At 48.7% G+C, this 56,692-nt stretch carries 59 protein-coding genes and 7 tRNA genes (1 of these 66 cut by a window edge); 43 read left to right on the forward strand and 23 right to left on the reverse strand.

The features are described 5' to 3' along the window. Positions 1-16 precede the first annotated feature (16 nt). From N7U64_RS12155 to glmS, 14 genes are all read left to right on the forward strand, one after another. Positions 17-91, forward strand: a tRNA-Asn gene (locus N7U64_RS12155). A 2-nt stretch (positions 92-93) separates the two neighbouring features. After that, positions 94-168 (forward strand) — tRNA-Glu (locus N7U64_RS12160). Between the two features lie 12 nt (positions 169-180). Continuing rightward, positions 181-253 (forward strand) — tRNA-Thr (locus N7U64_RS12165). A gap of 34 nt (positions 254-287) precedes the next feature. Next, positions 288-371, forward strand: a tRNA-Tyr gene (locus tag N7U64_RS12170). Between the two features lie 4 nt (positions 372-375). Continuing rightward, positions 376-448, forward strand: a tRNA-Lys gene (locus N7U64_RS12175). A 6-nt stretch (positions 449-454) separates the two neighbouring features. Beyond that, positions 455-526: transfer RNA gene (locus N7U64_RS12180), tRNA-Gly, on the forward strand. A 13-nt stretch (positions 527-539) separates the two neighbouring features. Next, positions 540-615, forward strand: a tRNA-Ala gene (locus tag N7U64_RS12185). A 221-nt stretch (positions 616-836) separates the two neighbouring features. Next, positions 837-1,745 (forward strand): arginase, encoded by a 909-nt coding sequence (gene rocF / locus N7U64_RS12190; RefSeq protein ID WP_012369047.1) that lies wholly within the window; start codon positions 837-839, stop codon positions 1,743-1,745. Between the two features lie 126 nt (positions 1,746-1,871). Beyond that, a complete protein-coding gene (gene sigW, locus N7U64_RS12195; RefSeq protein ID WP_026829608.1) occupies positions 1,872-2,435 on the forward strand; it encodes an RNA polymerase sigma factor SigW in 564 nt (187 codons plus the stop codon). A gap of 21 nt (positions 2,436-2,456) precedes the next feature. Further along, positions 2,457-3,071: an anti-sigma factor gene (locus tag N7U64_RS12200; RefSeq protein ID WP_318929921.1), complete on the forward strand. Its 615-nt coding sequence runs from the start codon at positions 2,457-2,459 to the stop codon at positions 3,069-3,071. A gap of 80 nt (positions 3,072-3,151) precedes the next feature. Beyond that, positions 3,152-4,012 carry a diadenylate cyclase CdaA gene (cdaA, locus tag N7U64_RS12205; protein ID WP_014969179.1) on the forward strand — a complete coding sequence of 287 codons (861 nt, stop codon included), beginning with the start codon at positions 3,152-3,154 and terminating at the stop codon, positions 4,010-4,012. Then, entirely contained in the window at positions 4,012-5,298 is a 1,287-nt protein-coding gene (locus tag N7U64_RS12210) for a YbbR-like domain-containing protein (protein WP_318091177.1), read from the forward strand. Before cdaA ends, N7U64_RS12210 begins: the two co-directional genes overlap by 1 nt. A gap of 29 nt (positions 5,299-5,327) precedes the next feature. After that, the gene (glmM, locus tag N7U64_RS12215) at positions 5,328-6,683 is read left to right on the forward strand and encodes a phosphoglucosamine mutase (RefSeq protein ID WP_214850422.1); all 1,356 of its coding nucleotides are present in this window, start codon (positions 5,328-5,330) and stop codon (positions 6,681-6,683) included. A gap of 625 nt (positions 6,684-7,308) precedes the next feature. Continuing rightward, positions 7,309-9,105: a glutamine--fructose-6-phosphate transaminase (isomerizing) gene (gene glmS, locus N7U64_RS12220; RefSeq protein WP_318929922.1), complete on the forward strand. Its 1,797-nt coding sequence runs from the start codon at positions 7,309-7,311 to the stop codon at positions 9,103-9,105. Between the two features lie 134 nt (positions 9,106-9,239). On the opposite strand, the gene N7U64_RS12225 is transcribed toward glmS, so the two are convergent. Continuing rightward, on the reverse strand, positions 9,240-10,502 hold the full coding sequence (locus N7U64_RS12225) for a hypothetical protein (protein WP_318929923.1): 1,263 nt from the start codon (positions 10,500-10,502) through the stop codon (positions 9,240-9,242). A 119-nt stretch (positions 10,503-10,621) separates the two neighbouring features. On the opposite strand from N7U64_RS12225, the gene N7U64_RS12230 reads away from it, so the two are divergent. Both N7U64_RS12230 and N7U64_RS12235 read left to right on the forward strand, forming a co-directional pair. Further along, the gene (locus N7U64_RS12230) at positions 10,622-11,194 is read left to right on the forward strand and encodes a hypothetical protein (protein ID WP_318929924.1); all 573 of its coding nucleotides are present in this window, start codon (positions 10,622-10,624) and stop codon (positions 11,192-11,194) included. Between the two features lie 61 nt (positions 11,195-11,255). Continuing rightward, positions 11,256-11,855 (forward strand): short chain dehydrogenase, encoded by a 600-nt coding sequence (locus N7U64_RS12235; protein ID WP_318929925.1) that lies wholly within the window; start codon positions 11,256-11,258, stop codon positions 11,853-11,855. A 45-nt stretch (positions 11,856-11,900) separates the two neighbouring features. Here the strand turns inward: N7U64_RS12235 and N7U64_RS12240 are convergent, their stop codons facing one another. Continuing rightward, positions 11,901-12,083: a hypothetical protein gene (locus N7U64_RS12240; RefSeq protein WP_012369057.1), complete on the reverse strand. Its 183-nt coding sequence runs from the start codon at positions 12,081-12,083 to the stop codon at positions 11,901-11,903. A gap of 145 nt (positions 12,084-12,228) precedes the next feature. Here N7U64_RS12240 and N7U64_RS12245 point away from each other — a divergent pair, with 145 nt between their 5' ends. Next, positions 12,229-12,786, forward strand: a complete 558-nt coding sequence (locus N7U64_RS12245; protein ID WP_318929926.1) for an isochorismatase family protein — start codon at positions 12,229-12,231, stop codon at positions 12,784-12,786. A 66-nt stretch (positions 12,787-12,852) separates the two neighbouring features. On the opposite strand, the gene tnpB (N7U64_RS12250) is transcribed toward N7U64_RS12245, so the two are convergent. Next, a complete protein-coding gene (tnpB, locus tag N7U64_RS12250; protein ID WP_318930035.1) occupies positions 12,853-14,025 on the reverse strand; it encodes an IS200/IS605 family element RNA-guided endonuclease TnpB in 1,173 nt (390 codons plus the stop codon). A gap of 121 nt (positions 14,026-14,146) precedes the next feature. On the opposite strand from tnpB (N7U64_RS12250), the gene N7U64_RS12255 reads away from it, so the two are divergent. The 3 genes from N7U64_RS12255 (at position 14,147) to N7U64_RS12265 (ending at position 16,581) form a co-directional block, all read left to right on the forward strand. After that, complete coding sequence (locus N7U64_RS12255) at positions 14,147-14,629, forward strand: GNAT family N-acetyltransferase (protein WP_318929927.1); 483 nt, start codon at positions 14,147-14,149, stop codon at positions 14,627-14,629. After that, a complete protein-coding gene (locus N7U64_RS12260; protein WP_318929928.1) occupies positions 14,626-15,522 on the forward strand; it encodes an aminoglycoside phosphotransferase family protein in 897 nt (298 codons plus the stop codon). The genes N7U64_RS12255 and N7U64_RS12260 overlap by 4 nt, the downstream gene beginning before the upstream one ends. 66 nt (positions 15,523-15,588) lie before the next feature. Beyond that, entirely contained in the window at positions 15,589-16,581 is a 993-nt protein-coding gene (locus tag N7U64_RS12265) for an NAD(P)/FAD-dependent oxidoreductase (protein ID WP_318929929.1), read from the forward strand. Between the two features lie 47 nt (positions 16,582-16,628). Here the strand turns inward: N7U64_RS12265 and N7U64_RS12270 are convergent, their stop codons facing one another. Beyond that, positions 16,629-16,982 (reverse strand): helix-turn-helix domain-containing protein, encoded by a 354-nt coding sequence (locus N7U64_RS12270; RefSeq protein WP_318929930.1) that lies wholly within the window; start codon positions 16,980-16,982, stop codon positions 16,629-16,631. A gap of 125 nt (positions 16,983-17,107) precedes the next feature. On the opposite strand from N7U64_RS12270, the gene N7U64_RS12275 reads away from it, so the two are divergent. Then, the gene (locus N7U64_RS12275) at positions 17,108-17,965 is read left to right on the forward strand and encodes an SDR family oxidoreductase (protein WP_318929931.1); all 858 of its coding nucleotides are present in this window, start codon (positions 17,108-17,110) and stop codon (positions 17,963-17,965) included. Positions 17,966-18,038: 73 nt separating this feature from the next. Continuing rightward, complete coding sequence (locus N7U64_RS12280) at positions 18,039-18,890, forward strand: PPK2 family polyphosphate kinase (RefSeq protein ID WP_214766716.1); 852 nt, start codon at positions 18,039-18,041, stop codon at positions 18,888-18,890. A gap of 52 nt (positions 18,891-18,942) precedes the next feature. On the opposite strand, the gene N7U64_RS12285 is transcribed toward N7U64_RS12280, so the two are convergent. Continuing rightward, positions 18,943-19,680 (reverse strand): hypothetical protein, encoded by a 738-nt coding sequence (locus N7U64_RS12285; RefSeq protein WP_318929932.1) that lies wholly within the window; start codon positions 19,678-19,680, stop codon positions 18,943-18,945. A 158-nt stretch (positions 19,681-19,838) separates the two neighbouring features. Here N7U64_RS12285 and N7U64_RS12290 point away from each other — a divergent pair, with 158 nt between their 5' ends. From N7U64_RS12290 to N7U64_RS12330, 9 genes are all read left to right on the forward strand, one after another. After that, entirely contained in the window at positions 19,839-20,264 is a 426-nt protein-coding gene (locus N7U64_RS12290; protein WP_318929933.1) for a DMT family transporter, read from the forward strand. Between the two features lie 12 nt (positions 20,265-20,276). Continuing rightward, positions 20,277-20,945, forward strand: a complete 669-nt coding sequence (locus tag N7U64_RS12295) for a Crp/Fnr family transcriptional regulator (RefSeq protein WP_214850443.1) — start codon at positions 20,277-20,279, stop codon at positions 20,943-20,945. Positions 20,946-20,957: 12 nt separating this feature from the next. Further along, positions 20,958-21,428: a DMT family transporter gene (locus tag N7U64_RS12300; RefSeq protein WP_318091191.1), complete on the forward strand. Its 471-nt coding sequence runs from the start codon at positions 20,958-20,960 to the stop codon at positions 21,426-21,428. A gap of 3 nt (positions 21,429-21,431) precedes the next feature. Continuing rightward, a complete protein-coding gene (locus N7U64_RS12305; protein ID WP_318929934.1) occupies positions 21,432-22,133 on the forward strand; it encodes a YjjG family noncanonical pyrimidine nucleotidase in 702 nt (233 codons plus the stop codon). Beyond that, positions 22,130-23,101: a Gfo/Idh/MocA family oxidoreductase gene (locus N7U64_RS12310; protein WP_318929935.1), complete on the forward strand. Its 972-nt coding sequence runs from the start codon at positions 22,130-22,132 to the stop codon at positions 23,099-23,101. Before N7U64_RS12305 ends, N7U64_RS12310 begins: the two co-directional genes overlap by 4 nt. 109 nt (positions 23,102-23,210) lie before the next feature. Beyond that, positions 23,211-23,651: a GNAT family N-acetyltransferase gene (locus N7U64_RS12315; RefSeq protein WP_318929936.1), complete on the forward strand. Its 441-nt coding sequence runs from the start codon at positions 23,211-23,213 to the stop codon at positions 23,649-23,651. Positions 23,652-23,755: 104 nt separating this feature from the next. Continuing rightward, the gene (locus N7U64_RS12320; RefSeq protein ID WP_318929937.1) at positions 23,756-24,301 is read left to right on the forward strand and encodes a sigma-70 family RNA polymerase sigma factor; all 546 of its coding nucleotides are present in this window, start codon (positions 23,756-23,758) and stop codon (positions 24,299-24,301) included. Continuing rightward, the gene (locus N7U64_RS12325; RefSeq protein WP_318929938.1) at positions 24,270-25,631 is read left to right on the forward strand and encodes a DUF4179 domain-containing protein; all 1,362 of its coding nucleotides are present in this window, start codon (positions 24,270-24,272) and stop codon (positions 25,629-25,631) included. The genes N7U64_RS12320 and N7U64_RS12325 overlap by 32 nt, the downstream gene beginning before the upstream one ends. A gap of 63 nt (positions 25,632-25,694) precedes the next feature. Continuing rightward, a complete protein-coding gene (locus N7U64_RS12330) occupies positions 25,695-26,174 on the forward strand; it encodes a GNAT family N-acetyltransferase (protein ID WP_318929939.1) in 480 nt (159 codons plus the stop codon). 54 nt (positions 26,175-26,228) lie between these two features. On the opposite strand, the gene N7U64_RS12335 is transcribed toward N7U64_RS12330, so the two are convergent. The 3 genes from N7U64_RS12335 to N7U64_RS12345 form a co-directional block, all read right to left on the reverse strand. Further along, complete coding sequence (locus N7U64_RS12335) at positions 26,229-26,786, reverse strand: hypothetical protein (RefSeq protein WP_012369079.1); 558 nt, start codon at positions 26,784-26,786, stop codon at positions 26,229-26,231. Between the two features lie 138 nt (positions 26,787-26,924). Further along, positions 26,925-28,016, reverse strand: coding sequence for an IS200/IS605 family element RNA-guided endonuclease TnpB (tnpB, locus tag N7U64_RS12340; RefSeq protein ID WP_318929940.1), 1,092 nt, complete (start codon positions 28,014-28,016; stop codon positions 26,925-26,927). 201 nt (positions 28,017-28,217) lie between these two features. After that, positions 28,218-28,820 (reverse strand): hypothetical protein, encoded by a 603-nt coding sequence (locus N7U64_RS12345; RefSeq protein ID WP_318929941.1) that lies wholly within the window; start codon positions 28,818-28,820, stop codon positions 28,218-28,220. Between the two features lie 121 nt (positions 28,821-28,941). Between N7U64_RS12345 and N7U64_RS12350 the strand changes: the two genes are divergently transcribed. Together N7U64_RS12350 and N7U64_RS12355 are read left to right on the forward strand one after the other, a co-directional pair. Continuing rightward, the gene (locus N7U64_RS12350) at positions 28,942-29,994 is read left to right on the forward strand and encodes a YcjF family protein (protein ID WP_214850457.1); all 1,053 of its coding nucleotides are present in this window, start codon (positions 28,942-28,944) and stop codon (positions 29,992-29,994) included. Between the two features lie 57 nt (positions 29,995-30,051). Beyond that, entirely contained in the window at positions 30,052-30,687 is a 636-nt protein-coding gene (locus N7U64_RS12355) for a peroxiredoxin-like family protein (protein WP_318929942.1), read from the forward strand. 2 nt (positions 30,688-30,689) lie between these two features. Here N7U64_RS12355 and N7U64_RS12360 read toward each other — a convergent pair whose 3' ends face one another. Both N7U64_RS12360 and N7U64_RS12365 read right to left on the reverse strand, forming a co-directional pair. Beyond that, positions 30,690-31,703 carry a glycosyltransferase gene (locus N7U64_RS12360; protein ID WP_318929943.1) on the reverse strand — a complete coding sequence of 338 codons (1,014 nt, stop codon included), beginning with the start codon at positions 31,701-31,703 and terminating at the stop codon, positions 30,690-30,692. Between the two features lie 109 nt (positions 31,704-31,812). Then, positions 31,813-33,339, reverse strand: a complete 1,527-nt coding sequence (locus N7U64_RS12365; protein ID WP_318929944.1) for a methyl-accepting chemotaxis protein — start codon at positions 33,337-33,339, stop codon at positions 31,813-31,815. A gap of 203 nt (positions 33,340-33,542) precedes the next feature. Here N7U64_RS12365 and N7U64_RS12370 point away from each other — a divergent pair, with 203 nt between their 5' ends. Further along, on the forward strand, positions 33,543-34,388 hold the full coding sequence (locus N7U64_RS12370) for a neutral zinc metallopeptidase (protein ID WP_214766693.1): 846 nt from the start codon (positions 33,543-33,545) through the stop codon (positions 34,386-34,388). A 61-nt stretch (positions 34,389-34,449) separates the two neighbouring features. Here the strand turns inward: N7U64_RS12370 and N7U64_RS12375 are convergent, their stop codons facing one another. Together N7U64_RS12375 and N7U64_RS12380 are read right to left on the reverse strand one after the other, a co-directional pair. Continuing rightward, a complete protein-coding gene (locus N7U64_RS12375; protein WP_318929945.1) occupies positions 34,450-34,839 on the reverse strand; it encodes a nuclear transport factor 2 family protein in 390 nt (129 codons plus the stop codon). 14 nt (positions 34,840-34,853) lie between these two features. After that, positions 34,854-35,336 (reverse strand): RrF2 family transcriptional regulator, encoded by a 483-nt coding sequence (locus N7U64_RS12380; RefSeq protein WP_214850473.1) that lies wholly within the window; start codon positions 35,334-35,336, stop codon positions 34,854-34,856. Positions 35,337-35,547: 211 nt separating this feature from the next. Between N7U64_RS12380 and cydD the strand changes: the two genes are divergently transcribed. The 3 genes from cydD to N7U64_RS12395 all read left to right on the forward strand — a co-directional run bounded on the left by cydD (position 35,548) and on the right by N7U64_RS12395 (position 39,768). Next, complete coding sequence (gene cydD, locus N7U64_RS12385; RefSeq protein ID WP_318929946.1) at positions 35,548-37,278, forward strand: thiol reductant ABC exporter subunit CydD; 1,731 nt, start codon at positions 35,548-35,550, stop codon at positions 37,276-37,278. Further along, complete coding sequence (gene cydC / locus N7U64_RS12390; protein ID WP_318929947.1) at positions 37,275-38,993, forward strand: thiol reductant ABC exporter subunit CydC; 1,719 nt, start codon at positions 37,275-37,277, stop codon at positions 38,991-38,993. The genes cydD and cydC overlap by 4 nt, the downstream gene beginning before the upstream one ends. Positions 38,994-39,114: 121 nt before the next feature. Further along, positions 39,115-39,768, forward strand: a complete 654-nt coding sequence (locus tag N7U64_RS12395; RefSeq protein WP_318929948.1) for a cyclase — start codon at positions 39,115-39,117, stop codon at positions 39,766-39,768. 43 nt (positions 39,769-39,811) lie between these two features. Here N7U64_RS12395 and kynB read toward each other — a convergent pair whose 3' ends face one another. From kynB to kynU, 4 genes are read right to left on the reverse strand one after another with little or no spacing between them, the layout of a single operon-like run. Then, positions 39,812-40,435, reverse strand: coding sequence for an arylformamidase (gene kynB, locus N7U64_RS12400; RefSeq protein ID WP_318929949.1), 624 nt, complete (start codon positions 40,433-40,435; stop codon positions 39,812-39,814). 13 nt (positions 40,436-40,448) lie between these two features. Beyond that, a complete protein-coding gene (gene kynA / locus N7U64_RS12405) occupies positions 40,449-41,288 on the reverse strand; it encodes a tryptophan 2,3-dioxygenase (RefSeq protein WP_318929950.1) in 840 nt (279 codons plus the stop codon). A 20-nt stretch (positions 41,289-41,308) separates the two neighbouring features. After that, positions 41,309-42,691 (reverse strand): amino acid permease, encoded by a 1,383-nt coding sequence (locus tag N7U64_RS12410; protein WP_012369092.1) that lies wholly within the window; start codon positions 42,689-42,691, stop codon positions 41,309-41,311. Between the two features lie 9 nt (positions 42,692-42,700). Continuing rightward, the gene (gene kynU, locus N7U64_RS12415; protein WP_318929951.1) at positions 42,701-43,978 is read right to left on the reverse strand and encodes a kynureninase; all 1,278 of its coding nucleotides are present in this window, start codon (positions 43,976-43,978) and stop codon (positions 42,701-42,703) included. A 105-nt stretch (positions 43,979-44,083) separates the two neighbouring features. On the opposite strand from kynU, the gene N7U64_RS12420 reads away from it, so the two are divergent. From N7U64_RS12420 to N7U64_RS12430, 3 genes are all read left to right on the forward strand, one after another. Continuing rightward, positions 44,084-44,713 carry a TetR/AcrR family transcriptional regulator gene (locus tag N7U64_RS12420; protein WP_413230438.1) on the forward strand — a complete coding sequence of 210 codons (630 nt, stop codon included), beginning with the start codon at positions 44,084-44,086 and terminating at the stop codon, positions 44,711-44,713. 45 nt (positions 44,714-44,758) lie between these two features. Further along, complete coding sequence (locus N7U64_RS12425; protein WP_012369095.1) at positions 44,759-45,211, forward strand: DUF4385 domain-containing protein; 453 nt, start codon at positions 44,759-44,761, stop codon at positions 45,209-45,211. Positions 45,212-45,303: 92 nt separating this feature from the next. Next, a complete protein-coding gene (locus tag N7U64_RS12430; RefSeq protein ID WP_318929952.1) occupies positions 45,304-45,636 on the forward strand; it encodes a hypothetical protein in 333 nt (110 codons plus the stop codon). An 82-nt stretch (positions 45,637-45,718) separates the two neighbouring features. Here the strand turns inward: N7U64_RS12430 and N7U64_RS12435 are convergent, their stop codons facing one another. The 3 genes from N7U64_RS12435 to N7U64_RS12445 all read right to left on the reverse strand — a co-directional run bounded on the left by N7U64_RS12435 (position 45,719) and on the right by N7U64_RS12445 (position 49,944). After that, positions 45,719-46,915 carry an MFS transporter gene (locus tag N7U64_RS12435; RefSeq protein WP_318929953.1) on the reverse strand — a complete coding sequence of 399 codons (1,197 nt, stop codon included), beginning with the start codon at positions 46,913-46,915 and terminating at the stop codon, positions 45,719-45,721. Between the two features lie 207 nt (positions 46,916-47,122). Beyond that, positions 47,123-48,181: an acyltransferase family protein gene (locus tag N7U64_RS12440; protein WP_318929954.1), complete on the reverse strand. Its 1,059-nt coding sequence runs from the start codon at positions 48,179-48,181 to the stop codon at positions 47,123-47,125. Continuing rightward, positions 48,178-49,944 carry a CDP-glycerol glycerophosphotransferase family protein gene (locus N7U64_RS12445; RefSeq protein ID WP_318929955.1) on the reverse strand — a complete coding sequence of 589 codons (1,767 nt, stop codon included), beginning with the start codon at positions 49,942-49,944 and terminating at the stop codon, positions 48,178-48,180. Before N7U64_RS12445 ends, N7U64_RS12440 begins: the two co-directional genes overlap by 4 nt. Positions 49,945-50,251: 307 nt before the next feature. Between N7U64_RS12445 and N7U64_RS12450 the strand changes: the two genes are divergently transcribed. Genes N7U64_RS12450 through N7U64_RS12460 form a run of 3 tightly spaced genes read left to right on the forward strand, consistent with a single transcriptional unit; the run spans position 50,252 to position 53,227 of the window. Beyond that, a complete protein-coding gene (locus tag N7U64_RS12450) occupies positions 50,252-50,965 on the forward strand; it encodes a 2-C-methyl-D-erythritol 4-phosphate cytidylyltransferase (protein WP_114597238.1) in 714 nt (237 codons plus the stop codon). Then, positions 50,962-51,987 (forward strand): ribitol-5-phosphate dehydrogenase, encoded by a 1,026-nt coding sequence (locus N7U64_RS12455; RefSeq protein WP_318929956.1) that lies wholly within the window; start codon positions 50,962-50,964, stop codon positions 51,985-51,987. The genes N7U64_RS12450 and N7U64_RS12455 overlap by 4 nt, the downstream gene beginning before the upstream one ends. A 31-nt stretch (positions 51,988-52,018) precedes the next feature. Then, complete coding sequence (locus tag N7U64_RS12460) at positions 52,019-53,227, forward strand: CDP-glycerol glycerophosphotransferase family protein (protein ID WP_318929957.1); 1,209 nt, start codon at positions 52,019-52,021, stop codon at positions 53,225-53,227. Between the two features lie 202 nt (positions 53,228-53,429). Here N7U64_RS12460 and N7U64_RS12465 read toward each other — a convergent pair whose 3' ends face one another. From N7U64_RS12465 to N7U64_RS12480, 4 genes are all read right to left on the reverse strand, one after another. Beyond that, positions 53,430-53,987, reverse strand: a complete 558-nt coding sequence (locus N7U64_RS12465) for a nitroreductase (RefSeq protein ID WP_318929958.1) — start codon at positions 53,985-53,987, stop codon at positions 53,430-53,432. 89 nt (positions 53,988-54,076) lie between these two features. Beyond that, positions 54,077-54,613, reverse strand: coding sequence for a hypothetical protein (locus tag N7U64_RS12470; RefSeq protein ID WP_290829107.1), 537 nt, complete (start codon positions 54,611-54,613; stop codon positions 54,077-54,079). Between the two features lie 122 nt (positions 54,614-54,735). Continuing rightward, a complete protein-coding gene (locus tag N7U64_RS12475) occupies positions 54,736-56,439 on the reverse strand; it encodes a DHA2 family efflux MFS transporter permease subunit (RefSeq protein ID WP_290829109.1) in 1,704 nt (567 codons plus the stop codon). Between the two features lie 12 nt (positions 56,440-56,451). Beyond that, a protein-coding gene (locus N7U64_RS12480; protein WP_026829549.1) for an HlyD family secretion protein crosses the window boundary here: on the reverse strand, positions 56,452-56,692 show its 3' end. The gene runs 416 nt beyond the window's last position; only the last 241 of its 657 coding nucleotides appear in the window; its start codon lies off the right edge, out of view; it ends in the stop codon at positions 56,452-56,454.

Below are 56,692 nucleotides of genomic sequence, written 5' to 3' on the forward strand. Positions count from 1 at the left end.
ATTTATTTTTATTTATTCCGCAATAGCTCAGTGGTAGAGCAACCGGCTGTTAACCGGTAGGTCGTAGGTTCAAATCCTACTTGCGGAGCCAATGGCCCGTTGGTCAAGCGGTTAAGACACCGCCCTTTCACGGCGGTATCACGGGTTCGATTCCCGTACGGGTCACCATTTTTATTTTTTGCCGGTGTAGCTCAGCTGGTAGAGCAACTGACTTGTAATCAGTAGGTCGCGGGTTCGACTCCTGTTGCCGGCACTGTTTTTTCAATTGTATAATTCCTAGACAAACTGGGGGGGTAGCGAAGTGGCTAAACGCGGCGGACTGTAAATCCGCTCCCTCGGGTTCGGCGGTTCGAATCCGCCCCCCCCCACCATGTCGAGCCATTAGCTCAGTTGGTAGAGCATCTGACTTTTAATCAGAGGGTCGCAGGTTCGAATCCTGCATGGCTCATATTTTGCGGAAGTAGTTCAGTGGTAGAATACGACCTTGCCAAGGTCGGGGTCGCGGGTTCGAATCCCGTCTTCCGCTTTTTTTTATATCTGGGGCCTTAGCTCAGCTGGGAGAGCGCCTGCCTTGCACGCAGGAGGTCAGCGGTTCGATCCCGCTAGGCTCCACCAAATATTGCTTAAAGATCTTAAGCGAGTTTCGTTCGTCTTAAGTTTTTTTATACTTGAAATGCCTGGAATTAATGTACGTACGCGAAAGCACTGTGAGTAACTCTCACAGTGCTTTTTTGTCGTTAGATTCTGTATAATCATGCGTCATCGTGTCGAGTTGAACCACCGTCTTGTTACCGCTTACAATTAAGATAACTTACTGAGTAAAGGGGAACAGGTCGATGAACATTGCATATATCAGCGTACCGTATCGTTATGGTCAAGGAAAACCGGGGACGGAGCAAGGACCAGCTGCCGTTGAACAGGCAGGATTACTCGAAACACTGGCAGCAAACGGACAGGAAGCAGTTCGCTACGGGGAAGCGGCTGTTTTGTCTGAAGATGCTGTTCGTGAAGAAGATCCGCAATTAAAACGGCTCGAAGGTGTTGTCCACACGACAAACGATTTACACTTGCTTGTACGTGAGGCGCTGACAGAGCAACGTTTTCCGTTACTCGTCGGAGGCGATCACAGCATGGCGATCGGAACGATTGCCGGTATGCGGCAAGTCGTACCACGTCTTGGAGTCATCTGGTTTGATGCACACGGCGATTTAAATACACCGGAGACTTCTCCATCGGGGAACATTCACGGAATGCCGCTGGCCGTTGCCTTAGGCGAAGGACACCAGCGTCTGACGGAAATCGGAGGGGACGGGGTTAAACTGCAACCGGAACACCTCGTCTTCATCGGATTACGTGATGTCGATGCAGGAGAACAGGAATTGATTGATCGTCTCGGTATCCGTGTCTATGATATGGAAGCGATTCGGACACGCGGGATGGATGCCATCATGAAAGAAGCCGTTGCCTATCTCAAAGAGACGACAGATGCGTTTTATCTCAGCTTTGATATGGACGGGCTCGATCCAAGTCTGGTTGAAGGAACAGGGACACGTGTGGCGGACGGTATCATGCTTGATGATGCGAAGACCGTTTTACGTCACTGTGCCGAGCAGGATGAATTCATCGCAGCAGAATTCGTAGAGGTCAATCCTTTACTCGAAGAAGGAAACGGTACAGCGATTCTTGCGAATGACTTGATTGGAAACTTGCTCCAGTATATGCGGACCCATCGTTTAGTAAAATAATGGATAGAACTTGAACTCTTTTCGTCAGAGTTCAAGTTTTTTTTGTTACAATTCAAATTGAGATGAAACATTATGTAGGTCGACTCCGTATAAGAGATTGACCGCATAGAGCGGGGGGTATTTAAAGTGGAAGAAACAACACTACGCTTGATTGAGCGGGTGAAGCAGGGAGACCGTGATGCATTCGCGGCACTTGTTGATCTATATAAAGAAGGAGCCTTTTTAGTCGCCTTCCGTGTTTTACGGGATCGAATGGAAGCAGAAGATGCCACACAAGAAGCCTTTATCCGCGTATTCACAAAAATTGAATCGTATAATGCCCAGTGGAAGTTCCGGACTTGGTTATATCGGATCGTGACGAATGTTTCGATTGACCGACTCCGCAAAAAGCGTCCGGATTATTCCCTTGACGCTGAGATGTCAGGGACTGAAGGACTGACGTTGTATTCCCAGCTTGAAAGCAAGGACCAGTTACCGGAGGATCAAGTCATTGATTCGGAGCAACGACAAGATGTGGGAGAGGCAATCGCCGGCTTGCCGGAAAAATACCGGGTTCCACTTGTTTTAAAATACATTGAAGATCTTTCACTCAAAGAAATCAGTGAGATGATCGATTTACCCGTCGCTACAGTTAAAACGAGAATTCATCGGGGACGCGAAGCGCTGAAAAAGCATTTCGGTAAACGATGAGATGAGAAGGAGGCACTCACCATGACACGAGAAAAAGTGTATGAACGGATACAGGATTATTTAGATCAAAACCAACCTCCAGAAGACTTCAAACGACTTGAAGCGGAGTTACGGGAAGCGAATGCGATGGACGAGTTCGAAGAGTATCGGCTCCTCGATGCAGAGTTACGCGCGCTTTCAGCACCCAAGCTTTCGGCGGATTTTACATCCCGCGTGCTGGCACAACTGCCCGAACAGGTGGAACAACCGAATGTGACTCCGCTCAGGAAGACATCCCGTTTCGGTGGGAAAATGAAGCAGTATCCGTTGCTTGCGGCAGCCTCGATTTTTATGTTGTTGTCGGTCGGTAGTCTCGGCGGCTATCTGACACAGGAAGAACATGATTTATCGTATACGAATGTACCGGGAATCGTCGCCGAGAACGGTGAAGTTGTCGTACCGGAAGGCGTCACCGTCAACCAGGACCTGTATGTCGAAGGCGGCAATGTCCGGATCGAAGGCAAGGTCAACGGAGACGTAATGACTGTCGACGGCAAAGCGTATACCGCCAGTGCCGGAAATGTCACAGGCGAAATTAAACAAATTGACCAACTTTTTGAGCGGGTCTGGTACGGAATCAAACGAATCTTTCAATGAGTCAAGTGGGGCGAGTCTAACTCGTCCCTTTGTGCTATAATGAAAGCTGTTTAAATCAGATGAGATAGGGGGCACGGTTGGTGAACTACTTCAACTGGCAACCACTTCAATTTCAATTGTTGAAACTGGGAGAAAACGTACATTGGTACGATTATATTAATGATGTGATTGATATCGCGGTCGTGACATTCGTCATTTACCGTCTGATGATCATTGTCAAAGGAACAAAAGCAGTCCAATTGATTAAAGGGATTTCCGTCATTTTGATCAGCTGGTTCTTAAGCGGATTCTTCGGACTGAAGACGTTACAATTTCTGTTGAATCAAATTATTACGTATGGCTTGTTAGGGATTATCATCATCTTCCAGCCAGAGTTACGCCGAGGACTCGAACACCTCGGTCGAACGAGTAAATTCTTTTCGCGGAGTGCCATCAGTGACGAGGATGAACAAGTCCGAATCGTCGATGCGCTCGTCACATCGGCTCAATACATGTCAAAACGCCGAATCGGAGCACTTGTGACGATTGAGCGGGAGACGGGACTCAGTGAATATGTCGAGACGGGCATTCCGCTCGGATCACAAATTACGAGTCAGTTATTGATCAATCTCTTTATTCCGAATACACCGCTTCATGACGGCGCCGTCATCGTCCAACAAGGAAAGCTGGCCGCCGCCGCTTGTTACTTACCGTTATCCGAGAGTGCACATATCTCAAAAGATCTCGGGACACGTCACCGGGCAGCCATCGGTGTCAGTGAAGTGACGGACAGTGTCACGTTAGTCGTATCGGAAGAAACGGGTGGCGTCTCACTTGCCATCAACGGACGGCTTTACCGGGAACTTGATGAAGAATCGCTCCGGACGAAGCTGCTTGAAACAATCGTCAAAGTCGAACCGACGAATACTTCCTTCTTGAATTGGATGGGGGCGAAAAAATAATGTTCGAAAAATGGTTTAATGAACGCTGGTTCCTCCGCATCGTAGCTGTTTTGCTTGCCGTCATGCTCTATCTGATGGTCGCCGGTTCGAATACGACCGGAAAAAGTGATGCCGCAAGTCTGTTACCGATCGCCGGTCAAGGCTCAACGAAGTTTGACGTACCGGTGACAGTCAATTATGATGAAACGCAGTGGGTCGCCTATAATATTCCAAAAACGATTGAAACGACGGTCAAAGGTCCGTCGAGCAGCTTGACGATGCTTCGGCTCGTCAAAGATTTTGGATTGTCGATTGACTTGACCGGTCTTGATCCCGGCTATCATCGTGTCCGCTTGACAGCGAATGGATTTGGCAAGGACGTCGAAGTGACGCCAAAACAGGAAACGATTGAAGTGTTCCTCGATAAAAAGGTCACGAAAGAAGTTCCGGTTCAAGTAGCGTTGCTGAACAAAAATAAAATCGCAGAAGGATATGTCGTCGGTGAAGCCCAACCGACCCGTCAAACGGTCTCTGTGACCGGCGGGGCGGAAAAACTGCAGGCCATCACGGCGATTCAAGTTCCAATTGATGTCACAGGCCGTGCGGAGACGTTTACGGAGTCCTTCAACGTCAAAGCAACGGATGCGAACGGAAATGCAATCAGTGCCACATATGATCCGGAACAGTTGGAAGTGACGGTTCCGGTCTATAAGGAAAGTAAAACGGTTCCGATTAACGTCGAAACAAAAGATGCGGTCAAAAAAGGGTATAAAGTCGTCAAGATTGTTCCGGTCACGACGGAAGCCCGCTTATATGGAACAAAAGAAGAGCTGTCACGGATTGGTTCCGTGTCGACGGAAGCGGTCTCCTTAAAAGGATTGACAAAAACCGTCGATCGTACGGTCAAACTGATTGAACCGGATAACGTCACCGCAATGGAACCGACTTCGGTTACGGTCAGCATCGTCGTCGAGAAGGAAAACGCGAAAGCGACAACGGAAACCGTCGAGGACCGGGCTGAGAAAACAATTTCCGGTGTCACGGTGACGTTGAACGGATTTGATGAGTCGAAGTATACGATCGATTACGAACAGACCATTGATCTCGTCGTCCGTGGAAGTGAAGCGGATCTTGCATCGATTGATGCGACAGATATTAAAGCCGTCATTGACGTGACCGGCTTAAAAGAAGGTACACATGGCTTGCCGATTTCATATCAGACGTCAAAAGCGTTTGACGTACTTCGTCCAGATAATATGGATATCACGCTTAAAGCGGTTCCCCGGACATCGGTCCAAGCCAATTAAATCAACTTTGTGAAATGAGGAAATAGAACATGGGTAAGTATTTTGGAACTGACGGCGTCCGCGGCGTCGCAAACGTAGAATTGACACCTGAACTGGCATATCGTCTCGGTCGGACAGGCGGGTATGTCTTAACGAAACACGAAAGCACACGTCCGAAAGTCTTGATCGGCCGCGATACACGTGTCTCTGGACAAATGCTCGAGAACGCTCTGATTGCCGGACTCTTATCAATCGGTGCAGAAGTCATGCGTCTTGGTGTCATCTCGACACCGGGTGTCGCGTACTTGACGAAAACGATGGATGCGACAGCGGGCGTCATGATTTCTGCGTCACACAATCCGGTCGAAGACAACGGAATCAAATTCTTCGGATCAGACGGCTTCAAGCTCGATGATGCAACAGAACTTGAAATCGAAGGTTTGCTTGACGAAGCGGAAGATACGTTGCCGCGTCCGTCCGGTAAAGAGCTTGGATTCGTCCACGATTACTATGAGGGCGCACAAAAGTACCTTCACATGTTACGTCAGACATCAGATGAAGACTTCTCTGGCATCCATGTCGCCATCGACGGCGCACACGGTGCAACATCAAGCCTCGCCCCGCGCCTGTTCGGTGATCTCGAAGCGGAAGTCTCGACAATCGGAACGACACCAAACGGTTTGAACATCAACGAAGGTGTCGGCTCGACGCATCCTGAACATTTAGCTGACTTCGTCCTTGAAAAAGGTGCAGACGTTGGTCTGTCATTTGACGGCGACGGTGACCGCTTGATCGCAATCGATGAGAACGGTAAAATCGTCGACGGTGATAAAATCATGTTCATCTGCGGTAAATACCTCAACGAGATTGGCCGCTTAAAAGACAACACGATCGTCGCGACCGTCATGAGTAACCTCGGTTTCCACAAGACGGTTGAAGAACACGGTATGACGGCTTTACAGACAGCAGTCGGTGACCGGTATGTCGTTGAAGAAATGCGTAAAAACAACTATACACTCGGCGGCGAACAGTCGGGTCACATCATCTTCATGGATTACTCAACAACAGGGGACGGGATGCTGTCAGGCGTCCAGCTCTTACAAATCATGAAGGCGACAGGCAAGAAGTTGTCGGAACTTGCAGCAGAAATGCCGGTCTTCCCGCAACGTCTCGTCAATATCCGGGTCTCGGATAAAAATGGCGCGATGAACGGTCCGGCGGTTCAAGCCATCATTGCAGAAGTTGAAGCGGAAATGGCCGGCAACGGTCGGATTCTCGTTCGGGCATCTGGAACAGAACCACTTGTCCGTGTCATGGCGGAAGCACCGACGCAAGAAGCATGCGATATGTATGTCGAGCGGATCGCAAACGTCGTCCGTGAAAACTACGCATTACAGGAAAACTGAGTGAACGGAAGGAGTGGATGAACATCTGCTCCTTTTTTTGTTGGGATTATAATTAAAATTTAATGAAATACACAATCTCTTTATTTTTCACGCGCTTTTCTCAGGCGGAACGCAAGCCGCGGTTATCTGTCGACAACCGGGTCTTGCCTGTTCCTGACGGAAGCGGAGCTTCCTTTTCCTGTAGAAGTCGCATGAAACAAGAGATTTTTGGCATATTTTAAAATATTACGAATCATAAAGAAGATATACAAGAAAAACAATAACAAAAACCAAATAGTTTTTTACATAATCTAGGTATTAGAGGTATCATTTAGAAAAATATCGGGAATAGTTACAAATACGTTACCTTTCTTGCTTTTTCTAAATAAAGTTCGTATGATTGTAAAGTCGGACAGAAACGGGGTCGGACAGAAATGAAAGCGCCAGGGCTGACTATGTAATAGGCAGCTGACGAGGTGGGGGTTTATCGAATCATTCGGCGGATGCCTCCCGGTACCATGTCAGTACCGTAAACTCATCTGAAATCGTTTAAGTGATTAGACGGACAAACAGATGCGTCATGACAACTCTCGGCAAGAGCCGTTTCCTCTTCAGGGAAATACTTGTAAATGGGAGAGAATTTATTATGTGCGGTATCGTAGGTATGATCGGACAGGTTAACACAAAGGAAATTTTATTAAAAGGACTCGAAAAGCTCGAGTACCGCGGTTATGATTCGGCTGGTCTTGCGTTCGTCAACGACGGCGTTCAAGTCCATAAAGAAGTCGGCCGGATTGCTGCGCTACGCGAAGTCGTTCCTGCAGAAGCAGACGGTCTTGTCGGAATCGGTCACACACGTTGGGCGACACACGGTGTCCCGAGTGTACCGAATGCCCACCCGCACCAAAGTGCTTCATCACGTTTCACACTCGTGCATAACGGTGTCATCGAAAACGATGAGCAGTTAAAAGCAGAACTCAATGTTGATTTACTCAGCGACACAGATACAGAAGTCATCGTTCAGATGATTGAAAAGAACTTTGCTGAGACAAATGACGTAGTCGAAGCATTCCGTCAAACACTTCGTGTGCTTCACGGTTCGTATGCACTCGCATTGATCGATGCTGAAAACCCGGATGTCTTGTACGTCGCTAAAAATAAATCACCGCTTCTCGTTGGTCTCGGTGACGGTACGTTTAACGTTGTTGCATCTGACGCAATGGCGATGCTTCAAGTAACGGATCAGTTCGTTGAGTTGCATGACGGCGAAATGATCATCTTGACGCGTGACAGTGTCACAATCCAAGACTTAGACGGAAACGTCAAAGAGCGTGAGGCGTATACAGCAGAAATCGATGCATCAGACATTGAAAAAGGCACGTACGCGCACTACATGCTCAAAGAAATGGATGAGCAGCCGGCTGTTATCCGTAATATCGTTCAGAAATACCAAAACGAGTCAGGCGAAATCACACTCGATCAATCGGTCCGTGATTTAGTCCTCGGACGTGACCGTGTTTACATCATCGGTTGCGGAACAAGCTACCATGCGGGATTGATCGGAAAACAATTGATCGAACAAATCGCGGGTATCCCGACAGAAGTCCACATCTCGTCTGAATTCGGCTACAACATGCCGCTTTTGACTGAGAAACCACTCTTCCTCTTCCTTTCACAATCAGGTGAAACAGCGGACAGCCGTGCGGTTCTCGTCGAAGCGAAAAAACTTGGTCACCCGGCACTCACAATCACGAACGTTGCAGGATCTACTCTGTCACGTGAAGCGAACGCAACACTCTTGTTGCACGCGGGTCCTGAAATCGCGGTTGCCTCAACAAAAGCATACACAGCGCAAATCGCTGTTCTTGCTGTCCTTGCGTTTGACCTCGCTCAAGCAAAAGGTGTCGCCGTTAACTTCGATCTCATGAAAGAACTCGGAAAAATCTCAAGCGCAATGGAATCTGTCATGTCACAAAAAGAACGGTTCCAGGAAATCGCTTCAGAATACTTGTCTGAATCACGCAATGCCTTCTTCATCGGCCGTGGTCAAGATGCATATGTGGGAATGGAAGGGGCGCTTAAGCTCAAAGAAATTTCATACATCCAAGCAGAAGGTTACGCCGGCGGCGAATTGAAACACGGTCCAATCGCTCTGATTGAAGACAACACACCGGTCATCGCTCTCGTGACACAACCGCACGTTCACCTCAACAACCGAGGCAACGTCAAGGAAGTCGTCGCACGTGGCGCTAACGCGTGTGTCATCGCAGCAGAAGGTCTTGAGTTGCCGACGGATGCGTTCGTCATCCCGGCAGTCGAGCCGCTCCTGTCACCACTCTTGTCTGTTTTACCGCTTCAGTTGATCTCGTACTACGCGGCACTCGGCCGTGATTGCGACGTTGACAAGCCACGTAACTTGGCGAAGTCAGTAACAGTTGAGTAAAAACAGTTCATCCGCGTGAAAAAATCAAAATAATTTTCAAAGACCCTTTGGACGATTTTCGTCCAAAGGGTCTTTTTAGCATAAAATTAAAATCTATCTAATCACGAGGATAGAATGGCTCTCATCAGATAGGCTTATTTTAATCGATGAATCGTATGAATATCGCCGGTCTCATCAAAATCTACGCTCAAATCCACGGATTCGGGAATCGAGTCGTAATCCTGTCCTTTCAGTTGAATGATGTGATCGGTAATGATTGATTTACTAGAGCGTATTTTTTCCTGATGATAGGTTAGCTGTTTATCGATATCTTCTTTTTTGCTGGTAATTGTTTTATTTCTTCTGAAGGTCGCATCAAGACTAATATGTTTATCGTTTAGTATTTTTTCGAATTTGTGATGATACTCGGTAATTTGCTGATGATATTTTTCGATATCTGATAACCTCGTTGCATTTGTTTGTGAATCCTGATTCCAGTCATTCATGATTTTTAAGCAAATCGACATGACTTCTAAATTTCCGTATCCAATCAATATAGTCTGCTCAAATGATGCGGCGAGTTCTTTTATCTCATCAACCGTTTTATCCAATTTGAATGTTGTTTTTTCTTCAATGTCGTTAGCACTTCTGATTAAAAAATCCAACTCCGGTAAAATCGATTCTAGCTCTTGATAAGAGATGACTGCCATATCTTCTAATTTTACCGAATATCGTTCTTCTTCATCAGGGATACTTGGCAGAATCGAAAGCAGATATTTGATATGGCCTTTGATGATGCCGGCTTTATCATTTTTGGATTGACGAATTAATATATCGACCTTTCGATTCAAAGATGTAAGTTGCTGATTAATCCGGTCCAAATGTTCTTGAGCAGTGACCATGGTCGCGACTCCAAGAGCTAAATTCGCCAGTTGAGCGGGGTTGATTTTTTTAATATCTTGAATTTCGAACTTTGCGTGATGTCTGATTTTATGTTGATGATCAACGGCAAGTGCTCTAAATTGATCCACTGATCCCTTGGCCTTCATAATTCGTAATTCACCGGATGCCAGCTTGGCAAGAGCTTCTTCACTGAATTTGATGATGACTCTCTGTTCTTTTTGGATGAGATTTTTAGCATGTGGCGAAAGTTTAATAATATTACCGACCTGATCTTTTAGACGTTGTGTGACAGTTAATGATTCGGAATGGCGATACGATGTCATATCAGTTAAGGAATATGATTCAATTTCCCAGGGTAGTTCATCGGCATGAAGTTCCGGAACGTCTGTTTTTGCAGGAATCGGTGGAAGCACCGAATCCGTTACAGCATCATGACGACTGAATTTACGGAAAAGTAAATAACTAAAGAGAAGTAAAATGATAATTACAGCTATGATTCCTAAAGCGTTGTCCATGCTAAGCCGCCTCTCATCAATAGTTTGAATGTAACCTGTAAATATATAGTAACTCATTCTGTCGTTAAAATGATAAGTTGATAAAAGACAGAAACGATGTATGGAGGAGGAAACAATACGTGAACAGAAAATGGAACTGGGCAGCCGCGTTTCCGCAATCTTGTACGGATGATGTTCGAGTCGTGGCACGCCTTTTACCGCGCCGGCTCTTTGGAACAGTGACCTGGGGAACGATTGATGTCACGTTTTTCGAAGAATCATTGATTCTTCCGTCCCGGCTGTATTTAAATGAAGTGAAAGAAGAAAAAATTCAAACCCTGACGGAGCGTCAACGGTGGATACTGTACTGCATGTATACCCGTCATCATGATGGATATATCCGTGAAAAGTATGTCCGCCGGCTGGAACAGGAACAGGCAAAAACAGATTGGGTACTGCTGTATTTAATTGAACTGACCGGAGAATACGTCCGTGAGATTCTTGAACGGATCGAACCGGTGCTGCAGATCTGGACCGAAGAACAGCTGAGAACTTTTGCCGCAGCAAATGAGCGTTATCTGCAACGGATTGAACGACGCATCATCAGCTATTGGGACCTGCATCAACGGAGAGATTATCCCGTGTTATGGAATTCCGATTATGTCGGCTTCCGGATTGCCCAGTATTATTGGTCATCCCGTGCTCATTCTTGAAAAAAACGGCCGGGTTACGGTAGGCTGAACACGTAGTTCAGATCAGAAGGGGGATAAACAGATGAGAATTTTAGTAGTCGGAGCGAGCGGCACAGTCGGGCAAGCCGTCGTCGCGCAATTAAGCGAGCGGCACGAGATCATCCGGGCCGGACGGACAGGGATGGATGTCCAGGTCGACATCATGTCGGAAGACAGTATCCGTTCAATGTATGAAACGGTCGGTCCGGTCGATGCCGTCATCAGTGCAACCGGCGGGGCGCATTTCGGACCATTGACGAATTTGACACCAGCGTTGAATCAGATCGGAATCGACAGCAAACTGAAAGGGCAGGTTAATCTGGTGTTGCTTGGACTGGACGCCGTCCGCGACGGCGGCAGTTTCACATTGACGACCGGCATCATGATGGACGATCCGATTCGGCAAGGCGCGTCGGCGGCCCTTGCAAATGGTGGCGTCAAAGCATTTGTCCATGCGGCAGCGATTGAAATGCCGCGGGGGATCCGGATCAACAGTGTCAGTCCGAATATCCTGATTGAGTCGCTCGACAAGTACGGACCATTTTTCCGCGGTTTCGAAGCCGTTCCGGCATCGCGTGTCGCGACAGCGTTTGAAAAAAGTGTCGAAGGGGCACAGACCGGGCAAAATTATGAAGTCTATTGAATGAAATAAGACCGTTCACTTGAATCAAGTGGACGGTCTTATTGTTCAGCTCATCAAAGATTGTAAGTAAAAGACGTTTAACAGAACCAGCGAAATCAAGAAGCAAATCAGCAGATTTTTCAAAAAAACAGGTCGTGTCATTTCGCGGTTCATGATCATCTTGTCGAGAAACAGATTTACAGCCAAGACGATGATGAACGTTACAAAAAAGAGCGGGACTAATTCCATACATAACATCCTTTCCGTCGCCTTATTCAACGCATCCGGCAGACAAAAAGTTTCATTAAGACTTGAAATTGCTGATGAAAAACAGGATTTTTCAACCGGAAAGGGAAAAGAGGGAAGTAAAGAACTTAAAAGGAGGGACAGGCAAATGCGACAAGCAGTGCTCGTGATTGATTTTCAACACGATCTCGTCGAAGGGACAGTGGAAGAGGCCGGCGTCCATGCTAAGGAAGACGTCATTCAAGTGATCAATCAGGTCGTACAGGAAGCAGACAATCAGGGTCATGTCATGATCTTCATCCGGGATCTCGATGTCGCGAACGGACAAGGGGAAGGGTTTGCGGTACATTCGTCGATTCAGATTCCGGAGCAGGCGGTCACGTTTGATAAAGCGGCCACGAACTCGTTCCATGGAACACCGCTGCTGGACTATTTAAAGCAGCACCGAGTCGAACATGTCGTCATCCTCGGTTGTAAGACGGAACATTGTATCGATACGGCAGTCCGCAGTGCGACCGTCAACGGGTTTGACGTGACGCTCGTTGCTGACGGACATACGACGAACGGTTCCGACGTCTTATCGGCGGAACAAATGATTGCCCATCATAATCAGGTCTTGCACGGACACTACAATGTCGAACACTTTGCGATGGTCCGTCCTTCGACGGAAAAGTTATTTGAACCGATTCATCACCAATACAGTTGAACTACCTCCACCTACGCTAAGAGGTGGAGAATTCCTGAGTTATCCGACCTATCGGTCGAAAAATGATCAGGCTAACCCCGTCGTCCCGACGGTTGAAGAAGCTAAGAGGCGTTCAGCTTCTCGTTTGAGATTCAGTCCTGCGTTCACATCGCGGTCGTGGTGGATCCCGCAATTCGGGCATGTCCATTCTCGCAAGCCAAGATGTTTCACGTCTTTGTGTTGATGACCGCAACTCGAGCACAGTTGGCTCGAAGCAAAGCTCTTGCCGACCTTGACGACGGTTTTCCCGTACCAGCCCGCCTTGTATTCCAGCATGCGGAAGAACTCTGACCAGCTGACGTCAGAGATGGCCTTGCTCCACTTACGATTCTTCAGCATGTTCTTCACCTGCAAGGTCTCGATGCCGATGACGTCGTGGTTTTGGACAATCTCGGTCGATACTTTGTGCAGGAAGTCAGTGCGCTTGTTGACGATTTTCTCGTGGATACGCGCGACCTTCCGCTTCTGCTTCTGATAGTTCCTCGCCTCGGACAGCTTGACCTTCTTGTTTAGGGCGATGCGTTGACGGCGGGAGAGCTTACGCTGTTCGCGCGCCAGTTTTTTCTCGAGCGAACGGAAATAGCGGTCGTTTTGGTACACCGTTCCGTCCGACAGGATGGCGAAGTTCTTGAGTCCGACGTCGACGCCGACGGATGAACCGGTCTTCGGCAGTTCGTGGATCTCCTGCTCGACGAGCAGGGAGACGAAGTATTTCCCCGAAGCGTTACGTCGGATCGTGGCGTTCAAGATACGGCCTGTGATCTGTTTTGAATGGGCGAAACGTACCCATTTCAGCTTCGGAAGTTTGAGCTTGTTTCCGACGGTTAACACTTCAGGAAGCTGGTTTTTGCCTTGGATGTTGGTCTTGTACGACTGGACGGGATTACGCTTCGACTTGAATCGAGGGTGTTCGTTCTGCTTGTTGAAGAAACGGTCGAACGCATCGGCAAGATGTTTGACGCTGATCTGAACAGATGTGCTATCGACTTCCTTCAACCAGTCGAACTCCTGCTTCAACAAAGGAAGCTCTTTGGAACAAGAACCGTAGGACAGTCCTTTCCCAGTGGTCTTGTACAATTCCTCCCACTTCGCCAGGAAGTGGTTGAAGACGAAGCGCGAACAGCCGATCGTTTTCGCGATCAGGATTTCCTGCTCTTTTGTGGGATAGATTCTGAATTTGTAGGCCTTGTGCTTCAACATCATGTTTCACCTCCCTTAAAGGAAATATACCCGAAAGGGAGGTTGGCGATTCATCTTCCACTTTCACTTCGTTTAGAAGTGGGAGATGAATCGCCTAATTTTTGATAAAAGGGGTGACTGCATGATTGAACTACGAAAGATGGACGAAGCGGATTATCCGGCTTACGAAACGCTTGTCACGGATGAGCGGGTCATGCGCTACATTACAGAACACCCTTTAACGAAAGCAGAGGCGAAGCGGCGGTTTGCGTCAATCATGGAACAGCAACGGCATGACCGTCTTGGATCATATCTCGTCTATCAGGACGAGACGTGGATCGGGATCGGTCATATCACACGCGATACACGGCAACCGTTTGAAGCAGAACTCGGCTATATGCTATTGCCGGAACAGTGGGGGCACGGGTATGCGTCCTCACTCGCTTCCCGCCTGCTAGAACTGGCGAAGGAACATGAATTGACAGTCGTCACGGCAACGATTGATCCGAATCATACGGCGTCGAAAAAGATTTTGACGAAGCTTGGATTCCGTTCGACGTATCTCGGACCGATTGACGGATTACCCGGTGAAATCCTCGAAAAACGATTGGGGGAACCCTCATGACCCGTGAAGAATGGATTCAAGCGTTTGGTCTCGATGTCGCAGAGATTTTTCCCGTCACTGACTCTTACAGTTCAGACGTCGACCGGCTAGTACTGCGCGACGGACGGACCGTCTTTTTAAAGCGTCCCTATACGGCAGACAAATGGTACCGGGAACACGGCTGGTTAACGTATTTGGACAGTCGTGTCGCCGTGCCGAAAATTCTCATGGCGGCGCGACCAACCAAACAGACGACGGGTGCGTTTGTGCTCGAAGCACTTGCCGGTTCGACGATTGAGAAAGTGACACCAGAACTGGTCTCGCAAATCGGCCGACTTCACGCAACACTCCATACGTGTACGGGTGAGACGTACGGCGATTTTGAGGAGAACGGCTTTACCGCCTTTACCTCACAGGACTGGCGTGTCTTCCGGAATGCAAAAATGACGTCGTTTGAGCCGGCAATTCAACAGGTGTTGTCGACTGCCCTCTATCAAGCCGCCTTTGCAGAATTAAAGCGGCGTGAACGTGAGTTACCAGAGCCCTCTCGACCTGTCGCTGTCCATCTCGATTTCCGGCTCGGCAACTTGCTCGCAGACGGGGGAAACCTCACTGGATTGATTGACTTTGAGACCTCACGTTTCGGGGCGACGGAAATTGATTTTACGAAACTTGACCGGGACGTGTTCCAGGGCGAATCCGGTTTACTGGATGCCTATCAACAGGGGTACGGACAAATAAGGACACCGGAGCCGATTGAAGTCTATCTGCCGTACTATCGTCTGTTTGAAGCACTGACGGGAATCGGCTGGTGTGTCCAGCGCGGACTCGAGCATCACCAACAGTTTTTTAACAATAACCATGCCCGTGTACTGGTCGAGTTGGAACGGACGAGCATATTCGAAGAACGTTAAAAGACGTCGTCTGACGTAGGAACCGCTATACTTGTAGAAATGATGCAGGTAGAGGGGGAAGTTCGGATGGAACAACAAAAACGGATTGGGATTATCGGCGGCGGACTCGCGGGCGTGTTTGCAGCCCGGCAATTGATGACGGAAGGTTATGCGGTCGAGATCATCGAAAAAAGCCAAAGTGTCGGGGGACGGATGGCAACGAGACGGATTGACGAGGGGACAGCGGATCATGGAGCCGTCTTCTTTACGGTCCGGACGGACGAGTTGGCGCAGGAAGTCGACGAGTGGCTCGAGCAAGGCCTGATCCGAAAATGGTTCGGGGATGATTTTCCGCGGTATGTCGCGGTCAACGGGATGAATCAGCTCGTCCAGTCAATTGCCCGCGGGATTCCGGTTCATTTAAATGAACAGGTCGAACGGATTTTGGCAGAAGGACCGGCTCTTCAGACTACGGCAGCGGCAGAAACACGGGCGTATGATGCGATTCTGCTGACGGCTCCGGTTCCGCAAGCCTATGACCTGCTCGCAGCTTCACCGTTAATGCTGGTGGAGTCCGACCATGCCCGTCTCGGGAAAGTGACGTTTGAGCCGACGTTCGTCGGATTATTTGAACTGGAGAAATCGCCTGATCTCGGAGAAGTCGGTCTGCTCGATGAGGATTTGCCATCCGGAATGCTGAAAATCGTTAACAATGCGCAAAAAGAAGTGTCGGCGACACCGCTCCTGAGTGTCTACATGACCGGCGACTGGAGCGAGGTGTGGTACGACAAAGGAGAAGACGAGACACTGGCGGAAATCGAACGGCTGTTGCAGGAACAACTCGGACCGGTCCAATTAGTTTCCAAGCAACTGAAGCGTTGGCGATATGCGCAGGCACGTGCCGTCTTCCGCACGCCTTATCTGAAACTTGAGCAGCATCCGCTCTGGCTGGCGGGAGATGCGTTCCTCGATCCGCAAGATACGTCCGGGCGGACACGGGTCGAAAGTGCCGTCATTTCCGGGTTGCGTGTTGCATCTGCGATGGATGCGCACTTCAAAGCGGTTTTGACCGAACAATGAGTAAGAAAAAGAGCGATTTCCGTCAGTGGAAGTCGCTCTTTTAATAATCAGGACCCGGGATCAGCCGGAAAGTGCTGACTGCTCCAAGCGGCCATCTGATCGAGGATCGGCAGAAAACTGCGTCCCGTGTCAGTTAACGAGTATTCGACTTTTTGTGGGACTTCCCGGTACACTTTTCGGTCGATCATGCAGTCGGCCTCAAGCTCCCGTAATTGCCGTGTTAAAATCCCTTTTGAAATCCCCGGCAACAGGTGTTCCAGTTCGTGAAACCGTTTTGTTCCGGTACTGAGATGCCAAAGCAGGACGATTTTCCATTTGCCGGCCATGATGGTCTGAGCTCGTGTAACGGGACACGCCGTCCGTTGTAAGAGAGGGGAGTCGGTTGTCGAAGCTGGATTCATCGGGAATTCCTCCTATAGTTCGGTTTGTATGACCTGGTATCGAAAAAGTGCCTACTCCTCACAGTGTACCACCTGTAATACAATTGGATACAGGTAGAAACTTATTAAAAAAGGAGCTTACGTCCATGAAATTACTTGTGACCGGTGCAACCGGAAAATTAGGAACCAAAATTGTTGAGCATCTCTTAACGAAAATCGAAGCAGAGAATGTAATCATCAGCGTCCGTGATCCGAAAAAAGCAGCATCATTTGCTGCGCGCGGGATCGAAGTCCGTCAGGGAGATTTTGATGCGCCGGAGACGTTACAACAGGCTTTCGCAGGCGTCGACCGGCTTTTGATTATTTCGACTGATGGCGAAGAAGCGACACGAATCCGTCAACATACGGCAGCTGTCGAGGCAGCTAAAGCAGCGGGAGTCGGCTTGATTGCTTACACGAGTATCGCCAACGCGGAAGCCAGTCAAAACTTCTTGGCCCGCACCCATCAGGTGACGGAACAGTTGATTCGCGAGACGGGGATTCCATTCCTGTTTTTCCGCAACAACTGGTACCTAGAGAATGAACAGTCGACGATCGATGCCGTCCGTGCCGGCCAGGATTGGTTGACGAGTGCCGGGAACGGCAAAGTCGGCTGGGCATTGCAGGAAGACTATGCGGAAGCGATTGCGACGATGCTGGTCGATCCGAAACCGGAACAGTCTATTTATGAACTGTCGGGACCTCTGAACACACAACAAGATATCGCAGAAGCACTCGGACAGGTTCTCGGGCGCCCGGTACAGGTGAAGCAAGTCGACAGCGCGACTTATACGGCAATCATGCAGAAGGCGGGAGTTCCGGAATTTTTACTGCCGATGTTACAGTCGATTCAGGAAGGCATTGCAGCCGGCACACTGGCCGTTGAGAGTCAGGACTTCGAACGGATTCTCGGTCGGTCACCGGTTTCCCTAAAGGATGGCTTACGGAAACTCGTTCAAGAATAAGTTCATCTGAACGTTTCTTTCTGAGGCGCTTTGGGTAAATATCCCTTATGTACTTAAAACGAGGGGGATTACCATGGACATAAAAAAATACCGTGTCACACCGGGTGAATCAATTCAGTTATCGGATTATCCAACGTCAGATGAAAACCGGATTGCCGAAGACGAGTTACTGGATCAGCACATTCCGAAAAGCGTCGAAGAACTAAAAGAACTGCATTGGCGTCTGCATGCGGAAGAAAAAAACGGCGTTCTTGTCATCCTGCAGGCCATCGATGCCGGCGGAAAAGATGAAGCGATCAGCTATATTTTCTCGAACCTCAATGCCCAAGGTCTGCGGACGTTGTCCGTCAAAAAACCGTCCGATACGGAGCAAAAGCATGACTATCTGTGGCGGATTCACGAAGGCTTGCCGGAAAAAGGCGAAGTCGGTATTTTAAACCGGTCGTATTATGAGGAAGTCATTGCACCACGGATTCATGATTTGCTGGAAGACGAGGAAGTGCCGGACGACCAGGATGTCTGGAAGATGCGGTACCGCCAAATCAATGACTTTGAACGGTATCTCGTCGAGAACGGTTTCCGCGTCGTGAAGTTTCTGTTTAATGTTTCAAAAGACGAGCAGAAAAAACGATTGCTTGAACGGATTAAAGATCCGAAGAAAAACTTTGAGTTTTCGTTCAGTGATGTCGAGGAACGGGAGCATTGGGACGAATACCAGGATATTTTTGCTGAACTCGTTTCGCACACATCAACGGAACATGCACCGTGGCATGTCCTGCCGGCCGATGACGAATGGTTCACCCGTTACATCGTGACGGAAGTCATGAATGACGTCTTACGTGAAATCGATCCGCAGTATCCGAAACTGACGGATGAAGATCAGGAAAAACTCGATGAAGCGATTAAAAAGCTCGAAAATGAATAAAAATTAAAAAAGATTCATTCACTTTTATTTGAAAAGTGGATGAATCTTTTTTTCAGTTTCCGATGATATAGCAGTCACTTACAAAATAATCTCTTTTTTTAGCGTCATAAAGCATAGTCACTTGCCAAGTTGTTTTTTTATCTAGTGTTTTAAATTGATAATGTTGACTTTTACTAGGATTCGGGAAAATAAATTTATTTTTTTCTTCAGAGTAAATACCTGTTTTAGTAAGGTCACTATAATCAAGGCTAGACCAATCGCCTAAACCTTTTCCTGACAATAATTTATCTAAGTCATTTATGCTCATATTTTTTTTGATTTTTTTCCCGTTTTGTAAGTAGTTTTTACTTTCTCGAATACCGGTTTCGTTTTTGTTTTCAGAAGGTAATGCATACATTTTATAAGTTAAGTATAAAGTCTTTCCATTTTTTTTAGTATTTAAGCTGATTATCATTTTATTAATACTGTATTTATCCCATTTAACTTTTTTAGGGAAAAAACTGTAATAATACACTGAGGAGCTGCCTATGCCTTTCACTAGCTCTTTTTTCTTGAATACTGTAATTCCATTTTCTTTCTTTAGTTCTTTTTTATACTCTTTTCCATAAATTACTTTGGCAATATCTTCAATAGTAGAATTCATTTTTAAACTGTTAAATTTGTTAAAATGAATTTTTTCTTTCTTTTCTTGATCACTGATACTACTTGCATTTGAAAATGGTGAAAAACAAAAAATAGTTGAACCAAGAATTAATCCAACAGAAAATAACTTTAATTTCTTAAGAAACATACAAACACTCCTTTTAACATCATTATACATTTTTTTTATATTTTGTAATATTTATTTTTCGGGTTTACCGATTAGATATTTTAGGACAAATGTCCTTTATCATTCAGGGAGGCTTCGTTTAAATGAAAGTATGAAAAATCAGGAAGGGAGGAACTAGTATGCGTGGAATTCTTTTTGCAATCAGCGGAGGTTTTTTTCTGACACTCCAAAGTGTCGCCAATGCCAGAATCAGCAACAGCATTGGGACGTGGCAAGCAGCGACCTTGACTCAGATGACCGGTTTTGTCGTCGCGTTGTTGATCACATTGGTCTTGCGCGACCGGACGTTCCGGCAGATGAAGGACGTGAAAGTATTGTATCTATCTGGCGGGGCTCTGGCCGCTGCCGTCCTGTTCAGTAATATGACAGCTGTTCATTTGATGGGTGTGACGTTGACGATTTCTTTATTCCTGATTGCCCAGCTCGGCTTGGCACTGGTGATTGATTGGAACGGATGGTTCGGAATGATCAAACGGCGGTTGCAGTTGCCGCAAGTGATCGGCATTTTAATGATGATCGGCGGCGTGCTGATCTTAAAATGGTAAGGGGGAAAGAACGTGGAACAAGCACAACTGGATGAGTACTTGGCGCGGTTTCAGTTGACGGACGTCTTTGCCGGCGGGTTGCGGGAGCATTTACAACCGGTCGCTTTTCAAGCCGGAGACTGGTTGTGTCGTCAAGGCGACGCAGCGGACCGGATGTACTTGTTGCTCGAGGGGAAGCTGAAGATTACCCATATGTCGGCAACGGGGAAACGGCTCGTCTTATCGTTTAAACATCCGTTTGATTTGGTCGGCGATATTGAATACGTCCGCCGGACACCATTGATGAATACGGTCGAAGCGGTTACACCGGTCAAAGCGGTCAGTATTTCTTATGCGGCACTCGAACAAAACGGAGCTGATAATCCGGCACTGCTCCGCTTTTTACTCGAGACGATTACGATGAAGTTTGAGCTGAAGTCTCATTCGATGAGCTTTAATCTGCTGTATCCGGTTGAGGTCCGGCTCGCCAGTTATCTTTTATCGATGACACCGGAAACACCGACCTTACCGGTCAGTGATCTGGTTGATGCGGCGGATCTGATCGGCACGAGCTATCGTCACTTGAATCGTGTCCTGCGGCAGTTCAGTCAGGACGGCTTGATTGAGCGGACGAATCGGACGATCACGATTATCGACCGGGAGGGTTTGACGGAACGGGTCGGCGAAAGTATCTATGAGTGAGGAGGAGAAAAGATGACACTTGGAATAGTTCTGGCTTTATTCGGCGGGATGATGGTCTGTATTCAGAATACGTTTAATGCCAAGGTCAAGGAGCGGGTCGGAGCATGGGCGACGACGACGCTTGTCCTCGGACTCGGATTCCTCGCGTCCTTGACCATCGGATTGATTGTTGAAGGCGGCGATCTCTTCTCCATGAGTGGGATGCAACCTTGGTTTTGGTTCAGTGGGATTATCGGCGTCGGTGTCGTCCTGTGTGTGACGCAAGGGGTCCAACAGCTCGGACCGAGTTACGCAATCTCGATCGTCATGGTCTCACAAATTCTGTTTGCGTTGTTGTGGGATACGCTTGGCTGGTTCGGCCTCGATCAAGTGGCGTTCACGTGGACGAAAGCCGTCGGCGTTGTCCTGATTGGCGGCGGTGTTTTATTGTTCCAACTCGGCGGCAAATTGACTGAACGACGGATGTTACGAAAAGGAGCCTGATTTATGAATTACACGACACTATTATTTGATATCGATCATACCTTGCTTGATTTTGATGCGACGGAACGTGCTGCATTACGACAGTTATTTGAAGACGAACAGCTCGAATGGACGGCCGAACGGGAAGCCCGTTACCGAACAATCAACCGTTCCTTATGGCAGGCACTTGAACGGGGAGAGGTAACACGGCAGGAAGTGATTACGTCACGTTTCGTGACGTTTTTTGCCGAGCAGGGCCGGACGGTCGACGGCAGTCGAATGGATACGCGTTACCGTGCGTACTTGAGTCAAGGGACGGAATTGATTGCAGGAGCGATGGAGTTGCTCGACGCGCTCAAAGGGAAGTATCAGCTATATGTCGTGACGAACGGTGTCGCGGCGACACAACATGCACGACTCAAGGGATCTGGTCTGGAGCCTTATTTTGACGGGATTTTTGTCTCGGAAGAAACCGGCTATCAAAAACCGATGCCAGCCTTTTTTGACTATGTATTTGACCGGATTCCAAACGTGACACGCGACCGTACATTAATCATTGGTGACTCCTTGACCGCTGATATCCAGGGAGGCATCACGGCAGGTATCGCGACGTGCTGGTTTAATCCTACGCGTGCTACGGCGCCGGCGGAACTGACGCCGACCTATACGATCGAGCAGCTTGATGAGCTTGTGACGCTTCTTGAAACAAAGGAGGAAGTCCGATGAGAGCAGCGCTGATTGGTGCCGGATTCCATGCCCGGACGAATCTGTTTCCGGGGATGAAGGAAGCTGGTTTTGAGATTGTTGCGGTGACGACACGAAGTCTCGAAAGTGCGGAACGGGCATTACGTGATTTTGGCAGTGCAGGCCGCGCCTATACCGATTATACGGAGATGCTCACACAAGAACAGGTTGAGGCGGTCATCATTTGTCTCCAACCGGCGGATCAAGTCGAGGTCGTCCGCTCGTGTCTCGCAGCGGGTTGTGCCGTCTATGTCGAAAAGCCGCTTGGTCTGTCGGTCAGGCAGGCGGAAGAACTGGCGGGGCTCGTGACGGATCAGGTGACAAGCGTCGGTTTCATGAAACGTTATGCACCGGTTTATACGAAACTGAAGCAAGTACTGGTCCAAAACACATATGGCAATCTTCGTTCATTCGAATTACGTTTTGCGTGTGATGCGTCCGGGTTCTGTCACGATCGGGCCGACTTCTTGTCACTGGCCGCGATTCATCAACTCGATTTGATTCGTTTCCTGGCGGGAGAGGTCGAGGAAATTACGGGTATGTCGCTTGAAACGGACGGGGAGCTGCACCTTCAGTTGTCACTCCGGATGAAGAATGGAGCTGTCGGACAGGTCACCTTGATCAATGCTCCGCTTTATACAAGAGAGGTCGAGGAACTGACCCTGCGCTTTGAACAGGCCGTATGCCAAGTCGAGGAAATGCAACGTTTAATCATCGAGGAAAAACAGGAGCCGACGTCCTGGCAGGAACTCGACGCACGGCAGATGCATTACCGTTCGCCGATGTCGACGATGTCCGGCGGGATGAAAGACTTATACCTGCGCGGATTTGTCGGTGAGATGAATCATTTTAAGGCTGCGGTTGAAGGCGGAGACGCATCCCGCTCCGATTTTCAGGACAACGTTAAAACGATGCAGCTGATTCAAGATATTTTGGATACCATCCGATAATAGATAAAAGATCACGAAAGGGGGCGATCATGGTGAACATGACGCAAACAGAACAGGAAACGGGATACGGCGCGTAACCCGCTTTTCTTAAAAAAACGGGGGAATGGATATGCAGATTGAATTGCGACCGGTCACGCACGAGAACTGGGAAGCCTGTTGTGCGCTTGAATTAACGACGGAACAGCAGGGATTTTTAGAACCGAACGTCTACTCGATTGCTCAGGCTGGTTTTGAGCCGACGCTCGTCATGCGGGCGATTTATGCAACGGATGAGTTGGTCGGATTTTTGATGTACAATTCGGAACAGGAAGAACTGGACGGCTACTGGATTTATCGACTGATGGTTGACCACCGCCACCAAGGGGCAGGAATCGGTCGTGAAGCGGTGCGGTTATTGCTTGCAGAAATGCAACAACTTCCGGAAGCAACGTGTATCGTCGTCGGTTACCATCCCGATAATTACGTGGCGCATCAGCTGTATGCACGACTCGGCTTTATCGATCACGGGGACCGGTTCGGCAAAGAACTGGCGGTCCGGTATACATTTTAAGTCAAAAGATCTTAGCCTCGCTAAGGTCTTTTTTGCTGGATTGGATATTTTTTGAAACTTTTTAAACGACTGAGTGCTCTAATCAGTAAAAGGAGGGGACGGAATTGGACTTACGAACGGAGCACACGGAGCTTGTCCGGCGTGCCATCAAGCAGGACGAGGCAGCATTTGAACAATTGATTCTTCTACATAGTGAACAGCTCTACCGGACGGCCTACGTCTATGTCAAAAACGAGCAGGATGCGCTCGACGTCGTCCAGGAGACGGTTTATAAAGCATTTATTTCCATTAGACAAGTTAAGGAACCAAAATACTTCGTGACCTGGTTGACGAAAATCCTGATCCGGAACTGTTACCGTGTCCTGAACCAACAGACCGCGGTAGCGGATCTGATTGAACAGATTCCGGTGAAGGAATCTTCGCGGGAAGAACATCTGGACTTGATTGACGCCTTGTCGCACTTACGAAAAGAATACCGGGATGTTTTGGTGCTCTTTTATTTTCACGATGTCCCGATGAAGGAGATTGCCTCTTTTATCGGTATTACCTTGAATACAGTCAAGACGTATCTCAGACGGGGCCGGGAAGAATTAAAAAAACAGTTGGGAGGACTTGATTATGTCGAAGCACGATCTTCAAAAGGAATATGAACAAATCCCTGTGCCGCAGGCCGCCTTACAGGGGCGGATTCGCCAAGGGTTGGAGCAGGGAAAGCAGGAACAACAACAAAAGCGGCCAAAGTATCTGCGACGACTGATTGTCTCGACAGGACTTGCGGCTTCAATCCTGATTACATCAACGTTCGTCATCCCGTCCTTTGCGACGGCGATGGCAAAAGTACCGTTACTCGGTCAGATGTACCGGCCGTTCCTCGAACAGGAAAATACCGGCACCGCCATCAGTCAGAAGAAACTCGCGACCAACATCCACCAAGTCGCAAGTGATCAGGGAATTGAGATTCAGGTCATCGATGCCTATTACGACGGGGCAACGATTGGGATGAACCTGACAGCAACCGGCGTTCCGGATGTGAAAGCGGAAGCACGGTCAGGATTGTATGAACTGTTTAAAGGGGATAAACGATTTGCCGGGACGGAGACGAAAGAAGTGGTTCAGTTCAAGCGGGTCAACGGTGTCTGGCAAGCGCGGATTGAATATACGCTCGGTGAAATTAAACTGCAGGATAAAATCCGGATTCCGGTCGTGTTGACGGACGTATTCGGCGTCAAAGGAAACTGGGCGTTTAACGTCCCGATCAAACGGCTTCCGGCCGTCGAACAAGTCTACGGGACAACGGTCAAAAATCCGATATACCGGACAGATATCACGCTGGATCGGTTGATTCAGGGCAAAGGCAGCACCTCGTTCGACTACACAACACGTTCACCGAAAAAAGAACGCGCCCGTGTCGAGATGACATTGCTCGATTCATCAGGCAAGGAAATCATTCACAACTGGACAAATTCGACTCAGTCCGTCAAACGGACGAAAACGGCAACGGAAGCCGTCGAACAGTCACGGTTAATTCTCGGGAACTATGTGATTCCAAAAGGGAGCTATCTGTTGCAGCCTTCTTTGCGAATTGATTTAAAGACACAACCAATTCCGCTAACTAAGCCGTTACCATACCGTCAACAGTCGGAAACGCATCCGCTCAAGATGGCCATCACATCGATTGAGACAACATCCGAGCAAGTCGTCGTTGAATTTTCAACGAATTCCCGCTCGTCCCAATTTGATACGAAGCTTGATATTCGTAACTCCATGTATTTGCTGAAGGGAACAGAACCACCGGACGGTCGGGAAATCAAAGCAAAAGTCACCGCTCTCGATATGGATAAACAGACGTTCCGGTCGACGTTCCGCTTGCCGGAACCATCCGAACACACGCGGGAAGAATATTATCTCGAAACGGGTTACAGCAATACCCTCGTCAACACACCACTTGAATTACGCCCGATTCCGTTTACGGTCGACTAACAGGAAAACCGGACCCGATGTCGAACTCCAAACGGATGACGATTGAACAAGGAGTGGGAGAGTATGAACGTACGGACAATGACCGCAACCGATTATCCGGAAGTCGGACGGATTTATAAACAGGGAATCGAGACGCAAAATGCAACGTTTCGAACGGAAGTACCGCCGTTTGATTACTGGGATGCCCATCACCACAAGCACAGTCGGCTGGTAGCGGAAGAAGACGGAAAGTTGCTCGGATGGGTCGCAATCAGTCCGTTTTCGTCGATTCCCGCTTATCGAGGAGTCGCGGAAGTCAGTTTATACATTGACGAAAAGGTCCGCGGAAAAGGCGTCGGTACTGCATTGATGCAAGCTGTCATTGAAGCGAGTGAAGCAGCCGGCATCTGGACGCTGCATTCGCAAATCTTTCCGGAAAACACGGCTAGTCTGAAACTCCATCAACGGTTTGGTTTCCGGGAAGTCGGCCGGCGGGAACGGATCGGACAATTGGCCGGCGTCTGGCGGGATACGATTTTACTGGAGCGCAGAAGTCGGATCTAACAGCAGTTGTAAAAAGGGAAGGCGGATGTCAAATCCGTCTTCCTTTTTCGTTCATCAGTTTTGTTTTGTCAGAACGAAAGCAAAAACCTGTTCACCTTTTTTTACGGTAACGTTTTCGGGCCCCTGAATGTCATTAAACGGATTCGACGAGAGTTTTCCGTCTGCTGATAGTTGGCGGAGAAAAAGGACATTATAATCCGTGAGTGTGAACTCACTTGACGGATTTTGTGTGTTGACGGCATCCGGTTTAATCTTTAAGTCTTCATGCGCCCGGAAACTGCCTCCGTCCAAATTGGCACCGAAGCGGACGGATTTGCTTGAGGAAGATTGGACGATCCGCAACGTCGAGTCATAGGTTTTCGCGGGAATTTCCATATAAAAGAGCGTCCGTTCTTTATGATTGGGTAAGTACTCGATGCCTTTCAAAAGATATGGTTTCTTGAGTTTACCTTTCAAGTGAAAGGCCGCAATCTCCTGATCATTGATAGCAGCAAAAGCTTGTTCACCAGCTTTTAGTTTGAGCGGTGTCACCGTCACCGTTTCTTTTTGAGGTGCCAGGCAACCGCTGAGGGAGAAAGCAGTCAGTAAGCAGATCATCCAAAATTTTCTCATGGAAAAAACATCCTTTCGTGAACTACTCACCACTTATTTGCTTCGCAAATTGAAGGGGGAGCTTCTTGGGAAGACCGTACTTTTACGAGCTACGATTATTGACCAAGCTCATTGGGTGGTTCCCACCCTGAAGGGTTTTCAGTCTGCTAACAGCAACAAGTTGATACTTGCGTTGATATCTCGATCATGATGCGCACCGCAAGTACATGTCCACTCCCGCACATCCAACGTTTTCTTCTCGCCTTTCGTTCCACAAGAAGAACAGATTTGCGTCGAGGCGTACCATTGGTCCGCTTTGATCAGTGTTCGTCCGTAGAATGTGCATTTATATGCCAACTGCCGAACGAACTCATACCAACGGACGTCTCCGATCGATTTGGCGATCTTATGGTTCTTCATCATGTTCTTCGACTTCAGTGTCTCGACGACGATGACTTGGTTATCGTCAACCATCCGTTTCGACAGCTTATGAAGAAAATCTTGACGTTGATTTACAATCTTTTCATGCTTCTTGGCGAGGATCATCCTCGCCTTGTCTCGATTCTTACTTCTCTTTTTTTTGCGGGACAAGGCACGCTGTGCTTTCTTAATCTTCTCTTCGGACTTTCGAAGGAAACGAGGATTGGCAACTTTCTCAGAAGTCCACTCGTCGTTTGTCATGATGGCGAAGTGTTCCAGACCAAGGTCAATTCCTACTTTATTCTTAGCGGGAACCCATGGCTCTTCGGATTGATCGACAAGAATGGAGATGAAGAATTTTGAGGTCTTCGTCATCGAGACCGTAGCGGACTTGATCACACCATCGAACGAACGATGTTGCTTCAACTTCACAAAACCGATTTTAGGAAGCTTCACCTTACGATCTTCGATTCGTATGCTACCCTTCAGATTATTTGTTGTGTAAGAGGCACGGACGTTGTGCTTCGATTTGAACTTCGGAAACCCGACAGACGGATCTCGAAAAAAGTTGTTATACGCTTTGTTCAAATCCATCTGAGCGTTCGACAGAGACAGGCTGTCGACTTCTTTGAGGAAAGGGAATTCGGGCTTATACTTTGCTGGGGTTGGGAGCTTCTGCTTCGCGTCAGGATTGAGCTTCGAATCTTCATACAATCGGATCTGCTCTTCGAGCATCTTATTGTAGACGAAACGGACACAACCGAACGTCTTCGCGAAATATTCTTGTTGGGGTTTCGTCGGATAGAGTCGAAACTTGTACGCCTTCAGCAACGCAATCACACCTTTCCTTTTGATTCGTTACACTGATTTTATCAAACAATCTCAGGCTTGAAAAACAGGGCGATTCATCTCCCACCTATGCTGGGCTTCGCCCTGAGACGCTTAGAGGTGGGAGAATTCTCGCTAAATTTAGTTAAAGGGTTAAGGTAACAAACAAAAAACGTCTTGTCGAGAGACAAGACGCCCAAAGCCTTACTTCTGATTTGCCAGGACGATGCCGAAAATCCGTTCACCTTTTTTGAGCGGTACATCAGCCGGACGTGTCACTTCGTTTAAGTTAAAGCCGCGGATTCCGTTTTTTGTTGTCATATGATAAACCATCAGCAGATTATACGGTGTAGCGGCAGAAGCACGCGAGCGGAAATCGGCTCCCTGGATCATGTAGTCATCCAGATGCTTGAAAGAATCGTCTCCTTGCACGGTTGTATCATCCACGTCCAAACCAAGATGAATTTTATCGTCCGAGAACGATTGGCTGAAGCGGACTTGTGTATCGTATTTTTTAGGTTCGAGTTCGAGTGTAAAAAGGGTCCGTTCTTTTTTGTTCGGCAGATATTCGACTCCCTTAAGCCAGTGCGTAGTCTTTAACGTGCCTTTTAATTTAACGCTGCCGATTTGCTGATTACCGAGAGCCGCAAATTTTTCTTCGCCTTCGGTGATGGAGACGGGAGAAATCGTCAGACTCGATGTATAGTCAGCCGATGTTGCTTTTTTCGTAGCCGGTTCCTGCGCCTGTTCTTGGTTACAGCCGGTCAAGACAAGGGCAGCAAGTGGTATGTAGAACCATTTTTTCATAAAAAGCACCTCTTTTCATTTTTTGGTAACATTATCCATAATTAATCGTATCGTTTTTGTTGGATGATTTCAATGGAGAACGGGAAAAGACCGGCAGTAGGTATTTTCAGGAGGGATAAAGATGGATGATTTTTTTGGAGAAGGTCTTGAGACCAATGAGCAGAAACGAAAACGAAAACTTGAAGAAGTATTCGACCAGTCGTTTGAGTCGGAACGGCGCGACTTTAATCAATCACTCGAGCAGGAAGTGACCGTTGCGCTGATCGGGGACGTCAATGCGGGCAAATCCTCGACGCTGAATGCGATCCTTGGTCGGGAAGTCGCGACCGTCGGGGCAAAGCCGGGGGAAACGACACGGATCGATCAAATCCGGCAACATCCGGAAGACAAGGTCGTCTTCGTTGATACGCCGGGATTAAATGATGCAAACAGCCTGAACTCGGATACGACGTGGAAGTTTTACCAGAGTGCGGACGTCATCCTTTACTTCTTGAACGCCGCCGGAACCGTCTTATCGGAAACGGAGACTAAAAATTTCAAGAAGATTTATGCCCACAATAAAAACATCGTCATCGTCGTCACGAAAATTGATGCGACAAATGACCTCGCGACGATTCTGTCCCATATCGAGTCGCAGCTGCCGGGTCCGAAAGTCGTACCGGTCTCAGCACTGGACGGAACGAACATTGACCGTCTGCGGCGTGAGGTGCTCGATATCTTAAAAAAGTTCAACAAGGATAATCTGTTTGTTCGCGAGATCGATCCGGCGTTGCGGGGGAAAATTGCGAACAACTGGATTGTCGGAGCCGGAACGGCCGCCGGGGCAATCGGAGCTGTACCGTTTCCGGGAGCTGACATCATTCCGTTGACGTCGATTCAAATCGGACTAATGCTGAAGCTGTCGAACTTGTACGAGCGGAATCTCTCAAAAGAAAGTGCAAAAGAGTTGCTGGTCGTGACGATTGTCGGCAACTCCGGGAAAACGGCATTCCGCCAACTGGCGAAGATGGTTCCGGGATATGGCGCCGTCATTGGGGCAGGGGTCGCCTCGACGGCGACACTCGCCCTCGGATACGGGACAAAATATGCTTATGAGAACAAATTGGAACTGACACCGGAAAGTCTGATGGGCTTCCTTAAGAAATTCCGTAAAAAGCCGGACGGAGCAAAATGACAGACGGATTATGAAGTCCCTGTTATGCTGTAAGACAAACATAAGGGGGGATAGATCATGTCTACATTGTTAGAAGAAATTCAAGCCTATCAGAAACAATTCCGTCAAAAAGCACCGGAAGAAAAACAACGGTTGATGGCACAAGCGACAGCGGAGCTTGCCGCATCAGACGGAGCAAAAGGATTAACCGTCGGAGACGAGGCACCGCGTTTCACATTACCGAACGCATCCGGTCAATCTATGTCTCTTGAAGACCTGTTGCAGAACGGTCCCGTCATCGTGACATTTTACCGGGGCGGCTGGTGCCCGTACTGTAATTTGGAACTTCGGGCTTACCAACGGGAGTTGGGAAAAATCGAGGCAAACGGAGCGACACTTGTCGCCATCAGTCCGGAAACACCGGACCACTCGCTGTCGACGCAGGAAAAAAATGATCTGGCATTTCAAGTGCTGAGTGACGTTGAGAACGTCGTTGCCCGCCAGTTTGATCTCGTGTTCAACATGCCCGACTATTTAATCGATGTGTACAAAGCATCGGGGCTCGACGTGGCCGGACACAACGGGAATGAAGACTGGCAATTGCCGAAACCGGCGACATTCATCATTCAGCCGTCCGGAAAAATTTCATTTGCCGACGTCCCGGACGATTATACGAAACGGACGGATCCGTCAGCAGTGATTAAGTTGCTCTGATGTCAGAGTTGTGTGCGTAACCATTCGCGGAAGTGTGGTTCCAGATCGTGATGATGTTTCGTTGTCGAGAATTGATGAGCAGCATAACGTAACATCTGATACGTTGTCTGATCGAGCAGACAAGAACGCATTTCTGCAGCTAAACCGCCGGGGTGATTGATTTTAGCCAGATAACCGGTCATGCCGTACTGAACGGCGTCACAGAGACCCGGTGTCTCATAGACGATTGCCGGTGTGCCGACACGAGCCGCTTCATAGACGATCATTCCCCAGTTATCTTCGCGGGACGGAACGAGCAGGGCGGTTGCCCGGCTGATATACCGGTTGCGCGCGGCCGGTTCCATATCACCGAGATAATGGAGATGCGGCCGCATCGTTTCAGGAATCAATGAGTCGAACCGGGTCGGACAATGTCCGATGATCCAGAGTTGAACCTCCGGGAACTCCTGGTAAACGGCAATGAAAGCTTGGCGGGCATCAAATAATTCTTTTGGTTGAGAAGGACGGCTGACGTAAACAAACGTCGGCCGTTTTTCTTTTTCGAGCCAAGCCGACTCAGGGGACAGTAAATCCAGTCCTTCCGGAAGACGGACGAACGGTTGGTCTGTTTGTGCGCTCTCTGCCGTCAGAACGGAGGGGTGGAATACAAAGCTGGTCTGAGAAGGGGATGCCATCGGATATGTTGAAGAACGGGTCAGAAATCGCGCATGTGGAACGGGACCCCATTGAAACAGGTATTCAAGAAACGGAATATTGGCTAAAAAAACAAATGCCTCAGGACGAGACCGGATCTGACAGAAGACATGCCACAAAAAACTGCCAGATGTTCCACGCCGAATATACGTCACGCCGCCGATTGACTCGACGTCACGCCCGCCAAAAAACGCCGGAGTCAGACAGGTCACGTCGTATTCATCCGTCATCCGCTTAAAAAGTTCATGTAAGAGGTAATCTGAAAAATCAGCATCCGGATTCTGAACATCAGAGGAAGTTAGAAACAGTAAAGATTTACGCATTTGACTCGTCCCCTTTACTGAATTTCTTTTGTATGTCTATTCGAGACAGGTAGAAAGAACTCCTCGAAAGAATCAAAAAAAGTTCCTCCTGATGGGGAGGAACGTTATTTCAACGGGTCATATGTTGTGTTAATTCATCGACGAGGTATTCGAGCGACGCCGTCATCGTACTGAGAGATTCTGTCATGGACTCAAATTCGTGTTGAACGGTTGTTTGTTGTTCAAGTGAGACGGCCGTCGATTCAATGCCGTGACGGACTTCGAGCGAAGCCGTTCGGGTCGTTTCCATCCGTTGTTCGATGTCGAGCATTTGAACACCGACACCGTGCCGAGCTGTTTGAATCGAGCCGATACTCTGTTCGACCTCTTGAACGAGATGGGTGATATCGGAAAAAGTCTGACGGACACGGCTGGTCATCTCCTGGTTTTCAGCCAATGTTTTCGTGTAACCGGCAGCTGTCGTCTTGATTTGGTCGGTATCGGCAATCAGGGCCTGTAAGACTTCCGTCACTTCATTCGCGTAACTCCGGGACTGGACGGCGAGGTGCCCGACTTCCGTTGCGACGACCGCAAATCCGCGTCCGGCATCACCGGCGCGCGCTGCTTCAATCGCCGCATTCAGCGCCAACAGATTGGTCTGTCCGGCGATGGCTTCCAGACTGGCGAGGATTTTTTGGATTTTATCGGACCGGCTGGCCATGGCCGTGACCGAAGTATGCAGACCATTCGTCGATTCGACCATCTCTTCGACGCGGCGATCCATCAGGTTCATCTCCTCGTTTCCGGTCAACGCGCGTTTCGTCATATGTTCCGTCGTCGTGACGGTCTGTGCCATTTTCGATTGGATCGATGCGATGGATGCATTGACCTGATGCAGTTGATCCGTTCCTTGTTGCATCGATTGATGCTGACCGTCAGCGGACTGGATGATCGGGGAAATTGCCGTCGCGATCTGATTCGTTGCTTCGACGGACTGGACAGCTGCTTGTTGCAGGTGTTTTGTATTCGTTTTTAAATTGCCGACCAGCGCTTCGATTTGCTGACTGACGTTCGTCATCAAGGTCGTCGCTTCCGCTTCACGTTGTAAAGAGGTGAAGCGCTCCTGATTTTGAACGGCAATCTGAATGATCAAAGCCACACTCGTCAAAATCAAGAAGACGGCATGAATCATCAGGATACTGAATGGATACCCGGTCGTTCCGCAAATCAGAGACGGAGCAAAAAAGAAGCCGGCGAAATGTTGGACGGCAAACAGGACGGTGCTGACGAGAATCAAGTCAATCCGGCGGAAATAAGCAATCAAAGCCAGGACCATGAAGATGGAAAAATGATACTCGACCAGTCCATTTCCTCCGGCAACAATCGACATACTGGAAAACGTCAACGTCAACGTTAAAAGAAGGGCAACAGACGGGCTGTTGGGGCGAATCCAGTAAAGACCCGAGGAAGCAATCCAACAGACAAACGGTAACAAGGCAATCCAGGCAAGTGTCGCTGGTGAAGCGGCGGCCACGTTTCCGTGAATGAGTTGATAATCGTCTGCAAAGTTGGTAAATCGGTGCAAACCATAGACAATTAACGATAAACAGACTACAAGAAAACTAATCCAAAGCATAAGCTGATTTTGACGTTTCATAAAATTAAATTCCCCCGTTTTTTAGTAGAAACTGAAACAAATCACGAATAAACATGCTAAACGTATACCACTATCGGTCGGCAAAATGAGATTGTTTAGCTTCAAGATACTTAAAACAAAATTAAATTTTAAAATAGAAAATCATGGCTAAACAGACACAATATGGGGTATAGAAGTGCATTGAGACTTAGGAGGAACTGTGTATGAAATGGAAGGGTAGAGAAAGAAGTTCGAACGTTGAAGACCGGCGGGGAATGGGTGGAAAAGGGGTCGCCGGCATCGGAGGCGGACTCGGGATCATCATTTTAATCGTCGTTACGTTGATGGGCGGGAATCCGGCAGACATCCTTGGAGGGCTGTCTGGTTCGCAGGGCGACAGCCAGGGCGAATATCAGGAAACGGCCAAGGAAAAAGAAGCAGCGGACTTTGTATCTGTCGTGTTGGCGGATACGGAAAAAGTCTGGACGAAGGAATTTAAACAGGACGGTATGACGTATAAAGAACCGACGCTTGTTTTATATACCGATCAAGTCAGTTCAGCGTGTGGACAAGCCGGAAAGTCGGTTGGACCGTTTTATTGTCCGGGTGATCAGAAATTATACATCGATCTTAGTTTTTATGATGAGTTACAAAATAAATACGGGGCACCGGGAGACTTCGCGATGGCATACGTCATTGCCCATGAAGTCGGACACCATGTTCAAACGTTGCTCGGGACATCTGACGAAATCATGCCGCTCCGCCAAAAGATGAGCGAAGAAAAGTTCAACAAGTATCTGGTCCGTTTTGAATTACAGGCGGATTATTATGCCGGTGTCTGGGCAAATCACGCACAAGGACAAAATTTGCTCGAAGAAGGCGATCTCGAAGAGGCACTCGGTGCGGCCAATGCGGTCGGTGATGATACACTTCAGAAAAAAGGCCAAGGGTATGTCGTACCGGAAAGCTTTACACACGGTACTTCGGCACAACGGGAACGGTGGTTCCAAAAAGGATTCGATAACGGAACGATCGAAGGCGGCGACACATTCAAAGCGAAAAATTTATAAGAAACGTCAAAAGGCACCACTTCATGACCGAAGTGATGCCTTTTTTCTATAGATTATCAGATTATCCATTGTACTGGTTAAACATCGCTGTATCATCGGGGACGTTGGCGAGATAAACAATCTTTCCGTCTGCATCAAGCCGGGCGATGTCCGTGCCGTCCTGCGTGAAGACTGATCCGTCTGCCCGTTTGCCGCAAACGGCCCAGCGTGTTTCCATCGTATCGCCTGCTGCAGCCGGGACCCAGCCGGCGTACATGTGTTTGATGTCCTGGTTAGCCGTAAAGACCATCCGGACAAACTGTTTCCAGGCTTCGATTCCGTGCTGTTCCTGTCCGTTTAAGACAAACGTAATCTCGTCCGAGAACAGGGAAATCAAGTCATCAAAAGCTTTTTCATCAGTCCGGGAAGCATCAAATAAATCAAAATAGCGGTCAAGTGTAGATATAGTCATGGTTCATTCTCCTTTTAGTTGCGAATCATTTTTTCTTCGATTAAGCTTTGCAGTTTTGTCAGGTGGTCGGGCGGACAGTTCAAATAAATTTCCCGGCGGATCGAGTCAATCGTCTCGCGTTTAAGCGTCGACTGCCAGGATTGTTCCGCCTCTGTCATCAGATCGGACAACAGACAGATATTCTGATTTTGAATGCCCATCAAGTCTTCAAAGACGCCGCTTGAGGCATATAACGACTGTTTGCCTTCGATCGCTTCATAGATATCAAACACGCGAATCGTTTCCGGTGACGCTTTGAGCCGGAAGCCGCCTTTGGCACCGGGAACAGAAATCAGCAGATCGGCACTCACAAGTTTTCGGAGCAACTTTTGGAAGTAGGACGGCGAAGCCCCGAGCTGCTGACTGATGAATTCTCCCGGTAGAACACCTTTCTCCGGTAAAAACGTCAATAAGAGCATCGCGTACACCGATTGTTCGACACCTGTCTTCATTTGCATGAAACATTCTCCTTTCTGTATATCGTGGATAACTATTATCTACAATACATCCGAATAAATGAATTGTCCAACAAAAGGTTCCTCACAAAACCGTCACACCTTTTCGACTGCATACCCGTGGCATCAACAGAATGGATTCGGTATACTGAATGTACGATATGTGAAAATATTCACTAAAAGTCGTTCACACTTAGTGAAAGGACGTTTTCTTATGAATCCACTCAAAGGAATCATCACGATTCCACGTACGATTTTTATACAACTGATGTTGGCCGCCGTCCTGATGGGCGTCGCCGTCATCGGTCAATCTTATCTGATCGTCATCATCGTCGACCGGATTTTCCTGCAGGGTGATCCGTTCGCGGCCGTCATGCCGTTGCTCGGTTTTCTGTTGTTAATGCTGATGCTACGCGTCGGCGTCACCTACTGGAACGGCCGCCTCGGAACGAGTCTTGCGGCACGGGTTAAACAGGACTTGCGCCAGGCGCTTGTCGCGAAATATACACGAAACTCTGTCGAATCGATGCTTGAAGGACAATCGGGTCAAAAGGTCAGCATTCTGCTCGATTCCGTTGATGAGATGGACAGCTATTACAGCCAGTACCTGCCGAAAGTCATTCAGACGTCGATCGTTCCGTTGATGGTCTTGATTGCCGCCTTCAGCTACGACTGGGTGACAGGACTCGTCATGATGATTACGGCGCCGTTCATTCCGCTGTTTTACATCGTCATCGGAATCATGACGCAAAAGCGGGCCGATACGCAGCTTGAGAAGATGAATGCCTTTTCCGGTACATTCCTTGACACATTACAGGGACTGACGACGCTGAAGTTATTCGGTCGGGCGAAGGCGCAACAGGACGTGATCGAACGAAGCAGTCTCGATTTTCGGGACGCGACCTTGACCGTTTTAAAACTGGCCTTCCTGTCGTCGTTGATGCTTGAGTTTATTTCGATGCTCAGTATGGGGATGATTGCCCTGGAAGTCAGTCTCCGGTTGATTTTATTCCAAAGCATCACCTTTGTACCGGCCTTCTTGATGTTGGTCCTGGCACCGGAATACTATCTGGCGTTAAAAGAGATGGGAGCCGCTTTCCATACCGGTCGGGGCAGTGTCGCCGCCGCAAAACAGATTGCGGCCGAACTGACGGACGATGACCGGAATGTCGCTTTCGGACGAACGGATCTGCCGGCGGCCCGTCCGCCGCGGATTGAGCTGAAAGACGTCGCTTTTTCGTACCGGGATGCCCGCTTTGCGATGGAACAGTTGAATTTGACGATTGAACCGTATCAAAAGGTGGCCTTGATCGGGCGCAGCGGTGCCGGAAAATCGACGGTCCTCCAATTGCTGGCGGGTCTTGCCGATCCGCAGGACGGACAGCTGTTGCTTGACGGTCAAAACCGTCAGACGGTTACGGAAACAAGTTGGTTCAGCCAGCTCAGCTACATCTCGCAACATCCGTATCTTTATGCCGGGACGCTGGCGGATAATATTGCCATTGGTGAATTGCGCGAAGCGTCGCGCGTTGCGATTGAACAGGCGGCATCTGACGCCGGTCTGACCGAATTGATCGCACAGTTGCCGAACGGACTCGACACGGTCATCGGAGAAGGCGGACGCGGCTTATCCGGTGGGGAAAAGCAGCGCGTGGCGCTGGCACGTGCCTTCCTGAAACGGCCGAACGTCATCTTGTTTGATGAACCGACGACCGGTCTTGACGTGAAGACGGAACGGGTGTTGCAGGAAGCAATGACTGTTCTCGGACGTGAAGCGACCGTCATCACGGTCGCCCACCGTCTGCATACGATTGAACAATCAAATCAAATCGTCGTGCTGGAAGCCGGAAGGATCGTCGACCGCGGAACACATGAAGAATTACTCGGACGTGAATCGGAATATGCGATGATGCGCGCCGTTCAACGAGGGGAGGAGACACGATGAAAGAGTTGATGGGAATTTTTCGTTTGATGCTGCACCAGAAACGGGACATCGTGCTCTCGATTATCTTTGGTGTATTGGCCGGCATCACGGCGGTCGGACTGTTTGCCGCGAGCGGCTTCCTGATTTCAAAAGCGGCCTTGCTGCCGCCGATTCAGACACTTGCCGTCCTGATTGCCCTACAGAAAATCTCCAGTCTGACACGGGCTGTCAGCCGGTACGCCGAACGGTATTACTCACACCGGGCGACGTTTACGATCCTCAGTGACTTGCGGACGACGTTTTATAAACGGCTTGAACCGCTCGCACCGGGTATCTTTGCCAAGTATCGGAGCGGAGACCTATTGGCCCGGATCGTCGGGGACGTCGAAAGTCTGCAAAATACGTTTTTACGCGTCGTCTATCCGCCGATTATCCTGGTGCTCGTTTTCCTATGTACAATCTTTTTTGTCAGTTTCTTTTCACTCAGTGTCGCGCTTGTCCTTGTGTTTGGTCTGATCTTAACGGGATTCGTCATTCCCGGCTGGTTTGCCTACCGGGAACAACGGTTTGCCCGGTCCGTCCGGGCCCGACGCGGGGAACTGTCGACGGAAGTGACAGAACTGTTCCAAGGCTATCGCGACTTAAAGATCTATCAACAACTCGGCAATAAGGAAGCGGAACTGAATGCCGTCGCCGCACGCTACGTGGCGGAAGAAAAACGGAACGGACTGCATGCGGTCTCGAACCTTGCCTTGAATACACTGGCGACGTTGGTCATTTCCTGGATTGTCCTCGGACTCGGGGCATATCTCGTCGCTGACGGACAACTCGACGGCGTTTTCCTCGCCTTGTTGGTCATGACCTCGTTGACGGTGTTTGAAAATGTCGCTCCGATGGCGATTTTACCCGGGTTCTTCGAAGACAGCCGTCATGCGGCACGCCGGCTGGATGATGTCGTCGAAGCGACGGCGGAACCGGAATATCGTCCGTTTGCATTGACGCAGGCTCCGGAAATCCGTGCGGAACATGTCAGCTTTACGTTTCCCGGACAGGACCGTCCCGTCTTACGCGATGTCAGCGTGACGTTCCCTGCCGGCAGTAAAACGGCGATTGTCGGAGCAAGTGGTTCCGGAAAATCGACGCTGTTGCAACTGTTGTTGCGGATGTATCCGGCAGACGGAATCCGGATTGAAGGAACTCCAGGTCAAGAAATTAATCCGGAAGCGTTATGGCAACAGTCGAACGTCGTCCTGCAACAAAATCATTTCTTTTACGGGACGATTCGTGACAATCTGAAGCTCGCCAGCAGCGAAGCAACGGATGAACAAATGATCGAAGCACTGGAACACGTCGGTCTTTCGTTGCTCGCTCTTGACGACCGGGTGCTCGAAAAAGGGGAAAACCTGTCCGGCGGTGAAAAGCAACGGCTGGCGATTGCCCGGATTTTCTTACGTCAGACGCCGCTCTATTTGCTCGATGAGCCGACCTCATCGGTCGATGCGTTGACGGAACAGATGATTTTACGCCACCTGTTTGCTCGTGCATCGGACGCAACGCTGTTGCTTGTCAGCCACCGGTTGGCCGGTCTTGAGTTGATGGATCAGATTGTCGTCATGGAGCAAGGGCAGGTCGTTGAAGTCGGAACGTATGCTGACTTAATGATCAAGCAAGGTGCCTTTTATGCCTTGAAACAAGTCGAACAATCCGTCTTTACACCGGATCAACTGGTCCGCTGAATTAAAAACAGCCACATTCAACGCTCTATCGGCGAAGGATGTGGCTGTTTTGATTGAACAGAATTAAAATGGACGGTTGATTGCAGGAATGGTAAAGTAAGGAAAAAATAAGAGGTGAGCCATGATGGAAATTCGCCGTTGCGAGACACGACTGGATGATTTAACGATTGCCTATAATCATTACTACTCCGATTCAGACGAAATCTGTTTTATGTTGTCCGGAGCCGGTTACGCCTATGACCATCCGTATTTTTACTTCAGCCGGATGATGTTATTAAAACGCGGGGTGAACGTGATTGAAATTCAATATGTCTCGGATGATTTGTTTAGTATGCCAGATGAGCAGGGCGACGCCGAGATGAGTAGGCGGATCGAAGCGGTCATCGGGGACGTGTTACGGGCGCGGTCGTATCAGACGATTCACTTCATTGCCAAATCGCTTGGGACGGTGCCGCTGGTTTCAATGATGCACCGTGGGATGTTTCCGGAAGCGCGTGTCGTTCTGTTGACACCATTACTAAAAGATCCGGCCATCGTCGAAGCGATTGCGAACAGCCGGCATTACGGATTACTTGTCATCGGTGACCACGATCGTCAGTTCAGTCCGGAAGCATTGGAACGGTGCGGTAACTCGAACCTTGTACTGGAACAAATCAAAGGTGCCAATCATTCACTCGATATCGATTTTGATGTCAAGCCGTCCCTGCAAGTACTCGGACAGATCATGCAACGCATTGAAGACGTATTGTTCCCCGTAACGGTCAAGGAAAACTGAAAACCGACAGAACATTCTCGGAAGAGCGTTCTGTCGGTTTTTTTTAATACGGTCGCATCAATGCACGAACGGGACTGCCGTCACCGTCGACAAGCGGAAGTGGAACGGCATTGAGATGATAATCACCCGGCGTGATCGTATCGAGGACCAACCCTTCGAGTATGTGAACGCCATGGGCGGCGAGCGCGTGATGCGCCGCCATCTCTTTACTGTCGATTGCATCAACGGACGGTAAATCAAGTCCGATCAATTCAATACCGAGTTCGCCGAGCCGTTCGGCAAGGCTTGGTGTCAGTACCGGGATGGTTTCCGGAAAGACGGACTTGTCGACCCATCCGTCCGTTTTAATGATCAACCGGCGGACATCGGTTAAATCAAACGCCTCCAGATCACGTGCGACGAGTTCGGTCCGGCCGGGCAAGTAAATGACACGGGCATGACCGATATAAAGATCCGGATCCAAATCGATGACTTTTTGACCGGCATCGTCAAAGTGGAACGGTGCATCAATATGGGTACCGGTATGCAGGCTCATCGTGACCTGCCCGACATTGACGGAGCCGGTATCGGCTTTACTCCAGTTGATCGTATAGTCAAATTTCGTATCGCCGGGCCAGGTCGTAATCGACGAGGTTAACGGCTGTGAGACATCCATCCAACGGTTCATGCAAGATTCCTCCTCAAAGTTTTGTCCGGACCGACCACAGTTCCGGGAAGAACCGGTGATCGAGCACACGGCGCAGATAACTGACGCCGGACGAACCACCCGTTCCCGGTTTTTGACCGATGATCCGTTCGACGGTACTCATATGGTTAAAGCGCCACATCTGTTGCTGGCTGCCGATGTCGAGCAGCTTTTCCCCGAGTTCATATAAATCCCAGTACTGTTCGACATCCTGATAGACGATGGCCCAGGCCGCTTCAACACTCGCGTCGGCTTCCCAGTCTTGCGTGACATCCCGGTTGAGAACCGCCTCGTCAATCGGTAAGCCGCGCCGGTGCATCGCCCGGACGGTCTCATCATAGATGCTCGGTGTCTGTAAGTCATCGTTCAATTGAGCAAACAGCACCGTTTCATGTTCATAGACCCGTAACATCTGAGCATTTTTAAAGCCAAGCGAAAATTCGATTTGCCGGTTCTGATAAGACTGGAACCCGGAGGAATGTCCGAGTGAGTCCCGGAATTCGAGATATTCGGCCGGTGTCAGTGTCGAGAGGACGCTCCACGACTGGATCAGCTGTTGTTGAATTTTTGAGACACGGGCGAGCATCTTAAACGACCGTTCGAGTTGATCATCGGCGATTGCCTGAATGGCAGCCGTCATCTCATGCAAAATCAGTTTCATCCAGAGTTCACTTGTTTGATGAATGACGATAAACAACATCTCGTCATGGTGATCCGATAACCGTTGTTGGCTCGTCAAAAGCGAGTCCAGCTGCAAATAATCTCCGTAGGACATATCTTTTTTGAAGTCGGTTTGAATCGACTCCTCAATGTTCGTCGCATCCGTCTGTTTCATGCCGATCGATCCCCTTTACGTCAAAGTGATTGTGAACGGTTTGTCTGATCCGCTTGCGGCGGATGATTTCGTTTCCAAAAAACATAGGCGATTGTCAGGAAAATCAACCATGGGATCCCGAACTTCAAGACAATTTGGAAATCGGTAAACCAGGTCGTGATGACAAGCGCAAACAACAAGAGCGCACCAAGTGCCGTCAAATACGGATAGCCCATCATCCGGACCGGCAGTTTTCGTCCGCCGTCCCGTTCCCAGGCTTTCCGGAAGTAGAGATGAGAGATGAAAATCATGAACCAGGTGAAGATGGCACCGAACATCGAAATCCCCATCATAAATGGATAAGAGACACTCGATTGGCTGCTGATGACGGCAGCGAGGAAAATCCCAAGCGTCGAAACAGCCAGGGCAAACAGCGGTACGCCTTTCGCATTAAGGCGGCTGAACATCCGCGGGGCATAGGTGGCTTTCGATAGCGAATACATCATCCGTGTTGAAGCATAGAGCTGACTGTTCATCGCCGATAAGGCGGCTGTGAGGACGATGAAGTTCATAATGCCGGCTGCACCAGGAATCGACAACATCTCCATGACTTTGACGAACGGACTTTCATCGACACCACCGGCCTGTTGCCACGGAACGATCATCAGCATCAAGGCAATCGTGATGACATAAAACGTCGACAGACGGAAGACGGTGGCCTTGAGTGCTTTCGGCACGGCGACATCCGGATCTTTTGCTTCACCGGCTGTCACGGCAATCAATTCGGTCCCGAGGAAACTGAACAGCGAGATGAAGACGGCAATCCAGAGACCGGAGAATCCGAACGGCATGAAGCCGCCGTCATTCGTAAAGTTTTGCGGACCAATCTCCGGTGAGCTGCTGCCGAACACTAAGTACGCGCCGAGAATCATGAACATCAGGATGGCACTGATTTTAATGACGGAGAACCAGTATTCGAATGTCGCAAACGTATTGACGGTCGTGGCATTGATGTAAATCAATGCTGCTGCGAAAACGAAAATCCAGATGTACCCGGGCACATCCGGGAACCAGTATTTCATGTAGATGGCAATGGCGCTGACTTCGACGCCGATCGCGAGGACATTCGCGACCCAATAAGAATAACGGACGAGGAAGCCGGCATAAGGACCGATGTACTTCTCCGCAATCGTTCCGAATGAGCCGGACGTCGGATGGGCAACGGTCATTTCCGCGAGACATCCCATCAACAACAGGACGATAAATGCTCCGATGGCGTAACTGACAAGAACACTTGGTCCGGCCAGACTGATGGCGAGACCGCTTCCGAGGAAAAGTCCCGTTCCGATCGCACAGCCCATCGCAATCATCGTCAGTTGGCGTGTTTTTAAATCACGCCGTAATTCAGTAGGATGTTCTTTCATAATGCCTCCTTACGCGACGACTTCGCGTTCGTTCTTGAATTGTTCGTACTGTTTTTCATCCATGATCGTTTTCAAAATCGAAACGACTTCATAGACGTCTTCAAAACTATTATACAAGGCAACGGGTGCCAGGCGGACAATATTTGGTGCCCGGAAATCAGGAATGACGTGATGGGCTTTCAGCGCTTTACAGATCCGCGCCGCTTCCGGATGTTCAAGACTCAGGTGGGCACCGCGTCGTTTCGCGTCACGCGGATTGCCGATGACGAAACCGTATGCTGTCAGTTCCTGATCGACAAGAGTCATCATGTAGTCGGTCAAGGCGAGGGATTTCGCCCGGACGGCATCGATGCCGACTTCCGCAAACAGTTCGAGTGCCCCGATTTGCGGCGCGAGGCTTAAGACGTGGGGTGTTCCGATTTGGAAGGCCGCAGCGTTTTCAGCCGGTGTCATCGTATGATTCATGTCAAACTGCTTGTCTTTGCGGGAACCGAACCAACCGGTCAGACCGGGTAATGTACCGAAATGCCGTTCGTGGACGAACAGACCGCCAACCGTTCCCGGACCGCCGTTTAAGTGTTTGTAGTTGCACCAGTAAGCAAAGTCGACGCCCCAGTCGTGAAACGCATGGGGAATCGCGCCGACGGAATGACACCCGTCAAAGCCGATCAGGATATCGCGGGCGTGCGCTTCCCGGGTCAGCCGTTCCATATCTAAAATCTGACCGCTCCGGTACAGGACGGTCGGCAGGACGATCAAGGCAATGTCATCCGTCATCGCAGCGATGATATCGGCTTCATCGAGAAACCGTCCGTCGCGGCTTTCGACCTGAACGAGATGTTCCGCCGGATCAAGTCCGCGCAACCGGAGTTGACTCTGGAGCGCATAAATATCGGACGGGAACGTCAAACTGTCGGCTAAAATCTTCGTCCGTGTTCCGCTTGGTGCAAAAAAGGTTGCGACGAGTTGATGCAGATTGACCGTCGTCGAACCGGTCACCATGACTTCGTCCGCACGGCCGCCGACGAGCGGGGCGTTTAAGGCAGCCAGTTTTTCCGACAGATCGAACCACGGATGCCGGCCTTTCATCCAACCGTCAATTCCGAGTTCCCGCCAATCGGCGAGCGATTCGAGTAACGTCGCTTCCGCCCGTTTCGACAACAGACCAAGTGAGTTGCCGTCCATATAAATCGAACCTTCCTGCAGATAAAATTCGTTCCGGTACGGAGCGAGTGCATCCTGTTGATCCTGTTCGATGGCGTGCTTGCGTGGTGCGGTCAATGTCATGTCCGTTCCTCCTTAAATGAATCAGTAATCAATTTTGAGAAAAGCGTAGCAAACAAATTGACACTGTGTCAATATTATCGGATAGAGAATCAGGAGAGGTGGTCGATGACGATGAAATCAGATGAATTTAAAGTGGACAAACGGCATTTGCGGACAGTCCGGACGCGGGAAAAATTATTGGTCGCAGCCCGGCAAGTCTTTCTTGAAAATGACTTTCAGACGACGACGATTTCGCAAATCATCAAACGGGCGGGTGTCGGATACGGAACGGCATACGTTCACTTTGAAGGGAAAGATGAACTGCTGATTGTGTTGATGGAAGACGTAATGGATCGTTTCCACCAAGTGGCGGAACAGCCGTTTGAGCCGGGAACGGCTGAAGAAGCCAAAAAACAAATCGAGCAACAGGCAATGGCCTTTTTACAGCTGGCTGAGCAGGAGCGGGAGATGTTACGGGTCGTCGAGCAGGCGATTGGCATCTCTTACGTCATCCGGACGAAGTGGAAACAGATTCGCGAGCGGTTCATTGAACGGATCAGCTGCGATATCCGCTATGCGCAAAGAACCGGATTGGCTCGTCCGGACTTAAATCCGGTACTCGTTGCCCGGGGCTGGTTTTTTGCCAACGAAATGTACCTGTTCGAAGTCGTCCGCGAAGAGACGACAGCATCGATCGAAGAAATCGCTAAAACCTTAACCGCTGTTTATACGACCGGATTGTACGAACACGGTTAAAGAAGGCCGTTCCCGGGAAACTTGTAGAAGAAGGGAGCGCTGCACATGGCATTTGATTACGATCTTGATTTTAAGACAACGGATTTTCGGAAGGAACCGGAAAAATACCGTGTCGGACGGGGCGAACAGGGGGTATTGCTCGTAGAACCGTACAAAGGGGAAATCTTGCCGCACTGGCGGTTCAAGACACCGGAAATTGCCAAAGAATCTTCCGAAAAAATCTATCAGATGTATCTCGACTATAAAGAGGCCGGAGACTTCGTCGGAATGGACATGGCGCGGAAGTTCATCCAGATGGGACATACACGGGCACGTCGGTATACGAATTATAAAGGCGGACGTAAGTATAAAAACAAAGAGACGGGTGAATTAAACGAGCGGAAAATTGATCCGGAAAAAGCGAAATCAGCAGAAATTTTTCAGGAAAAATGGGATTTGATCCGGGCGGATGAAGAGTACTTGAAGTTAAAGAAAGCTCATCAAAAACAGTACGGATGAACGGATTTTTAGTTTTCCATTTGCCTGTTTCTTGGCACTGGAAATGAAGGATTCAAAATTTGCTATGATGGGATTAAAAGGGAGGAGAATATATGCGTTATACGTACTGGGCGGCGTTGATCGGATTGATTATAAGTATGTTTCTGCTGGTGGATTATACCGTTGAAACCGTTCCTGTCAGCATTCTGGTGGGATTGTTGGTGTACAGTATCGGACTCAGCATCGTCACGACGTTCGAGGTGTCTTCGTTTGAGCTGACACGACGTGTCTTTGTGACAACCCTTCTGTTGGGGCTGGTTCTGAACCACGCCCTCGATTTACGATTCACGGCATTTTTGCTTGTGTTGCTTGTCGTCGAAACGCTTGTCAAAACTCTCCGCTTCCTGCAAGTGCTCTGGTGGGACCGGACGACGTTGCACGGCTGATATTTCTCCACCATATGAAGAAAGCAGGAGGTCATCCGATTATTTAATCGGTCGACCTCCTGCTTTTGTTTAGACATCGGAATCAAGATGTCTGTTCAATCTTTTTAATTAAACGGGACTGACGACGTTGCCAAATGACGGATCCGACCAATGTCACGGCAAGGAAAACGAGTCCGAGCATGAACGGATACAGAATATTGACATCGTATAACAGACCGGCCAGGGTCGGACCGAGGACGTTCCCGATGCTCATGTAGGCATTGTTCATCCCCATCGCGAATCCCTGCTCGTTACCGGCCAGTTTTGAAATCATCGTATTCAGGACCGGACGCAGGATTGAAGTCGCGAGGAAAATGACCAGCGTGACAGCGAAGAATCCGCCGTAGCTCGCCGTCAAAAGAGACAACAAGAATCCGAGTGTCGCGATCAACAGGAAGATATTCAGGACTTTTCCTTCGCCGAGACTGCGTGATAACTTATCAACGACAAAAATCTGGGCAATGACACTGATGATACCGGTCGACGTTACCATAATCGCAATATCTTTTGGTGAAGCACCAAACTGGTTGTCGACGAACAGACCGAGGACAGACTCGTATGCCATCAAGCCGAAACTCATGACAAGAGTGATGACGAGCGGAACGAAATACGGCTTATGGAACGATGCTCCAAGCTTTTTCCACATCGAGCCTTCATCCGGTGCCATCGCCGTCGCATCATGGACATCACTCTCCTGCAACAGTAAAACGCTGAATAAGACGGCAAGGAGTGAGACAAGTGCCGAGACGAGCAACGGTAATTTTAAATCAAACTCGGCAAGGAAACCGCCGATTCCGGGACCGATGACGATACCGAGTGACATGGCAGCAGAGACGAAGCTGTTACCTTTTGCACGCTGATCCATCGTCGTGATGTCTGCGACGTAGGCAAAAATCGCAGGGATCAACAGCGCGGCACCGACACCGCCGATCGCCCTGGAGATGTAGAGGATCGTCACAGAGTTCGAGAAATAAAAGACGAACATCGATAACGTCAGTCCAATCAATCCGTAAATGATCATCTTGCGTCGACCGTATTGATCGGCCCATTTCCCGGCGACCGGTGACATGACGAGCTGGGCACCGGCAAAAATCGCGATCATCAGACCGGCTGCCGTACCGCCTTGACCGATTGAAGCTAAGTAAGCAGGCAGAATCGGAATGATGATCCCGAAGCTCCCGACGGCAATGAACATGTTAATCATCAGGACCGTTAATTTTTTTCGTTGATCCGCTTGCAAGGGGATCCCTTCTTTCTGCACGCTGGTGTAAGCGTTTATTTAATCTACCTTTACTATCTTAGTTTCAAGAGAAAGATCCTGTCAATTTTACCGCCCGTTACAAAAAAAGAATCACTCGCTTCACGCCACTTCTACAGGAAAGAGCGTGAAAAGACGAGTGATTCTTTTTGGAGTCGGTCTTTGTATCAACTGTAATTAAGTGAACGATTACGGTGTTTTCTTGAACAGCCAGTTGACGTTTGGAGATAACAACGGTCGGAACAATCGAACGATCGGACGACTGGATAAAATCCACACGAAGAACAGCGCAAGCAAGAAGGATGAACCGATTAATAGCACCGGTGATTCGGCAATCCACGGCGGAACAAAATCACGGAACAGCCGGACGATAAACGAATGCAACAGATAAATCGCCAACGTCTGAATCCCGATTTGATCGAACCGTTCACCGAAGGAACGATGCGGGACCATCATCAGCACAGAGAAGATCATCACGGTACTGACCGCATATAAAAAGAGCTGGATCAAGGCACCTTTGAGGACCGGTACATCGAATTCACCGTACGTATCCCGGTAGAACAGCCAGACCGTATCGAATCCGTTTTTGGTCCAAACGGCCATGGCGACAGCGATGGCAACGGAAATGATCAATCCGGTCAAACGGCCAAGCGGTGACGTCAGCCGGTCACGAATCTGCCCGTCCGCGAGCCATCCCCGCTCTTTGATGAGATAGCCCATCAAAAAGAACGGATAAAAACTGACGACCTTCTGTAAGGAAAGGAAGTTCGTGATGGAACCCGGGTTAGCATTGATCAGCAGGGCAAACGCAATACTGATTAACAACGCATAACGTAAGGCCAGGAATCCAGGCGTCACGATTTGCCAAATGATGATCCCGAGCAGATACCAGAGCGTCCAGCTCGGAACAAGCGGATGAAGCAACCCGTCAATCAAGCCGTCGACCGTCTTTTCATTGACGTAAGCGAGATAGACTTCATGAATCGACTGCCAGATGAAGTAGAGGACGACAAACGAAATGATTCGTTTTGGTCTGACTTCCTTAAAAAAGTATCCGCTCATGAAGATGAACGCCGGCATGTGCAGCAAATAAATGATGTTGTAGACCATCTGCACCGGATCATTTTGCTCAAGATTACGGAACGTTTCAATCAGATGGCCAAAGACGACCATAAAAATCAATAATACTTTGTAGTTCCCGAGCCAATGATCATAAGAAAAGGTCATTGGTTTTGGTGTTGGATTCATTTGTTTTCTCCAAGAATGATTTGATCGACGAAACGCTGGCTCGATTTTCCGTCCTGGTGTTCGAAGAAATATTCCGCAAAGGCTTTGACGTTCTGCATCTCGAAATCTTCGTTTTTGATCCGTTCAATCAACTCTTCCGACGTACGGACGATCGGTCCCGGGACGAATTCTTCAAAGTCATAGTAGAAGTCGCGTTTTGAGATGTAATCTTCCAAATCGTAAGCGAAGAATAACATCGGACGGTCGAGCAGTGAAAATTCAAAACAAGTCGACGAATAATCGGTAATCAAAATATCAGAGACGAACAGCAATTCGTTGATTTCCCGGTGGTCCGTCAAATCAAGGAAGAAGTCCGCATATACTTCCGGAATCTCCATCCGGCGGCGGACGAACGGATGCATCTTCAAGACGAAGACATAGTCTTCATGGAACGCTTCGTATAAAGCGTCCAAATCAAGTTGACTGAAGTCATAATGGGCACTTTTGGCGCCGTTCCCACGGAAAGTCGGAGCGAACATGATGACTTTTTTGGTTTTGAAGACAGGATATTCTTCATAAATCCGTTCTTTGGCTTCGGCGATATACGTTTGATCAAAGAACATGTCGGTCCGGGGAATCCCGGTTGCGATGACTTGATCTTCCCTTAGGCCGAATCCTTCCGCGTAATGACGGGCGACGTTATGCGAGCTGACGATGGCTTTCGTGTAATTCCGGTGGCTGAGCGAGTTGGCGCTTGGACCACCCGGTTTGCCAAGACGGCTGTATCCGAATGTCTTGAAAGCTCCGACAGCATGCCAGACCTGGACCAGGTCGCTTCCTTTTCGGATGTTGAGCGGATAAATCATCGGATAAAAATCGTCGACCAAAATCGTTTTCGCCGTCGCGAGGTGGTAAGGCAATGTAAATTTGTCGCGCCAATCACGGCGGGACTGTAAGTTCGGTTTGAAGAATGTCTTCACGTCCAGGTTTAAATCCCGGCGCTCGATTTCGTTTAAGATATAGGCGAAGTTTCCGCTGACGTCACTTCGCGAGTCGGAAGCAAAAACAACTTTATTGTCTTGAATCGGTTGCGTCCACTTCGTGACATTGTAAATGCTCTTGAATGTAAAACGACGGAATTTGAACGCACGCTTCCGCCAATTCTTCTTGGATTTATTGAATTTTTCAATCAAGCGGATAAAACGTTTCGTCTCTCCCTGCTTAAGGGAATGGAAACCTAGGGTATTGCTGTATTCTGAATACTGGACGACCAGTTCATATTCAAGTTTGAGCAGGACGTTACTATGTTTTGTATCAACACGATAAATGACCGGAATCAAGGAACGTGTGTCTCCAAATGGTGCTTCATGTAAAATGGACTTTCCTTGGACGATTGCGAAGAAAGCATCGAAGTAACCCATTGGGAGCGGGCGTCCGGTCGGAGTCAGGTGATTGAGATCAAGCTCACCGCTGAATGTTTCTTCTGTCCAGTCACCTTCGAACGGGAAACGAAGAATGAATGTCCGCTTGTTCCGTTTGTTGCGGAAAATGACGGCCCGTTCTAAAGGAATCGGTTCCGCTGGTGCCTCGGACTGGACGTATCCATCGTCCGGTTGTGTTTCTTCTGTGTCTTCAGGAGCGGCAGGATTCTCAAAAAGTAGCTGTTCGGCCTGAAGGAAATCAGTTAATCCGAAAAGACGTGCCTCGAAGCGGAATTTGGTTCCCGCCAGTTCTAGATAGTTAACGTGTGCCTGTAACGTCGGCATCTGTGTTTCTTCTGTCAAAACAATCTCTCCTCGCTTAAATGATTACAATGCATTTACACAACAATGACAGATTTTTAAAATCATCACGAACATAGTATAGTGATATTAGAAATCATCCATCATTATATCGTGACGAAGCAAAAAAAATAGAACTTTGTCTATTTTTTTTGCTTTTGGTGGATAGAGTCATTAGAAAAAGATCATATTTTTTAAACATACCCACATCGCTGGTAAGTGGAAACAAAAAACTTTTTTTATTAAGGGAGGGAAGCAGAGTGACCCATGACAGCGCCATTGTCTATGGATGGGTCCTTTGCGATACAAGATGATTTATGCAGCAATCTTAGCAGGCGGAAAAGGAACGAGAATGGGGAATGTCGATCGTCCTAAACAATTCCTGTCAATCGGAGAACGTCCGATTATCGTGCATACCGTTGAAAAGTTTCTTTTACACGAAGATTTTGATCAAATCATTATTGTGACCCCAACGGCTTGGATTAACTATACACGTGATATTCTTGAGAAATATATCGGAACCGATGAGCGGATCGTCATCACGGCAGGCGGAAGCGACCGCAACGAGTCCATCATGGCGGCGATCAACTGGATTGAAAATAAAAACGGTTTGACAGACGAAGACGTCATCGTTACACACGATGCAGTCCGTCCGTTCTTGACGCACCGGATCATCAAAGAGAACATTTCAACGGCACTCGAGTACGGAGCATGTGATACCGTCATCTCGGCGATTGATACGATCGTCGCTTCGACGGACGGAAAAACGATTTCCGATATTCCGGTCCGCGATCAGATGTATCAAGGACAGACGCCGCAAAGTTTCCAAATCACAAAACTCAAAAATCATTACGAAGCATTATCAAGCGATGAGCGGGCAATTTTGACGGATGCCTGTAAGATTCTCTTGCTTAAAGGGGAAGCGGTCGCTCTCGTCACAGGTGAGTTGTTTAATATTAAAGTAACGACACCTTACGATCTCCGCATCGCCAATGCTATTTTGAAGGAGCGGATTCACCAATGATTAACCAAGTCTATCAACTCGTGGCGCCACGCCAAATCGAGGTGACGTACGATGAACGGTCACTCAATTCAGACCGGGTCGTCGTTCGTCCGACGTATTTATCGATTTGTCACGCGGATCAACGTTACTTTACGGGCAGCCGCAGTGCGGAAGTATTGGCAAAGAAGTTACCGATGGCGATGATTCATGAAGGCATCGGGAAAGTGGTACATGACCCGTCTGGAACGTTTAAGATCGGTACGTTGGTCGCAATGGTTCCGAACACACCGTCGGAAACAGATGACATCATCGGAGAAAACTACTTGCGGACAAGCCGTTTCCGCTCGAGCGGTTATGACGGCTATATGCAGGATTATGTCTTCATTCAGCCCGATCGTCTTGTCGAAGTACCGGCTGATCTTGACCCGGAAGTCGCAGCCTTCACGGAACTGGTCAGTGTATCCGTTCATGCCATGACACGTTTTGATCAGATTGCCCACAGCCGCCGGGAAACATTCGGTGTCTGGGGAGACGGAAACCTCGGATTCATTACAGCATTGATGTTACGCAAACTGTATCCGGAAGCGAAATTGCTTGTCTTCGGAAAAACGCAATCGAAGCTCGATTACTTCTCGTTTGCTGATGAAACGTATCATATCGATCAAATTCCGGACGGCGTATCATTTAATCACGGATTCGAATGTGTCGGTGGAATCGGCAGTCAGTATGCAATCAATCAAATGATTGATTACATCATTCCAGAAGGAACGATGGCACTGCTCGGCGTTTCCGAAGACCCGGTTTCCGTCAATACACGGATGATTCTTGAAAAAGGATTACGCGTTTACGGATCAAGCCGGAGTACACCGGCTGATTTTGCACGGACGATGGAATTGTATCAAATGTATCCGGATATTCCGGCCTATTTGTCGAATCTCGTGTCCGGTGTCTTCCAGATTCGACAAATCGAAGATATTCATCAAGCATTTGAAAGTGATTTGACGAATCGTTTCGGTAAGACCGTCATGGAATGGTGCATGTAAGAATGAAAGTGGAAAGAGAAGGGATCACGTTATGAAACAGAAATTACGTTTGATTCAGCGGCGAACAGTCCACTATTTGCTTGTCGTGACGTATTGGATCTCGAAGTTCTTTCCGGTACAGACCCAAAAAGTCGTCTTTGCGACCTATCGTTCGGATAAGCTCGTCGATAACTTCCGCGCCGTTTATGATGAACTTGAAAGTCGTGAACTCGGTTTTCAATATGTCTTTTTATTGAAACGGTTTCCGCAAAATCTGATCGGACAAATCAAATACGTCTTTCATATGATGCGGGCGACATACGAACTGGCGACGGCCCGGTATTTCATCATTGATGACTATTACTATCCGGTCTACGTCTCGACGTTACGCAAGGGGACGGAAGTCATTCAGTTGTGGCATGCCTGCGGCGCCTTCAAGAAGTTCGGCTACAGTGTCCTCGATAAGTCCTATTCACCGGATGACGATTACTTGAAGATGGTGGCGATTCACCGGAACTATTCCAAGGTGTATGTTTCCGGAGAAGCCTGCATTGGACCGTTTGCTGAAGCGTTCGGGATGGATTCAACCCGGATTCATCCGCTGGGTGTTCCGCGGACCGACCAGTTGTTGAACCGGGAGCGGCAAGTTCAGATTGAGCATAAACTCTATGACCGGTATCCGGAGTGGCGGTCGAAAAAGCTGATTTTACTGGCACCGACATTCCGGGGAAATGGACAAACGACGGCTCATTACGATCAGGAACTGGATTTCCACCAGTTTCGTGAACAGTTGGGACCGGATCATATCCTGCTGTTACGGATGCATCCGTTTGTCTTGAACCGTCCGGTCGTACCGGCAGAATTTTCAAACCAGATCATTGATATGACGGATTATCCGGATATCAATGACTTGATGCAGGTAGCGGATATTTTAGTGACCGATTATTCTTCCGTTATTTTTGAATTTGCTTTACTGAAAAAACCAATCATCTTCCTCGTGAACGATTTGAACGCGTATAAGGAAGAACGTGATTTTTACTTCCCGTACGAATCCTTTGTACCGGGACCGATTGTTTCGTCATTCAATGACGTCATTTCCTGGATCAAGGCAGGTCAGTTCGAACCGGAACAGATTGAAGATTTCGCGGCACGGTTCTTTACGTATCAAGACGGACTGGCGACAAAACGGATCGTCAATCATATATTGACGGGAGCGCTCCCGGATGCACCGGTGTGTCCGGAAGAACGGAAGACCGTTTAATTTAATCGAAGCGGATGAAACGAAACAAAGGTGGTGGATATTAAATCCGCCACCTTTGTTTGTCGTTCGGAATCAAACATCAAAAAAAAGCGTCCGTCTTTTACGATTCCGTTTGGGGAGGGAATGAAAAGAAGGACGCTTTAACTATTATGATGGGGCTTGATTGGCGCGGACAGGGGTAGTCCGCAGAATGCGCACCGTTTTAGAAGTGCGTTAACTTGTCACGTGCTGCCGTTCGTTTTTTCAGCGGAGGAATTAAGGCGGGCCATCCGAATTGGATGATTCCTGCGACACGTTCATTTTCGGAAGCGCCGATCATTTCGGCATATTCCTCCGTGAACCAATGTTTTCCGCTTTTCCAGCAACAGCCGAGACCCAGTTCAGTCGCGAGAAGCTGAACGTTTTGAATCATGGCGGCAGTCGCGAGCAGATCTTCCATCTGCTGATCCTCTGTTCCTTTTACTTCATATAAAACGGTCAAATAAACAGGAACATCCGCAAATTTTTGACGCATCATCTGGCGTTGTTCGTCTGTTTTTTGATCCAGCTGTCCCCGCTTGGCAAGCAGCGTCATCAATTGGTCGACATACCGCTCTTGGCTTTCTTCGTTAGCGAGGACAAATCGCCAAGGTTCACGCAATTTATGAGTCGGAGCATAGATGGCGGCTTCGAGAATTTCTTCAATCATTTCATTTGGAACCGGCTGATCGGTGTAGGCACGGACGGATCGTCGTTCTAAAATCAGTTGTCGGGTGTTCATGGTGATCATCTCCTGACGTAAGTACTCTTAGAATATAATTGATAACGATTATCATTGTCAACGGTTAATTAAAAAAACGCTGGTTCGAATCAGCGTTTGTCGGGTGAAGCAGCGATTTTTTTCTTGAGTTGCCGAATTCGGAATAAGGCGAACAAGTAATGTGCGAAATAGAGCGTGAAGCCAAAGAATACAGCTATCATGATATTAATCTGGACCCCGGGCACGACCGTTAAGTTCACAAAAAGAAGCACGCCCATCGAGAAAGTATAAAGGGCAGCTTCCAGTAATTGCGGCATCATCCGGTTTTTCTTCAGGAAAAACGACCGGATAATCGGCAAAATCACGAAGCTGACGAGACGATCCAGCAGACCGATCACCAATATGCTGATGATGATGGACAAAGGTCCTGCAAAGTATACTAAGTGTGGAAATAAGACATAAGAAACGAGCAGTAACGGTCCAATCAACAGGAAGATGGAGACGGACGCACGGAAAAAGATGAATAGACTGTTGATACTGATCAAAAAGGCACGTGTGACCTTTTGAGACCAGGATGAAGGGCGTCCGACTTGCCAGGCGAAACAGCAGGCAAAGATGAACGCATAAAATTGCAGAAAGGCAACCATAAAGCATCTCCTTTTAGATATGAAACTCAATGACCCTAGTGTAGCGATTTTAGGAAAGAAGTGCAAAGGCAAACAACTAAAAACCCGTTGACGATGTGCCGTCAACGGGTTTAGGAAAAGCCTTAATCGAGATTCGGTTCTTTTTTTCCGTGCAGGAAAAATGACAAGATCAGGGCGAGTGCAGACAAGACGGTCGCAACCCAAAACGCATCTGTGATTCCGCTGATCGTCGCTTGTTTCGTCAACTGCGTTATCCAGCTGACGGAAGCGGCTTGCGAACTGCCGAGCTGTTGTCCCAGCTCATTTAAATGCTGGGAAAGAGTCGGATCAAGTGTCGTAAACTGATTGGCGTCATCTGCCAGGTGAGCTGTCGTTTGACGTGTCATGACCGTGACGAGAATCGCTGTTCCGATTGAACCGGCGACCTGACGCAACGTATTTTGTGTTGCATTCCCGTGTGGAATCATTTTCATCGGCAAGGCATTCATCCCGGCTGTCATGATCGGCATCATGATGAAAGCCATTCCGAACGACCGGAGCATATAGATACCCATGATTGAATTATATGAGGTATTCATATCGAGTTGTGTCAGTTCCCACGTACCGTAGGTCATTAACGTCAAACCGAAAATAGCGAGCGGCCGGATACCGAAGCGGTCAAACAGTCGACCGGCGATCGGACCCGTGATTCCCATAATCAGTGATCCGGGTAACAGCAAGAGACCGGAATCAATCGGTGAGAAACCGCGAATACTCTGCAAGTAAATCGGAAGCAGGAGCATCCCGCCGAACAAAGCCATCGTGACGATGATGTTGATGAATAAAGTGAACGAAAACTCCGGTACTTTCAAGACCCGGATATTTAACATCGGATCATCCATGGAAAGCTCGCGGAGCGCAAACGCTGCGATCCCTAAAATACCGATCAGAATCGTGCTGATGACGAGCGGGCTGTCCCAACCGTCATTACCGGCTTCACTGAATCCGTACAACAGGCTTCCGAAGCCGATCGTACTGAAAACAACACCGAGTGCGTCAAACTTCGGTTTTGATAAAGGCTGAACGAGTTTAAACCAGGCGACACCGAGTAAGAGTGTCAAAAGACCGAAAAAGGCCATTCCGTAAAACATGACATGCCAATCATAATTCTGAATGACATAGCCGGTAATCGTCGGACCGACTGCAGGAGCAAGAATCATCGCGATTCCGAGCATCCCCATCGCCGCGCCGCGTTTATGAGGCGGGAACAAAGTCATGAAGACATTTGAACCGAGCGGCATTAAAATACCGGCACCGGCTGCCTGAACGACACGTCCGATCATCATGACGGGGAAGTTCATCGCCATCGAACAAATGATTGATCCGAAGAAGAACAGCGTCATGGAAACGAGGAACAATTGGCGGAACGTATAACTCCGCATCAAAAAGGCACTGATGGGAATCAGGATGCCGTTGACGAGCATGAACCCGGTCGTCAACCATTGTGCCGTCGAGGTCGAGACGTTAAAATCATTGATTAGGACGGGCAACGCGACATTGATCAATGTCTGATTCAAAATCGCGATGAACATTCCGATCAAAAGTACCGTCAAGACTTTTGGAATACTGATATCTGCAGTCGCGAGCGGCGCCCGCTCCTGCGTTTTTACTTGCGGTGCAGGCATCGGAGCGCTGTCCGGATTGTTGAGTTGCACCTCATCGAGAGGCGCAGGGGCATCAGCAGCACCCGCCAGACGGGCCGGACGTGAACGCCGTGCAATCAGGTTGACACCGATGATCGTGACAACCATAAAAGCGATGTATCCGAAGAGGAAGGTCGTAGACATAGACGTCCCTCCTTAATCCTTATGAATGCGGACGGTCACATTCATACCAGGTCGAATGTCGAGTGATTTTTCTTGTGACAGTGAGACTTTGACCGGAATGACTTGCGCAACTTTCGTGTAGTTGGCAGTTCCGTTTGAAGACGGCATCATCGAAAATGTTCCAGCCGTTGTCATACCGATTTGTTCGACTTCACCGGATAACGTCGTGTCCGGATAGCTGTCCACGTAAACATCGACAGTCTGTCCGACTTTG

The sequence above is a fragment of the Exiguobacterium sp. K1 genome (genome assembly GCF_033721435.1).
In the GTDB taxonomy this organism is placed as follows: Bacteria; Bacillota; Bacilli; order Exiguobacteriales; family Exiguobacteriaceae; genus Exiguobacterium_A; species Exiguobacterium_A artemiae.

Coding starts and splice junctions, on each gene's coding strand:
- N7U64_RS12450 (WP_114597238.1), top strand. CDS start 50,252: ATGATTTATGCAGCAATCTTAGCAGGCGGAAAAGGAACGAGAATGGGG.
- N7U64_RS12350 (WP_214850457.1), top strand. CDS start 28,942: ATGGATGATTTTTTTGGAGAAGGTCTTGAGACCAATGAGCAGAAACGA.
- N7U64_RS12235 (WP_318929925.1), top strand. CDS start 11,256: ATGAGAATTTTAGTAGTCGGAGCGAGCGGCACAGTCGGGCAAGCCGTC.
- N7U64_RS12290 (WP_318929933.1), top strand. CDS start 19,839: ATGCGTGGAATTCTTTTTGCAATCAGCGGAGGTTTTTTTCTGACACTC.
- N7U64_RS12255 (WP_318929927.1), top strand. CDS start 14,147: ATGATTGAACTACGAAAGATGGACGAAGCGGATTATCCGGCTTACGAA.
- N7U64_RS12420 (WP_413230438.1), top strand. CDS start 44,084: ATGACGATGAAATCAGATGAATTTAAAGTGGACAAACGGCATTTGCGG.
- N7U64_RS12280 (WP_214766716.1), top strand. CDS start 18,039: ATGGACATAAAAAAATACCGTGTCACACCGGGTGAATCAATTCAGTTA.
- N7U64_RS12260 (WP_318929928.1), top strand. CDS start 14,626: ATGACCCGTGAAGAATGGATTCAAGCGTTTGGTCTCGATGTCGCAGAG.
- tnpB (WP_318930035.1), bottom strand. CDS start 14,025: ATGTTGAAGCACAAGGCCTACAAATTCAGAATCTATCCCACAAAAGAG.
- N7U64_RS12345 (WP_318929941.1), bottom strand. CDS start 28,820: ATGAAAAAATGGTTCTACATACCACTTGCTGCCCTTGTCTTGACCGGC.
- N7U64_RS12245 (WP_318929926.1), top strand. CDS start 12,229: ATGCGACAAGCAGTGCTCGTGATTGATTTTCAACACGATCTCGTCGAA.
- N7U64_RS12425 (WP_012369095.1), top strand. CDS start 44,759: ATGGCATTTGATTACGATCTTGATTTTAAGACAACGGATTTTCGGAAG.
- N7U64_RS12225 (WP_318929923.1), bottom strand. CDS start 10,502: ATGGACAACGCTTTAGGAATCATAGCTGTAATTATCATTTTACTTCTC.
- N7U64_RS12410 (WP_012369092.1), bottom strand. CDS start 42,691: ATGAAAGAACATCCTACTGAATTACGGCGTGATTTAAAAACACGCCAA.
- N7U64_RS12210 (WP_318091177.1), top strand. CDS start 4,012: ATGTTCGAAAAATGGTTTAATGAACGCTGGTTCCTCCGCATCGTAGCT.
- kynA (WP_318929950.1), bottom strand. CDS start 41,288: ATGAAACAGACGGATGCGACGAACATTGAGGAGTCGATTCAAACCGAC.
- N7U64_RS12335 (WP_012369079.1), bottom strand. CDS start 26,786: ATGAGAAAATTTTGGATGATCTGCTTACTGACTGCTTTCTCCCTCAGC.
- N7U64_RS12285 (WP_318929932.1), bottom strand. CDS start 19,680: ATGTTTCTTAAGAAATTAAAGTTATTTTCTGTTGGATTAATTCTTGGT.
- kynU (WP_318929951.1), bottom strand. CDS start 43,978: ATGACATTGACCGCACCACGCAAGCACGCCATCGAACAGGATCAACAG.
- glmM (WP_214850422.1), top strand. CDS start 5,328: ATGGGTAAGTATTTTGGAACTGACGGCGTCCGCGGCGTCGCAAACGTA.
- N7U64_RS12370 (WP_214766693.1), top strand. CDS start 33,543: ATGAAATGGAAGGGTAGAGAAAGAAGTTCGAACGTTGAAGACCGGCGG.
- N7U64_RS12200 (WP_318929921.1), top strand. CDS start 2,457: ATGACACGAGAAAAAGTGTATGAACGGATACAGGATTATTTAGATCAA.
- N7U64_RS12305 (WP_318929934.1), top strand. CDS start 21,432: ATGAATTACACGACACTATTATTTGATATCGATCATACCTTGCTTGAT.
- N7U64_RS12355 (WP_318929942.1), top strand. CDS start 30,052: ATGTCTACATTGTTAGAAGAAATTCAAGCCTATCAGAAACAATTCCGT.
- N7U64_RS12270 (WP_318929930.1), bottom strand. CDS start 16,982: ATGAATCCAGCTTCGACAACCGACTCCCCTCTCTTACAACGGACGGCG.
- N7U64_RS12430 (WP_318929952.1), top strand. CDS start 45,304: ATGCGTTATACGTACTGGGCGGCGTTGATCGGATTGATTATAAGTATG.
- N7U64_RS12300 (WP_318091191.1), top strand. CDS start 20,958: ATGACACTTGGAATAGTTCTGGCTTTATTCGGCGGGATGATGGTCTGT.
- N7U64_RS12330 (WP_318929939.1), top strand. CDS start 25,695: ATGAACGTACGGACAATGACCGCAACCGATTATCCGGAAGTCGGACGG.
- N7U64_RS12315 (WP_318929936.1), top strand. CDS start 23,211: ATGCAGATTGAATTGCGACCGGTCACGCACGAGAACTGGGAAGCCTGT.
- N7U64_RS12310 (WP_318929935.1), top strand. CDS start 22,130: ATGAGAGCAGCGCTGATTGGTGCCGGATTCCATGCCCGGACGAATCTG.
- N7U64_RS12380 (WP_214850473.1), bottom strand. CDS start 35,336: ATGCAAATGAAGACAGGTGTCGAACAATCGGTGTACGCGATGCTCTTA.
- N7U64_RS12365 (WP_318929944.1), bottom strand. CDS start 33,339: ATGAAACGTCAAAATCAGCTTATGCTTTGGATTAGTTTTCTTGTAGTC.
- cydD (WP_318929946.1), top strand. CDS start 35,548: ATGAATCCACTCAAAGGAATCATCACGATTCCACGTACGATTTTTATA.
- N7U64_RS12325 (WP_318929938.1), top strand. CDS start 24,270: ATGTCGAAGCACGATCTTCAAAAGGAATATGAACAAATCCCTGTGCCG.
- N7U64_RS12460 (WP_318929957.1), top strand. CDS start 52,019: ATGAAACAGAAATTACGTTTGATTCAGCGGCGAACAGTCCACTATTTG.
- kynB (WP_318929949.1), bottom strand. CDS start 40,435: ATGAACCGTTGGATGGATGTCTCACAGCCGTTAACCTCGTCGATTACG.
- glmS (WP_318929922.1), top strand. CDS start 7,309: ATGTGCGGTATCGTAGGTATGATCGGACAGGTTAACACAAAGGAAATT.
- N7U64_RS12360 (WP_318929943.1), bottom strand. CDS start 31,703: ATGCGTAAATCTTTACTGTTTCTAACTTCCTCTGATGTTCAGAATCCG.
- N7U64_RS12265 (WP_318929929.1), top strand. CDS start 15,589: ATGGAACAACAAAAACGGATTGGGATTATCGGCGGCGGACTCGCGGGC.
- N7U64_RS12465 (WP_318929958.1), bottom strand. CDS start 53,987: ATGAACACCCGACAACTGATTTTAGAACGACGATCCGTCCGTGCCTAC.
- cydC (WP_318929947.1), top strand. CDS start 37,275: ATGAAAGAGTTGATGGGAATTTTTCGTTTGATGCTGCACCAGAAACGG.
- N7U64_RS12375 (WP_318929945.1), bottom strand. CDS start 34,839: ATGACTATATCTACACTTGACCGCTATTTTGATTTATTTGATGCTTCC.
- N7U64_RS12440 (WP_318929954.1), bottom strand. CDS start 48,181: ATGAATCCAACACCAAAACCAATGACCTTTTCTTATGATCATTGGCTC.
- N7U64_RS12240 (WP_012369057.1), bottom strand. CDS start 12,083: ATGGAATTAGTCCCGCTCTTTTTTGTAACGTTCATCATCGTCTTGGCT.
- rocF (WP_012369047.1), top strand. CDS start 837: ATGAACATTGCATATATCAGCGTACCGTATCGTTATGGTCAAGGAAAA.
- N7U64_RS12455 (WP_318929956.1), top strand. CDS start 50,962: ATGATTAACCAAGTCTATCAACTCGTGGCGCCACGCCAAATCGAGGTG.
- N7U64_RS12475 (WP_290829109.1), bottom strand. CDS start 56,439: ATGTCTACGACCTTCCTCTTCGGATACATCGCTTTTATGGTTGTCACG.
- N7U64_RS12275 (WP_318929931.1), top strand. CDS start 17,108: ATGAAATTACTTGTGACCGGTGCAACCGGAAAATTAGGAACCAAAATT.
- N7U64_RS12470 (WP_290829107.1), bottom strand. CDS start 54,613: ATGGTTGCCTTTCTGCAATTTTATGCGTTCATCTTTGCCTGCTGTTTC.
- N7U64_RS12395 (WP_318929948.1), top strand. CDS start 39,115: ATGATGGAAATTCGCCGTTGCGAGACACGACTGGATGATTTAACGATT.